Here is a 56669-nt window from a genome sequence, read left to right as displayed (position 1 = left end):
GATATCAGTAACGATAATGCTGCCCTGAGTAAAATTGGGCTAAACAGAAATATGCTCTTCGACAGAGATGAATCTCCGGATTTTTTGGCAAGGGTATATCAACCTGATAGCACCGTTTTTGGTAAAGAGATGAACCCAACGGTCGTGTTCAGAGGATCAAGAGCGCCAGAGTTCCCGGAGGGAATCGGCAGCGCCGCCAAAAAGTCCCTTAGGGGCGATTTGTCAGGAATTAAAAATGTGAATGACTGGATAAATAATGGCGCGCAGGGGATGGGGGCAAACTCCGAGTATTATAAAAATGCCATCAATATTGGCGAAAGCATATCAAAAACCCCCGGCATTGATATTACTGGTCATTCATTAGGTGGCGGAATGGCCTCCGCAGCATCAATGACCAGTGGAAAACCCGCATGGACGTTTAATGCAGCCGGGCTCAACAGCGGAACAATTAGAAAATACGGAGGGGAGGCTCTTGGTTCAGCCAAGAACATACAGGCCTATCGAGTGGAAGGAGAACTGTTAACCACGTTACAGGAGGTTAATAACGAAAGTGATTATGAGCTTATAAAAAATGCCCTGCCCGATGCTTTGCAAAAACCCTGGGGCACAGCATTGCCTTTCACCTTGAAAGAGTGGTCATCACTGGCGATACCTGATGCCGCCGGCATACCACACACTCTTGCCGGTGGGACAGGAACCTTGCTCGATAAACACGGTATAGACCAGACAATAAAGTTGATTGAAGATCAGAAAGACGAGGATGTCGCCACCATCAGGGGGAGAATATGAGCAAGTTGATAATGGCTATGGCGTTACTATTTACTATTCTCATGATGCAAGGATGCAAAAAAAACATGGAATATGAACCACAGGATTTTTTTGAAGGCCGTCAACTGGAAGTCGCGCAGCTGATTTATGATGGCGATGAAGTGAAACTGAATGAGAAGCTTCCTTCAATAAGCAAGGAAGAACTGAATCGACCAGTGAAAGCAGACATGACACTGCTGTTTTGGTCGGTGTTGAACTCAATCTATGATAAAAACACGCCGGAAAGGCTGAAAATAATAACCGACCTGGTAAAAAGTGGCGCAGACCCGCTGCAACCCAGACCAGAGGGCGGGAGCAGCCCAGCGGAATTCGTCATGAAAGCCGACAAGGGGATTTGGGTCAAAGCCATGCTCGACGGCGGTTTACCGCCAAACTCAAAAGACAAGGTATTCAATGAACCCATTGTATTCCAAACAATCAAAGCCAAAAACCCTGAAACGTTAAAGGTGATGCTGGATTATGGCGCAGACATAAATACAAGAGACTCATTGGGAAACACCTTGTTAATAAGCTCATTGGATTCTCATTCGTTTGATCATACGATTCTTTTGTTAGAGAGAGGTGCGGATAGCAAAATAAAAGGGAAGTTTGGTTGGACTATGGGCAATCAGCTTCAGCGCTTTATAGATAGAGGTGTAGGCGATGCCGAAGATAAAGAGAAAATTGACAAGATAAAAGAGTTATTAATTAAAAAGGGTGGTGACTGGCCTCCACTACCTGTAGAAAATTGACTCTACTCTATCGCCACTGTCAGGGAGAGAATATGAGCAAGCTAATAATGGCTATGGCGTTACTGTTTACTATTCTCATGATGCAAGGATGCAACAAAAACATGGAGTATGAACCACAGGATTTTTTTGAAGGCCAGCAACTGGACATCGCACAGCTGATTTATGATGGCGATGAAGTGAAACTGAAAGAAAAGCTGCCCTCTATAAGCAAGGAAGAACTGAATCGACAGGTTAAGGCAGATATGACCCTGCTGTTTTGGTCGGTGTTGAACTCAATCTATGATAAAAACACACCGGAAAGGCTGAAAATAATAACCGACCTGGTTAAAGCTGGCGCAGACCCGTTGCAGCCCAGACCAGAGGGAGGAAGCAGCCCGGCGGAATTCGTCATGAAAGCCGACAAGGGGATTTGGGTCAAAGCCATGCTCGACGGCGGTTTACCGCCAAACGCAAAAGATAAGGTATTCAATGAACCCATTGTATTCCAAACAATCAAAGCCAAAAACCCTGAAACATTAAAGGTGATGCTGGATTATGGCGCGGATATAAACATCAGAGACTCCTTGCAACAAACCTTATTAATGGATGCTTTTTTTAGCTCAGCCTTTGAACACATGACCCTACTGCTCAATCGGGGTGCGGATCCTAACCCGGTAAATATAAACAATCTTTCGCTGTTAACAGCAGTGAATCGGCAAATAAAAGACAGCCAAGATGGCTCAGAATACAATGTACAGTGTAAGAAAATACTCGAGCTCATACTTTTGAAAGGAGCAAAGGAAACGCCGTAATATCATCAACGCAGATCTGACAGCTGCCGGTTATTATACTGAGGCTGTCAGATTACATCTGGCTTAACTTTTCTCGGCCCAGATGCGTTTTCCACCAAGTAACGTTTCCATTGGCGTCCGACTACAACATTCTCCTTCAACAAAGAACATCCCTATACGTCCAACTCCTTCGGACAGGGCGAATCGCAACCTGTAGTGGTCAACCAAAGCTGGCCAGCGTTTTAGCATTTTTTTGATTAATTTGGTGGTAATCCACCGTTATATTCGTGTGCTCTGAGAGTATGTAATATCCCACGATATGGTCCGTGATTACATGAGAGGATTCGCTGAAGCTCATGTAATCCAATACTGGTACTAATTCGCGTCATTGTCGACAGGTCGACATTCATGACATTAGTTGCGTCCATGACAGTGCAATTTTGGTCAAGTACTAACTGGGCTGATTCGCGTTTAAACTTGGGGCTGAAACCTCTTCGCATTGTGTTACCTTTGTTGTTATGAGGTAAGGATATCACCTCTTATCAGGTTGCCAAATCCATTAAACCACTACATATGACTAACTAGCCAGAAACTGTTTGGACATGTGTCATTACTCTTGCCGATAGTTCAAAAAGATCCTTAGCATTTATTTCATATTTTTCAGAGAGCTCGAATACATTTATTGTATCATTTACTCGCCGAGTGCCTGGATCAGGATAGCGCCCTGCCCATACTATAAAATGAGTTAGCCCCTTTAATATTGCTATCTCTTTAGCACTCAAATTCGGGATAAAATTAGCTAATTCATCGAGCCGGTGGTGAAAATGTTCTTTCTCTTTCCTGGTAAATTCATCTACTCCCAGCTTGATTAAAATCATAGCTTTCAAGCAAACTTCTAGGCTATAACCAACCAGCATTAAAGCTACGGCATGATATTGACTGTGGCATATGGTTCTAACATCCTCAGGCATGGTTTCAAAGTTTGACGGCTGACGTACCAAGCTAATAGCCGCTTCAGATAACGCATGAGCATGAGTTAACCAAAGAATTGGGTTTTTAAGATCGGCAGCTGTTGGTGGTTTCGTAATATCTATAGCAAAACCGTTTTTAGTCGCTAATGTTCCCCATTTGTGCCACGCTAAAGCGCTATAACCAAATGGATCCTTGGAAAATGGTTCTTGGTTTGAATACATAAATGACTCCTTCAGCAGCTCACTAACACGAGTTTGATTGTTTTGTTATAAGTCTTTTAAGACTAGCAATAAATTTTAAGCATAACATCCTATAAATTTTACGATTTTGGCTCCTCAGCAATCGAGAAATACTTGAACAACCAAGAGACGAAAAAGCAATATTTAGCTCGGCATTTATTGAACACTTATGCTTCTAAAATGGCAGAAGATATCTCTACTGGAATCCTTGCAAATGTCCGCTTTGGCACAAAGCAGTCATTGCTACCTAAATTCGACCATTAAACACACCTTACCAAACTCCCCGCCAACAAAATATAGACACATAAAATGATTTAATTCGTGATTAATAAATAAATGAAATTATTATCTTCGTTTTCATTTCGTTATTTTCCCTTTCCCACTTCAAAGCACCCAACCATTCCCCCAACTCCCCCCTAGCACCGCCCTCGCCCTTTCCCTACAATAAGGGATCTGTTGAGGCATAACGCAAGGAAAGACGGTGTCGAAAGCCAATCCCAATGCCACTATCGTGGATATCGCCCGCCGCGCCAGGGTGACCAATATCACCGTTTCCCGCGCCTTCAATAAGCCCGAGCTGGTCAAGCCGGAAACCCGCGAGCGCATTCACGCCATCGCCAAAGAGCTGAACTATGTGCCCAACGCGTTCGCGCAGGGGCTGAAAAGCAGCAGCAGCCAGATTATCGGCATCGTCACCAGCAGCATGTACAACCCGTTCTATTCCGGCCTGATCAAGACCGTGTCGCGCATTGCGCGTCAGCAGGGCTACCAGATCATGCTGTTCGACACCGACGGCAGCGAAGAGGCGGAAATGCGCGCCATTCAGGCGCTATTCGGCTACAAGGCGCGCGGCATCCTGCTGTCGGCGGTGCGCGACGACAAGCGCTACCGCCCCGCCTATCTCGAGCTGGCCGAGGTGTACGGCGTGCCGCTGATCCTGATCGACCGCGATCTCTACGATCAGCAGCTGAGCGGCGTGTTCCTCGACAACCGCGAGATCGGCGTGCTGGCCGGGCGCTATCTGGCGGAACAGCCGGAGAAGAAGCTGCTGATTATCGGCGGCCCGGCGGATTCGGAAATTACGCTAACGCGCACCGCCGGCATCGTCGCGGCCTTGCAGGGCAGCGGCCGTGAGATTCACATCATCAACGGCGACTATGATTTCACCTCGCAAGAGAGCGAGGTGCGCGCCTATCTGGCGCAGCCGGAGAACCGCCCGGATTACATCATCGGCCTGAACGGTATCATCACGCTGGGCGCCATCGCCATCTGCCACGAGATGGGGCTTTATGAGCAGGTGAAGTTCTTCTCGATCGACGAACCGCCGCGCGCCGGCGCTTACGGCCTGCATATTCCGGGGGTGTATCACGATACGCAGAAACTGGGGGAGATCGCCGCGGAGCTGCTGTTCAGCGCCATTAACAGCCCGCGCGGCGAGCTGCCGGTGCGCAGAGAATTCTTCACCGGCTCGCTGTTGAATCGCTGACGGTCGCTATTGCCCGTAGTAGGCGTGTTTGCCGTGCTTGCGCAGGAAATGTTTGTCCAGCAGCTCCGGCTGCATCGGGGCGATGGCCGGCGCCAGCTGGCGCGTCGCCATCGCCATGATCGCCACCTCTTCCAGCACCACCGCGTTGTGCACCGCATCCGCCGCGTCCTTGCCCCAGGCAAACGGGCCGTGGGAATAGACCAGCACTCCCGGCACCTGCTGCGGATCGCGCCCCGCCTGATTGAAGGTCTCGATAATCACCTTGCCGGTTTCCCCCTCGTAATCCCCGGCGATCTCCGCCTCGCTCATCGGCCGGGTGCAGGGAATGTCGCCGTAAAAGTAGTCGGCGTGGGTGGTGCCCAGCGCCGGGATCGGCTGCCCGGCCTGCGCCCAGATGGTGGCGTTGCGGCTGTGGGTGTGCACCACGCCGCCGATATCGGCGAAGGCGCGGTACAGCGCCAGGTGGGTGGCGGTGTCGGATGAGGGCTTGCGGTGCCCTTCGCGCACCTTGCCCTCCAGATCCACCACCACCAAATCCTCCAGCGTCATCGCCTCGTAGGCGATGCCCGAAGGTTTGATCACCACCAGCCCGCTCTGGCGATCGATCGCCGAGACGTTGCCCCAGGTAAAGGTCACCAGCCCGTATGCCGGCAGGCTAAGGTTGGCGGCCAACACCTGCCGCTTGAGTTCGTTCAGCATGCGATGCCTCCCTCATTCATTTGTTGTTCGATCCAGGTCTTGGCCTGGGCGATGCGTTGCTTATCCTGCCCGTCTTCGCGCGCCCACATCTCCAGCAGGTAGGGGCCGCGATAGCCAAGCGCGCTGAGCACGGAAAAGGCGTGGGCGAAATCCACGCAGCCTTCGCCGAACGGCACGTCGCGGAACTGCCCGGCGCTGCCCGGCCCCACCGCGACGGTGTCTTTGAGGTGCACGGCGGTGATGCTGCCGATGCCCAGCGCCAGCTCGGCGGCGACGTCGTTGCCCCAGGCGCTAAGGTTGCCGAGATCGGGATACACCGTGAACCACGGGCTGTTGACGTGGCGGGCGATGTCGCGCCATTTGCTGATGCTGTTGATGAACGGCGTGTCCATCACCTCCACCGACAGCATCACCTGCGCCTTGGCGGCCTGCGCCGCCGCCCACTGCATACCCTCGATAAAGCGCTCGCGGCTGTGGCGATCGGCCGGTTCGTAATAGACGTCGTAGCCCGCCAGCTGGATGTTGCGGATGCCGAGATCCGTCGCCAGTTCCAGCGCCTTGCTCATCAGCACCCGCGCCCGCTCGCGGGTGGCGGCATCATGGCTGCCGAACGGATCGCGCCGGTGCGCCGACAGGCACAGGCTCGGCACCGTCACCCCGCTGTCGAGCCGCGCCTGGATAAACGCCAGCCGCTGGCGGCGATCCCAGTCCAGACGCTGCTGGCGCGCCGGCTGTTCGTCGATCGACATCTCCACAAATTCAAAGCCCAGCTCGGCGGCGGTGGCCAGCCGCTGCGGCCAGCTCAGATCGGCGGGCAGCGCTTTTTCATACAGCCCCAGACAGGCGGCGTTAGTCGTTTGCATCAGTCACCTCACTCAAAGCCTGAGCGACCGCCAGATAGCGCGCCTGCTGGGCGCGCAGGCGCCGATGGGCGGCGGTCGCGGGATAATAACAGCGCAGTTTGGGCGGCGCGGCGGCGATCGCTTCGGCGAACCCAGCGTACTCCCCGGCGCCGACGGCGGCGCACAGGGCGGCGGCGCGGCAGCCGCTCTGGCGGGTTTCCACCACCTCGAGCGGCAGGTTGCCGGCGTCGGCGTACATCTGCATCCACACCTCGGACTGCGTCGGCCCGCCGGTCATGCGTACCCGCTCGATGCGCGGATTCAGCTGCACCATGCGCTCCTGATGGATCAGGTGCGAGAACACGATGCCTTGGTAGATCGCCTGCACCACGTCCGCCATCTCGTGGTGGGCGCTCAGGCCGATCAGCCCGCCCGGCGTGTTGCCGCCGAGGTTGGAACCGTACAGATAAGGCAGGAACAGCAGCCCGCTGGGCTGCTCGCGGCGCTCGGCCACCCAGGCGTTGAACTGGGCGTAGCGCTGCCGGTCGTCGGCGCAGAACTGGCGCAGGAACCAGGCCAGGTTGCCGGCCGAGGTCGGGCTGCCTTCGTGCACGAAATAGCGGCCGTCGATGCAGTAGCGCCCCCAGGCGTAGGGATAGTCGGCAGGAATGATGCGCTCGGTCACGCAGGTGGCGATCGACCAGGTGCCCGCCACCGCGCTGAGCGTGCGGTCGTCCGCCACGCCAGAGCTGAGCGCCGCGCCCACCACGTCGAACAGGCCGCCGTACACCGCGGTGCCTGCCCGCAGGCCGCACTGCGCCGCCGCCGCGGCCGTCACCCGCCCGGCCAGCTGCGCCGAGCCGATCACCGGCGCAGTCTTCTCCTGTGCCTCTTCGATGCCGAAGGCCGCCATCAACGCCGGATCGTAAGCGCCGCTGTGCTGGTTAAACAGGTTGCTGCCGGAGATATTGGTCACCTCGGCCGCCGCCTCTCCGGTGAGGCGAAAGCGCAGGTAGTCGTGCGCCATCAGGATGCGATCGACGGCGGCGTACTGCGCCGGTTGCCGCTGCTTCAGCCAGCGCAGCAGCAGCGCCGGGTGGCTGGGCCACAGCGGCTGCAGGCTGCGCGGGTAGGTCTGCGCGCCCACGCCGGCGCGGCGCAGCTCAGCCGCCGTGGCCGCCGCGCGGTTGTCCGAAGAGAGGATGCCGTTGCCGACCGGTTTGCCGTGGCGGTCGATGGCGTACAGCCCTTTGCCGTGCGCCGAGAAGCTGACGCCGCGCACCTGCCCGGCATCCAGCCCCGCCGCGTGCAGCGTCTGGCGGATCGCCGCGCACACGTCATCCCACAGCGCGTCCATATTGCGTTCGCTGAAGCCCGGCTGGGCGGCAATCGCCGCGCCGTCGCGCTCGGCGACTGCCAGCTCTTCGCCGCTTGCCCGGTACAGCCCGGCTTTGATCACCGTGCCGCCGACGTCTATGCCAAGAAAGACTGCCATCGCGCCTCCTATTTGCGCCGCACGGAGCTGAGGTAGATGGCGGCCAGGATGATGCCGCCCTTCACCACGTTCTGGATATACGGCGACACGTTCATCAGATTGAGGCCGTTGTTGAGCACCCCGAGCATCATCGCCCCCACCAGCGTGCCGACGATGGCGCCGCGCCCGCCGGAGATCGCCGCCCCGCCCAGCACCACCGCGGCGATGGCGTCCAGTTCGAAGCCTTCGCCGGCGTTGGGCTGCCCGCTCATCAGGCGCGAGGTCAGCACCAGCCCGGCCAGCGCGGCGGTCAGGCCGCTGATCACGTACACCAGCATCTTGTAGCGCGGCACGCGGATGCCGCTCAGCCGCGCCGCCTCTTCGTTGCCGCCCATCGCGTAGACGTAGCGGCCGAACGGCAGCTGGTTGAGCATCAGCCAGGCCAGCACATACACGCCGAGCATGATCAGGATCGGCACCTGGATGCCCAGCACCGTGCCGCGGCCGAAGAAGGAGAAGACGTCGGGCAGGCCGGAGATCGGGTAACCGCCGGTATAGAGCAGCGCCAGGCCGCGGGCGATACCCATCGACGCCAGGGTGACGATGATCGGCGGCATGCGCAGGTAGGCGATGCAGGCGCCGTTGGCCAGGCCGAACAGCGCACCGACCGCCAGCGCCGCCACCATCGCCAGCGGAATGGGCACCGCCGCCAGCATCAGCCCGGCGGCGACCGAGCCGGCCAGCGCCATTACCGGCCCCACCGAAAGATCGATGCCGCCGGTCAGGATGGCGCAGGTCATGCCCACCGCGATGATGGCGTTGATCGACACCTGGCGCGCCACGTTGGTCAGGTTGTTGACGCTGAGGAAGCTGTCGTTCAGCAGGCTCATCAATACGAACAAGACAGCGAAGCCGATAAACGGCAAGACCGCCGGGTGATGCAGCAGTTTTTCCCAGCGCTTGCCGAGGCTGGGGCCGGCGGCGCGGCGCGCCACGGCGGGTTGTTCAATTCCGATCATAAGGCACTCCCGGTCGCGTGAAGCATGATGTGGTTGGATTCGATGTCGTCGCCGGTCAGCTCGGCGACGATGTGGCCGCCGCGAAACACCAGCACGCGGTCGCACACGCCGATGATCTCCGGCAGTTCGGAGGAAATCATGATGATAGAGATGCCCTGCTGGGTCAGTTGCTGCATCAGTTGGTAGATCTCGGCCTTGGCGCCCACGTCGATGCCGCGCGTCGGCTCGTCGAAGATCAGGATGTTGCAATCGTTGTTGAGCCAGCGGGCGATCACCACCTTCTGCTGGTTGCCGCCGCTCAGGGTGCTGACGGCGGTCTCGGCGTCCGGGGTTTTCACGCCCACGGCGCGGATCAGCCGCTGCACCACGTCGCGATCCTTACGGGCGCTGACGAAGATCTTGCCGCGCCGGTGGTGCCGGTTGAGGGTGATGTTCTGCGCCACCGAAAACGGCAGCACCAGGCCCTCGGTTTTGCGGCTCTCCGGCAGCAGGCCGATACCCTGCGCCAGCGCCTGCGCCGGGGAGCGCAGCGCCGCCGGTTGGCCGCCGAGGCTGACGCGTTTGCGGTGGCAGCGGCTGGCGCCGATCAGCGCCGAGACGGTCTCGGTGCGCCCGGAGCCCACCAGCCCGGCGAAGCCGAGGATCTCGCCCTTGTGCAGGTGGAAGCGGTCGGTCGCGCCGTGCTTCTCGCGCTGGATCTCCGCTTCCAGCAGCACCGTGGCGGTATCGACCGGGTGCTGTTTCACCGGGAAGGCGTTCTCGATTTTGCGCCCGACCATCAGCCGCACCAGCTCTTCCACGTTGGTGTCGCCGGTGGCCAGCGTTTCGATGTAGGCGCCGTCGCGCAGCACTGTGATGCGATCGCAGATGGTGAAGATCTCGTCCAGGTGGTGCGAGATAAACACCATGCCGACGCCCAGCAGCCGCAGATCGTTCATCACGCTGAACAGATGCTCGGCCTCGCCCGGCGTCAGCGTGGCGGTCGGTTCGTCCAGCACCAGCACCCGCGCCTCCAGCGACAGCGCCTTGGCGATCTCAACGAACTGCTGCTGCGCCACGCTCAGCTGCTCCACCGGGCAATCGAGATCGATAGCCACCGTCAGCCGCTTGAAGATCGCCTCGGCCTTGCGCCGCATCGCCCGCCGATCCAGCAGGCCCCAGCGGTTCCTGATCTCCCGGTTGAGGAAGATGTTGTCGATGGCGCTCATGTAGGGAATCAACGAGAATTCCTGAAAAATAATGCCGACGCCGGCCTCGATCGCCTGGCGATAGTTGTTAAAGCGGCGCTGCTCGCCGTCGATAAAAATATCGCCCTCGTCCGGCTGATAGATGCCGCACATGATTTTCACCAGCGTCGATTTGCCGGCGCCGTTTTCGCCCAGCAGGGCGTGCACTTCGCCGCGTTGAATGGCCAGATCGATGCCGTCCAGCGCCTTCACGCCGGGAAAGCTCTTCTTTATTCGCTTCAGTTCCAGTAAAGGTGTCACCGCATTGCCCTCCGCGCCGAACGCCCCGCCGCAGCGGGGCGAACCTGGCCGCTGTTACCAGCTAAAGCCGGCCGCATTGCTGCGGTCGATCAGCTTCACTTTGACCGGCACGGTTTTCGGCACCGTGGCGCCCCAGTAGCGGGCCAGCGCAATGCCGAGCGCGATGCGCAGTTGGTCGCGCGGGAACTGCGCCGAGGTGGCGATAAACGGCGAGTTCGGCTTGAGGATCTCTTTGATGGCTTCCGGCTGGCCGTCGACGCTCACCAGCTTGACCTTGGCGCCGTTGCTTTCGATCGCCGCCAGGGCGCCGAGCGCGCCGACGTCGTTGACGCTGAAGATGCCCGCCAGATCCGGCGCCGACTGCAGCATGTTTTCGGTCACGGTCAGCGCGGTGTCGCGCTCCTGCTTGCCGTTTTGCTTGGTGACGATCTTGATGTCGGGGTATTTCTTCATCGCCGCTTCAAAGCCGCGCACGCGCTCCAGGATCGGCACCACCGGGATGCCGTCAAGGATCGCCACCTTGCCTTTGCCGCCCAGCGCTGTCGCCAGGTACTCGCCCGCCTGGAAGCCGGCGTCGTAGTTTTCCGAGCCGACGAACGAGTCCAGCGGCCCTTCCGCCTGCGCGTCGATCGCTACCACCACCGCGCCGGCCTTATGGGCGGAGATCACCGCCGACTGCACCCCCACCGAATCGGTCGGATTGATCAGCAGGATGTCCACCTTCTTCTGCAGCATGTCTTCCACGTCGCCGATTTGTTTGGCAACGTCATGGCGCGCATCGGCCACGTACACCTTGGCGCCGATATCCGCCGCCGCCTGATCCAGCGCCTGCTTCATGGTGACGAAGTAGTCGTTGTTCATTTCCTGGAACGACATACCGATAGTGATTTGCTTGGCCAGCGCCCCATGGCTGGCCGCCAACATTCCACCGGCGACGATAAAAGGCAGGGTCTTTTTGAATAATGAAAACATAGCCAATTCTCCTGTAGGGAAGCTTCTTGTTGTGGTTATCAGAGCAACAGCATGTCTTTACGTTTGGCCGACCGGCCGGCCCCCCGTTGCGAGCGGGCCAGCGATCGTGACTGCAACAACGGTACAGCGGGAGGGTCAGGGAACCAGGATCACCTTGATGGAGTCGGTCGAGTCCGCCAGGGCGAAGGCTTCGTCCCAGTCGTTCAATGAATAGCTGTGGGTAACCACGCCATTGGAGGTCACCAGCCCGCGCTCGAACAGATCGATGGCGATTTCGTAGCTGTAGGGCGCCAGGTGCGCGCCGCGAATGTCCAGCTCTTTGCGATCGCCGATGATCGACCAATCGACGGTGGTTTCCTTGCCGAACACGCTGAACTCCACGAAGCGGCCCAGCTTGCGGATCATCTGCAGCCCCTGGGTGACGCCGATCGGCGCGCCGGTGGCCTCGATGTAGACGTCGCAGCCGTAGCCGCCGGTCAGCGATTTGACGATCTGGTCGGCGTCTTCCTTCAGCGGGTTGATCACCACGTCGGCGCCAAATTCTTTCGCCAGCGCCAGCCGCTCGTCGATGGCGTCGATCACGATCAGTTTCTTCGGCGTCTTCAGGCGCGCCACCTGAACCATGCACAGCCCGAGCGGCCCGGCGCCGGCCAGCACCACCACGTCGTCCAACTGGATGTCGCCGCGCGCCACGGTGTGAATGGCGCAGGCCATCGGCTCAATCAATACCGCGTCTTCATGGCTCAGGCTTTCCGGGATCTTGTGCACGATGGCGTTCTCGGAAAAGCGCATGTACTCCGCCATGCCGCCCTCCGCCACGTCTTTTTGGAAACCGTAAATGTTATGCGTCTCACACATCCAGTAACTGCCGGATTTGCAGTAGCGGCACTCCCAGCACGGCACGATCTGCTCGGCGATCACCCGCTCGCCGAGCTGGTATTTGCCTTCCGCGCCCTCGCCCAGCGCGGCGATGCGGCCGTAGAACTCGTGCCCCGGCACCACCGGCGGTTTGACCCACGGGTTTTCCCCCCAAAACATCTGCGCGCCGTTCTTGCACTTGCAGTCGCCGGCGCAGATGCCGCAGCCTTCCACCTTGATCACCAGCTCGCGCGCCTTCGGCAACGGCGTGGGCACCTGTTCGAAACGATAGTCCTGCGGGCCGTGGCAAACGACCGCGCGCATTTTTTCCGGCAACTGGCTCATCTCTTCCTCCAATACACTTGTTAAACGCTTGAATTTTATTAATGTTGACGTTGTCATTTTTATCCAACAAAAAACAAAAAACGTTATAAAGTGATAAATTTCAATTGATTAATCATCAAATACCCAGGAAAACTCAAAATGACAACGTGAACATAGAGCGACATATAACCAAAGCTGCAAAAATAATTATTTGAGCGAAATCACATATCGTTAACATTGCGGCTAAAAATGCTACAAATGCGGATCGCGATCCCATTTGCGGGATCGGCGATCCGGGGAGATCCGCTACATCAGCAGGCGCACGCGATCGTAGATCTGACGATCTTCCGGCCGCGACGATCGCGCCTGCTGGCGCAGGGTGCGCACCAGCGTGTCGATAAACGCATGGGCGGCGGCGCTCAGAATGCTGTTGCGCCGGGTGACGATATTCAGCTGCGCCGGCCGGCAGCTCTCCCGCAGCGCCAGCGGCTGCACACGGGAGGCGAACTGCGGCAGCGCGACGATCGGCCGCGGGCACCAGGTGCACATCTCGGCGGACTCCACCAGCGCCTGCAGCATGCCGAACGAATGCGCCTGGATAATGCGCTGGCGCGGCAGGCGCACGCCGTGGCGGAGAAACACCTCGTCGAACAGCGCATCGAAACTTTCCGGGGTATAGCTCATCACCCAATCCTGTTCCAGCAGCTGATGCAGCGAGGTACTGTGCGCCAGCGGGTGGCCGCGCCGCACCATGTACGCCGTTTCATACTCCAGCAGCGGCTCGCAGTGGAACTCCTGTGGCGCCGACGACGCCGGCAGCGGCGTGATGGCAAAATCCATCGTGCCCTCGCGCAGCTGCGACTGGGCGTTGGCCATCAGGCTTTCCGACAGCTCCAGCCGCACCGCCGGCATCTTGCTGCGAAACGCCATCACCGCCGACGGCAGCACCGTCAGCATCAGCCAGGGGGTGAACGCCGCCTTGACCAGATCCGCCGTGCGCCCGCGCAGCGCCGCCATTTCGCCCTGCGCCTGCTCCAGCTGGTTCAGCACCAGCCGGGCGTGCGCCAGCAAGGTTTTGCCGTAGGGGGTAAAGCCCAGCCCGGTCGGGGTGCGGATCAGCAGCGGCAGCGCCTGTTCCTGCTCCAGTTCGCGCAGCGCGCGGGTCACCGCCGCCTGCGACAGCCCCAGATGCCGCGCCGCCGCGCGAATGCTGCCGCTGTCGGCGCTGGCCACCAGCGCCTGCAGTTGGTGCAGTTTCATGTTCACCTCCTGACAATCATAGGTTGTCAGCATAACCGAACGGCGGCTACCCGGCAAAAACGGAGTTTGCTAGTCTCGATGCCTACCCCTCTGCCCCATTCCCCGCCCGTTGGCCGGGACCCTTTGCCGGAGACCGTGATGAGCCCTTCACTCGTACTGCCTGAGATCGCCGCCGTTCATGATGAGATGGTCGCGCTTCGCCGCCACATTCACGCCCACCCGGAGCTGGGATTTAAGGAGTTCGCGACGTCAGATCTGGTGGCGCAGCGTCTGGAGGAGTGGGGTTACCGCGTCACGCGCGGCGTAGGACAAACCGGCGTTGTCGCCACATTGCAGCGCGGGCCGGGAAAATCGCTCGGCATCCGCGCCGACATGGACGCCCTGCCGATCGCCGAAACGACCGGCTTGCCGCATGCCAGCACCCATGCCGGGGTGATGCACGCCTGCGGCCACGACGGGCATACCGCCATGCTGCTGGCGGCGGCGCGCTGTCTGGCGCGGCAGCCCAACTTCAGCGGCACGCTGCACCTGATCTTTCAGCCGGCGGAAGAAGGCGGCGGCGGTGCCAGAGTGATGATTGAAGACGGCCTGTTTGAGCGCTTCCCCTGCGACGCGGTGTTCGCCATGCACAACGTGCCCGGCTTCCCCACCGGCCACCTGGGCTTCGCCAGCGGCCCCTTGATGTGCTCGGCCGATACGGTGCACATCACCCTGCACGGCCACGGCGGCCACGGCGCGGTGCCGCAGAGCACCGTCGATCCGGTGGTGGCCTGCGCGGCCATCGTCATGAGCCTGCAAACCATCGTGGCGCGCAATATCGATCCGCAGGAAACGGCGATCGTCACCGTGGGAGCGATGCAGGCCGGCCAGGCCGCCAACGTAATCCCGGCGACCGCCACCCTGACGCTCAGCGTGCGCGCGCTGACGGCGGTGGTGCGCGCGCGGCTGGAACAGCGCATCACCGAGCTGGTCACGGCGCAGGCCGCCAGCTTCGGCGCCCGCGCGGAGATCGACTACCAGCACGGCTACCCGGTGTTGGTGAACCACCCGGCAGAAACCGAGCTGGCGCGCGCGGTGGCGCTGGACTGGGCCGGAGAGAGCCAGGTTATCCCCACGCTGCGGCCGTTTACCGCCAGCGAAGATTTCGCCTTTATGCTGGAGAAGTGCCCAGGCAGCTACATCTCGATCGGCAACGGCCCCGCCACGCCGGGCAATTCCCTGCACAACCCCGGCTATGACTTCAATGACGACAACCTGTCGGTAGGCGCCACCTACTGGGTCAAATTGGTCGAGCGCTTTTTGGCTCGCCCCACTGTTTAATCGCCAACGCTGAGGAAATGACATGAAAATCATCAAAGGGCTGTTGTTGTTGCTGCCGCTGGCCGCGAGCTTTCCCGCGCTGAGCGGCGAATTCAGCGGCAAGGTGATCAAGCTGGGCATCGATCCCACCTTTCCGCCGCTGGAATATAAAAACCCGCAGGGCAAGCTGACCGGCTTCGGCGTCGATATCGCCCAGGCGCTGTGCGACCAGATGCAGGCCAAATGCGTGTGGGTGGAAAGCAGCTGGGACGGCATGATCCCCGGCCTGCAGGCGAAGAAATTCGATGCCATCGCCTCGTCGATGACCATCACACCGCAGCGCCAGCAGCAGATCGCCTTCTCCAGCAAAGTCTCCAACGCCCCGGCGCGGTTGGTGGCGCATAAGGGCAGCAACCTGCAGCCTACCGCCGCCTCGCTGAAGGGCAAATCGGTCGGCGTGCAGCAAGGCTCCAGCCAGGAGGCCTATGCCAACGCGCTGTGGCGCCCGGCCGGCGTTAACGTGGTCGCCTACCAAAGCCAGCAGGAGGTGAACGAAGATCTGGCCAACGGCCGGCTGGATGCGTCGCTGTTGGCCAGCGTCAGCGCCAGCGAGTTCTTCAAAACGCCCGGCGGCAAAGATTTCGCCTTTATCGGCGCCGAGCTGAACGACAGCAAATACTTCGGCGTCGGCGACGGCATCGGAGTGCGCAAAGAGGATACCGCGCTGCTGAACGCCTTCAACACCGCGCTGCAGGCGATCCGCGCCAACGGCACTTACAAGAAAATCAACGACAAGTATTTCGACTTCGACATGTACGGTGCGGAGCAGTAACAAGCGTTCCCCGGCGGTCACCTGCAGATCCTGCGGGATGGGGAGGCGCCTTCGGCCGCCGGGGAACGCCCCAACGGAAACGGCAGCGTCGGCAAGAACGGAAAATCAGGCGGGATAAGGATGCGGGCCAGGCAGGACGCACGGCCCGCTAAAGCGGGTTACTTCACTTCGCCCATCGCTTTCAGCTTTTTGGACAGCTCGCGGCGTTCTTTGGACAGATCGGCATTTTTGATGATGTAGTCATCAACGCGATCTTCGTAGTCGCTGCGCATGTTGGCAATGATGCCCTGAATGTCTTCGATGCTCATGCCGGGCTTGATGTACTCACTCAGGTTGTCGAGCAGCAGCACGCGCTTCTGGTTATCACGAATTTTCTTTTCGTTGTCGACGATCTCGCGTTGCAGTTTGTTTTTGCGGCGGAACATACGCACAAACTCCAGCACGTCCTGGAAACTCGGCTTATTTGCATTATCCATCTTTATACCCTTGCTTTAGTAATACACAGATTCATTTGCTTACGGCCACATGGCACCAAGATACAGGTTTGTGGCGGTCCGGCACAACAGTGATTGCCTTATCTTACCCACTTTGCCCCGGCGGCCAAAACCCAAAGCGCCGCCTTCATGATCTGACCCCTTATTCGCGCCCGGCGGCGGTGCAGACCAGGAGCAGATCCCCCAACTCTTCCAGTTGCTGCGCCAGCTCCATGCTGAGCCAGACATAGCCGTAAATCGGCGCTTCGCCGTGCTGGCCGAGGCTGACCTCCTGCATCAGCGTTTTCAGCTCGCCGGCGATCTCCGCCAACTGCCCCGCCGCCGCCTGCCGCTGTTCCTGCGGCCCTTCGCGCATCAGCACCGCCAGCGATTCCAGCGAGCTCAGCGTCAGCAGCTGGGTGCTGCGCAGCGTGCGGGCGTTCAACATGATGAAGTGCGTTTCACGCGAGGCCCAGTAGGCGTCGGCCATCAGCTCCAGCGTGCATACCAGATTGCGGCTGAGGGTTTGCACCGCTTCGAACACCGCTTTGGGGATGCGGGTTTCCTTACTGGCGGGCACGATCAGGCTGCGCAGCTTCACCACCTGATTCAACAGATCCTTGAGCTGCGGCTCCAACCGCGGCCGCTCGATAACGTTCGGCGAAAAATAGGCGCCATAGAGGCGGGCGGCGGTTTGCAGGCAGTCCGCCATTTGCATGCGCCACAGAATATAGGCGCGCTGTGGGTAGATGCTGGTGAACAGCAGCGCCAGCAGCGAGCCGAAGATCACGTCGCCGCTGCGCCACAGCGCGGTGTGCATGTCGCCGGCGCCCGCGCCGCACACCACCGCCAGCGTGATCCCCACCAGCAGCGCCATATACGGCCGCTTGCCGAGCGTCAGGTAACCGCAGACGAACATCACCACGCCGCACCAGGCCAGCATCAGCGGCAGCGAATAGAGTTCCAGATACAGGGCAATCAGGCCGGAAGCGGCGCCGAACACGGTGCCGGCAATGCGTTGCAGCGCCCGCTGCAGCACGTTACCCCAAAATGAGATCGGCCCCATCACCACCACCAGGGTGATCAGCGGCCAGGTGCCTTCGGGCACCGCCAGCAAGCGGATCAGCAGAAAGGTCAGGATAAACGCCAGCCCGATGCGCACGCCGTGAACGATGCGATAGTGCCGATAGGTCAGTAATTCAAGGGAAGAGATTTTTCGATCGAGGCGCACGATGCCTCCGATAAAGACCAGCCAGGCCGCTATTTTAGCGGAGGAAACCCGGCAAGGAAAAGGCGAATGAGGCGTCCCCCATTCGCGGTCAGGCTCAGGCGGCGTACTTGTCGACCAACGCGCGCAGAGCGGCGGCGGTTTCGACATCCATCACGCCGTCATACTTCTGCTGGCGGAAGTGCAGCTGGAACGCGCGCACCAGCTGACGATAGCCTTCTGCGGTGTTCGCCGCCGAGGTATCGTAGCCGTATTGGGCGAACAGTTTCAGCAGCTCGGCCTGCGCCGGCAGCCCCTGGCGGCAGTATTCCTGCTGGCGCTGCTGCTTGGTCGCCTCGTCATACCAGGCGCCGACGCCGGCCTGATACAGCTGCTGCCACGGGAACTGCGGGCCCGGATCGCTCTTGCGGCCCGGCGCGATGTCGGAGTGCGCCACCACGTTCACCGGCGAGATGTCCGGATAACGCTGCAGGATGTTCTGCGCCAGCTGGGTAACCGCCTCGATCTGCTGCGGGTTGAACGGCGGGAAGGTGATGTTTCCACCGTCGCCGCTCGCCAGGTTGACGATCTCGATGCCGATCGAGGTGTCGTTGATATTGCTGCGGGTGCCCCACTGGCTGGCGCCGGCATGCCAGGCGCGCTCGTTCTCATCCACCAGATTGAAAATGCGCACGCCGCTGAAGCCAGCGGCCTGATAGGTGGCTTCGGTCGGATCCGGCACCAGATAGTGTGCGCTGACCGATTTTCCGGTCAACGACTTCACCGAGTCGGCGAAGTTTTGCGCCGTGTAGTGCAGCACCAGAAAACGCACGCGGTGGCCGAAGCTGGCGACCGCTCGGTAGCTATTGTAATCAATCTTGTACATCGTAAAGTCCCTCTCTCGCTTGATTTCACTGAGCGGCCCCTCATCATGACAGGCCACCCCGCACAGGTGAACCTTTGGCTCACCCTTTTTGTTTTAGCTAATTGCTAAATTATGCGCAAGCGTTTTTTAGCAAAACCGTTATTTACCTTTTTGCTAAAGAGTGCGATCATGGCACGATGGAAACTAAAGAAATCAGGCGCAACAATCTGCGCGAATTGATGGCCCGCTACGCCCGGCAAGGCGTCAACCAGAATGAATTCGCCACGCTGGTTGAGTCTTCCGCGCCGACGCTGAGCCAAATCATCGGGGAAAAATCCTCCCGCAATCTTGGCGACAATCTGGCCAGGCGGATCGAGGCCCGGCTGAATTTGCCCAAGGGCTGGTTCGACGTGTTTCACGAAAAGCAGCTGGTGCGCCCGTTTGACAACGTGGCGGCGGAGTCGGACTTCCAGCCCGCCCGTTTGAAACCGGTGGTATGGGAAGATACCGAACAAGACAAGGAAGAGTTTGTGGAGATCCCGCTGCTGGATATCGATTTTTCCGCCGGCGACGGCTGCTACGAAATCGTCGATCGCGAGGAGTTTTCGCTGATCTTCCGCCGTTACTATCTGCACAAGATGGGGGTGGCGGTCAACGCCGCGCGCATTATCCGCATCTCCGGCTCCAGCATGGAACCGCGTCTGCAGGACGGCGACGTGGTCGGCATCAACACCGACGACACGCGCATCCGCGAAGGCAAGACCTACGCCATCCGCCACGGCAATTTGCTGCGGGTGAAGGTGCTGATCGAGCAGCCGGACGGCGGCGTCGTCATCCGCTCCCTCAACCGGGAAGAGTACCAGGACGAGCATCTCAGCTATCAGCAGCGCAAGGAGCAACTGGTGGTGCTCGGCCGCGTCTTCTGGTCCTCTTCGTCCTGGTAGCGGAGCAACCTCGGGCGCCCGTTGCGCCCGGCGGTTATTTGAAGTCCACCACCATCTGCTGCTGGATAGACAGCCCGCGGGTCGACTGCACGCAGCCGGCGATATAGTCGGTAAAGCGTGGCGGCTTCGGCATGCCCAGCTTGAGGATCTTTTCGTTGCTGAAACGCACGTTGAGCATGGCGAACGATCCGTACAGGCGCATCGCCTTGAGCATCAGCCGCTCGTTGCACGGGCCGAAAATGTCTTTCAGCTGGCGGCGCATTTTCACCAGCGCGTCATAGGTCACCTGCGCATACTCATCGCCCACCGGCGCCTTTTCCAGCGCCGCCGCCATGGCGCGGTCGATTTCGGCAAAGCTGACGCTGCTCTCCTCACCGGCGGAGATGTGATAAACGTCGTTCTCCAGCGTTTCGCTGTTCATCAGCATCACCAGCGCATCCGCGCAGTAGTCCGCCGGGATCACATCGATATTGTCCTGCAGCGAGCACATGAATTTGCGCAGCATCAGCGCCATGCCGAACACCCAGAAAATGCTGCTGGAAGGCTGGCAGCCCAGGCGGGTGTGCCCCACCACGATCGACGGACGAGCGATGGTCAGCGGCAGTTGCGGGCAGCGCTGGCGCATCAGCTGTTCGATGGTGGATTTGGAACGGGTGTATTCCACCAGATGCTCGGCATCTTCCTCAAACTCGCCGCTCTCCGCCACCAGCGAACCCGGCTCCGGCGAACAGGACATGGCGGTACCGACGTGCAGGAAACGTTTTAATCCCGGCACCTGCGCCATTCTTTCGGCAAAGGCCAGAGTGCCTTCTACGTTTACCTTCCAAATGAGCGGGTTATTACCAAATGAAGCAACGGCCGCGCAGTTAATAACGTGCGTGACTTTGTTAATACGTGCGTCAGTTAAAAAGTCGGCCGGCTCGGAAAGGTCGCCCAACAATATATTTTCTATCGTAATTTTAGACAGCAGGTTCGCGTCGATATTAAACTTTTCCATATTCGCGCGAATACGGGCCAGCCCTTGTTGCGCATCGTCGGCGCGCACCAGCAAAAGATAATTAACAGACTGATTTTCAATCAATAATTTCTCGAGAACCGCACCACCCAAAAAGCCGGTAGCGCCGGTCAACAGTAGCGTTTTCATAATTGTCATCCACATTGGTATTGAATGTGGGAGATTGTATCTGCGGGTATTTAAACAAATATTAAATAGAATTACGGCGCCAGAAATCACTTCTCTTAATATTATCTTAAGGAATCTTTTGATACATCCAGCGTGGATTTAGTAACAAAAGAATCTCATCTATTTTATGATTAATCTCTGCCGTTTAAATACCATTGATGTAGCACCTGATTTAATTTAGCGGTCAATGTTATTTCTCTTATCGTCCGTGGAGGACTTATGACCTATAACCAAAAAATCTGGTTGGGGGTTTTGCTGCTGTGCGCCCTGTTTTGGGGTGCGGTGATAAGCGGCGCCTGTTCGCTGTATAACCGGGCGGATCGCTTCCAGGCTCACCACCCGGAGAGCGAGCTCGCCGCTCGCCACAGCCAGCCCCCTTGCACGCAACCCAGCTCACAGGCATCAAGCGCCCCCCGGAATGGGTAGGGACAAGACCCGCTAACGATCCTATTATGCCCTAAGGTTAACAGGGAGATAACGATGGCTCGAAAGCTGGATAGCTTACCGCAGGCACAACGCGAAAAAATAGAAACCGATTTGCTGGCCATCAGCGTGATCTACAATGAGCGCTACGGCATCGCCTCGACCCAGGCGGAAACGGAACGACAGATCCCCGACCACCTGCTCCCCTACTTTCATCAACGGCTGGATTACTATCGCCGTGCGTAATTGCGCGCATTTCGCTAACCGTCACTTGGCATCGCTCCCTACGCCGTTACAATAGGAGCATATTGTATCCGCCACTGAAGAGACGCGATTTTGAGCAGCAAGGCAACGGCCACATTTTACATTCACGATTACGAAACCTTCGGCAAAAGCCCGTCGCTGGACCGCCCGGCGCAGTTTGCCGGCGTGCGCACCGATATGGATTTCAACATTATCGAAGAGCCGCTGGTCATCTACTGCGCCCCGGCCGACGACTACCTGCCGGAACCCGAGGCGGTGATGATCACAGGCATCACGCCGCAGGTGGCGCGCGCCAAAGGCGTTAACGAAGCCGAATTCACCCGCCAAATCCACCAGGCCTTCAGCGTGGCCGGCACCTGCATTCTCGGTTACAACAACATCCGTTTCGATGACGAAGTGAGCCGCAATATCTTCTATCGCAACTTCTACGATCCCTATGCCTACAGCTGGCAAAACGGCAACTCGCGCTGGGATCTGCTGGATGTGATGCGCGCCTGCTACGCCCTGCGCCCGGACGGCATCGTCTGGCCGGAAAACGAAGACGGCTTCCCCAGCTTCCGCCTGGAGCATCTCACGCGCGCCAACGGCGTCGAGCACACGCAGGCTCACGACGCAATGTCGGACGTTTACGCCACCATCGCCATGGCCAAGCTGGTCAAGCAGGCGCAGCCGCGGCTGTTCGATTTCCTGTTGCAGCACCGCAACAAGCACAAGCTGAACGCCCTGATCGACGTCGCCGAAATGACGCCGCTGGTGCACGTCTCCGGCATGTTCGGCGCGGCGCGCGGCAACACCAGCTGGGTGTCGCCGTTGGCCTGGCACCCGGACAACAAAAACGCGGTGATCATGTGCGATCTCGCCGGCGACATGACGCCGTTGCTGACGCTGAGCGCCGAGCAGCTGCGTGAACGGCTGTACACCCGCCGCGACGACCTGGCGCCGGATCAGGCGCCGGTGCCGATCAAGCTGGTGCACATCAACAAATGCCCGGTGCTGGCGCCGGCCAAAACCCTGCTGCCGGAGAACGCCGAGCGGCTGGGCATCGATCGCCAGGCCTGCCTGCAAAACCTGCAGCTGCTGAAACAGCACCCGGAAGTGCGTGAGAAAGTGGTGGCGCTGTTCGCCGAAGCCGAGCCGTTCAAAGGCTCCGACGACGTCGACGCCCGGCTGTATGACGGCTTCTTCAGCGACGCCGACAAGGCGGCGATGAGGATTATCCAGCAGACCAAGCCGCAGAACCTGCCGGCGCTGGATCTGGCCTTCAGCGACGGCCGCATGAAAGAGCTGCTGTTCCGCTTCCGCGCGCGCAACTACCCGAATACGCTGGACGATGCCGAACAGCGCCGCTGGCTGCAGCACCGCCAGGAAGCGCTGAGCGCGGAGCGCGTGCAGAGTTACCTGCTGCAGCTCGAATCGTTGTATAACCTGCACGAAGGCGACAAAGAGAAAACCGCCCTGCTGAAAGCGCTGTTCGATTACGGCAAAGAGTTGGTGGGGTAAACCCGCAGCAAGCAAAAAAGGAAAAGGCCGCGAATGCGGCCTTTTTTGTGGCTGAGGAGACGGCTCGCGCTTAGGCGGCGTCTTCGCTCGCTTGCGGCACCGGCAGACGGAAGCTGCGGGTGACGAAGGCCAGGTAGATCAGACCGATGGCCGCCCAGACCAGGCCCAGCGTCATCGAGCTGGCTTCCAGGTTGATCCACAGCGCGCCGACGGTCAATGCGCCCAGCACCGGCAGGATCAGGTAGTTGAACGTGTCTTTCACGGTGCGGTTCATCTTGTCGCGAATATAGAACTGCGAGATCACCGACAGGTTGACGAAGGTGAAGGCCACCAGCGCACCGAAGTTGATCAGCGCGGTCGCGGTCACCAGGTCAAACGACACGGCGGACAGCGCGATGGCGCCAACCAGCAGCACGTTCAGCGCCGGGGTACGCCACTTCGGATGTACATAGCCGAAGAAACGAGTCGGGAACACGCCGTCGCGGCCCATTACGTACATCAGACGCGAAACGCCCGCGTGCGCCGCCATGCCTGACGCCAATACCGTCACGCAGGAGAACACCAGGATCACCGACTGGAAGAATTTGCCCGCCACGTACAGCATGATTTCAGGCTGCGACGCGTCAGGATCCTTGAAGCGCGAGATGTCCGGGAAGTACAGCTGCACGAAGTAAGACACCACGATAAAGATGATGCCGCCGATCAGCGCCGTCAGGAAGATGGCTTTCGGGATCACTTTTTCCGCGTCTTTGGTCTCTTCAGACAGCGAGCTGATGCCGTCGAAGCCCAGGAACGAGAAGCACAGGATGGTCGCGCCGGTAATCATCGGCACCACGTGAGCGTTATCGGACCAGAATGGGCGGCTGCTGACCAGCGTACCGGCGCCTTCGCCGTGGTAAACGCCGTTGATCACCAGGCCGAGGAACACGATCATGATCGCCACCTGCACCACCACGATGATGGAGTTCAGGTTAGCCACCAGCTTGATGCCGCGCAGGTTGAAAATCGTCATCAAGCCGACCAGCACCGCCACGAAAATCCAGGACGGAACGCCCGGGAAGATCGCTTCCAGGTAAATCTTGGCCAGCAAAATGTTGATCATCGGCATGAACAGGTAGTCCAGCAGCGATGACCAGCCCACCATAAAGCCGACGTGCGGGCTGATGGCTTTCTGGGCGTAAGTGTAGGCGGAACCGGCGGAAGGAAACTTCTTCACCAGTTTGCCGTAGCTCAGGGCGGTAAACAGGATCGCCAGCAGAGCGAAGGCGTACGCGGTCGCGACGTGACCATCGGTCAGGCCGGATACGATGCCGAAGGTATCGAAGATGGTCATTGGCTGCAGATAAGCCAGGCCCATCATCACTACCGGAACCAAAGTCAGGGTTTTACGCAGCTGAGTGCGCTGAGCCGGAGCGGCGTTGAGGGTGTTATCGGACATTGTTCAGCCCCCCCTTACCTTGAGCCTTGCGGATGGCGGACACGCCAAGACTTAAGGTTGCGGGGAAACTTCGCAACGAGCGACTTAATTCTAAAAGAAGGGGATTGTAAGCTGGATAACGGGTCGAGGTAACCTCGGCTGCTCCATAGTCGCTGCGGCCACAGCGGAAACCGGCGGGCACCGGTGCTAAAGTGAAAAATTGCCCCATCTTTCTAATCCTCATGAGTCACGACCATAAAGTTTTGTTTGATCGTGCACGAAACTATTTATCTATCCGGATCGGTGTCCGGCCTCGCTTGGTGTATGAAACGCTACGTTGGTAAAACTTAATGCAAAAAAAATAACCGACGCGTTAAAACGTCGGCTATCTGCATTTGAGATATTTTGCACCAGAATGCCTCCGGATGACAAGATCCGGAAGCCCTCAAATACAAATTCTTTTTGTCGATCGAGCGGAAAACCGGCCCGGCAGGCGAATTAATCCACTACCGGCAGGCCGGTCGGCCGCACATACCTCTTACTTTATACGCCCATTCAGGCATTTTTCAACATCCAGTCAATCTCGGTTTCCGTCACCCGCCGCTCGAACTGCAGCAGTTCGTCGGTCTTGCAGGCGTGATAAACCTGGGTGAAACGCTCGCCCAGATAGTGGGTCAGCGCGTGCTGATGCTCAAACTCGTACAGCGCGTCGCTCTGGCGGATCGGCAGCGGCAGCCCCTCCTGCTCCAGCCCGTTGCCGGTCACCGGCTCAGGCAGCGGCAGCGCGTTGTCCAGCCCGTACAGCATGCCGGCCAGGATCGCCGCCATGACAAGATACGGATTGGCGTCGGCGCCGGCCACGCGATACTCCACCCGATGGTTCTCCGGTTCGCCGCAGGGAATGCGCAGCGCTACGGTGCGGTTGTTGTGGCCCCAGGCGGCCTGGATCGGCACATACATCCCCGGCTGGAAACGCCGGTAGGCGTTGACGTTCGGCGCCAGCAGCGCCATCGACGCCGGCATCAGGGTGATCATCCCGGCCAGCGCCTGTTTCAGCAGTGGCGAATCCTCACCTTCGTCGTCGGCGAACAGGTTGTTGCCCGCGCCGTCCTGCATGCTGACATGCACGTGCATGCCGCTGCCGGCATGATCCTCGTAGGGCTTGGCCATAAAGGTGGCGTGCATGTCGTGGTTCTCGGCCACCAGCCGCACCAGCCGTTTCAGCGCCAGCGCGTGGTCGCAGGCCAGCAAGATATCGTCGGTATGACGCAGGTTGACCTCGAACTGCCCCGGCGACGCCTCCGCCACCGCGCCGTCCGCCGGTAGCCCCTGCAGCTTCGCCAGCGCGTCGATGTCGTTCAGCACCTCGGCGAAATGGTTCAGGTTATCGACGGAGTACACCTGGCTTTGGGTGTTGCGCTCCTGGGTGCCGGGCGTGCACGGCGGCTGCAGATCGCCCTCCGCGTCGCGCTGCCGATCGATGAGATAAAACTCCAGCTCTACCGCTGCCACCGGGAACAAGCCGCGCTGTCGCAGCGCCTGCCACACGCGGTTCAACACATTGCGGGGTTCAACGTCAAAGGGAGTGCCATCTTCATCCAGCATGGTCAGCAGCACCTGGCCGATATGCTGCGGATCGGCGGCCGACGGCGTCAGCGAGCCGGGCACCGGCAGGCAAATGCGGTCCGGCTCGCCGAGCTCTTGCCCAAGGCCGGTCTCCTCCACCACGTTGCCGAGGATGTCCATGGCGAACACCGACGCGGGGAAGTAGCTGCCTTTTTCCAGTTTTTTCAACCCTGAGACGGGTATGCGTTTGCCGCGGAAGGAACCATTGAGATCGGTGAGAAGGATATCGACATACTGCGTGGCGGGATGGCGTTCCAAATAATGAGCAACCTCATTTTGGAACGCGCTACTTCGCCTCTCTTCATGATGCTGTGCAAAATGTTCAACTGCTGCGCTATTGGTTTGCATATGTCACCCGCCATTATGCTCTTAAGGCGCGTTGGCGCCCGTCCGCCGTTCGATTCAACACATGATTGGATTTCTCGCCAGGCTGCGCCGCTGCCGGGCGCTCAAAATAACATCCACACCATGAAACATAGTCTTAACAGAATAGGTTTGCAAATGTTACAATCCTGTTTGATTATTCGCCGCCGGCTGCTAAATTGATAAAATATTGACCGAAAAGGCCTTGCCGCCATTTTTACGTCAACTATTTCGTCCAACGCACCGAGAGTGAACATGGGCAATATATTTTCCAAACCTGCCCTAACTACCGATATCATGCAGCATCGTTATCGCCCAGACAGGCGCCCGATAGCGATATTCATGTCTGCCTGTCGCCCCTACCAGAAGGAAGTACCGCTATGAGCGAAGCCAGCTTGGCACCGGGCAAACGCCTGTCGCAGATCCGTCAGCAATTGGGTTTGTCGCAGCGCCGGGTCGCCGAACTGTCCGGGTTAACCCACAGTGCGATCAGCACCATCGAACAGGACAAGGTCAGCCCGGCCATCAGCACGCTGCAAAAGCTGCTGAAGGTGTATGGCCTGTCGCTGTCTGAATTCTTTGCCGAACCGGAAGCCGTCGACGAGCCGCGCGTGGTGATCGACGCCGAGGATCTGATTGAGATCGGCAGCCAGGGGGTGTCGATGAAGCTGGTGCACAACGGCAGCCCGACGCGTAACCTGGCGATGATGCTGGAAACCTACCAGCCCGGCACCACCACCGGTGAAAAGATCAAGCACCAGGGCGAAGAGATCGGCACCCTGCTGGAGGGCGAGATCGTGCTGACCATCAACGGCCAGAGCTACTGCCTGACCGCCGGCCAGAGTTACGCCATCAACACCGGCATTCCGCACAGCTTCAGCAATACCTCGGCGCGCATCTGCCGCATCGTCAGCGCACACACCCCCACCACCTTCTGAGCGCTTCTCGCACCGGCGCAGCCTGACGCGGGTTGCGCCCCTACCCGCCAACGCGTTTTCCACCGCCGTTATGCCATTTTGTTGGTTGCCAACGGCGTAATCTGTGTTACAACAGAGCATAACAGCCATCTAAACATCTAAACGGCCTTAATACCCTATGTCAACCGCAACGCCTTCACGCCTCGAGATGCGCAATATCTCGATCGCCTTCGCCGGCTTCAATGCGCTGCAGGACGTGGACTTCACGCTGCAGGGCGGTTCAATCCATGCGCTGGTCGGCGCCAACGGCGCGGGCAAGTCGACGCTGATGGCGATCCTCTCCGGCGCCCACGATCATTATCGCGGCGAGATCCTGATCGACGGCCAGGCGGTGGCGATCCACTCCCCGCTGCAGGCGCGCCGCCACGGCATTCACGTGGTGCAGCAAGAGGTCGACGTCGCGCTGATCCCCACGCTGTCGGTGGCGGAAAACATCATGCTGGACTGGCTGAACGAACCGGGCCATTGGCTGAACTGGGCGGAACTGCACCGCCGCGCCGCGCAGCTGCTGCAGCAATGGGCGCTGCCGCTCAACCCGCGCAGGCGGCTGGCGGACTGCACGCTGGCGGAAAAACAGCAGGTGCTGCTGGCGCGCGCGCTGTCGCACCGCTGCCGTTTTCTGGTGCTCGACGAACCGACCGCCCCGCTCGATCGCGCCGAGAGCGAGCGCCTGTTTAACGTGGTTCGCCGCCTGCAATCCGAAGGCATCGGCATCGTATTTATTTCCCACCGCATCCACGAACTGAGCGACATTTGCGATCGGCTGACGGTGCTGCGCGACGGCCGTCGCGTCAGCGAAGACGCCATGCGCGGGCTGAGCGGCGAACAGATCGTCGAGAAGATGCTCGGCCATCGGCTGGACGATATTTTCCCGCCGCCGCGCCCGCCGCACGCCGAGCGAACGCTGCTGCAGGTGCAAGGCTTGCGCGATCGCCACAAGCTGCGCGACGTTTCGCTGCGGCTGCATGAGGGCGAAATTCTCGGCATCGCCGGGCTGGCGGGAGCCGGCAAAACCGAGCTGTGCAAAGCGCTGTTCGGCGCCAGCACCGTGCAGCTCGAGCGCGGCGAACTGCGCGGGCAACCCTGGGCGCCGCGTGCGCCGCATCTCTCGGTCGAACAGGGGCTGGCGCTGGTGCCGGAGGAACGCCGCAAAGAAGGCATTTTCATCGATGAGGCGATCCCGATGAACCTGAGCGTCAGCGCCGACGACAGCTTCTCGCGCTGGAGCCTGTTCAGCCGGCGACAAGAGCTGCGCTGGGCGCGCGAGATCATGCAACGCCTGAACATTCGCGCCTCCGGCCCGCAACAGCGGCTGGCGCGCCTGTCCGGCGGCAATCAACAAAAAGTGGCGATCGGCAAATGGCTGCGCGGCGACGCCGAGGTGCTGATCTTCGATGAACCGACCAAGGGCGTGGACATCAAGGCCAAGCAGGAGCTGTTTGGCCTGATCGACGGCCTGGCGCGCGCCGGCAAGGGCGTGGTTTACGCCTCCGGCGAGTTCGCCGAACTGGTTGGCCTGTGCGATCGCATCTGCGTGCTGTGGGACGGCCGCATCGTGGCGGAGTTGAACGCCGCCGACATCGACGAAGAAACCTTATTGCTCTATTCCACCGGAGGAACCCCTGCGTGAGTAAAGAATTAGCCCTGCGGCCTGCGCTGCCCTGGCGCCAACAGCTGTTCGATTTCCTCTACAAATGGGGCATGCTGCTGACCGTGGCGGCGCTGATCGCCCTGTTCGGCCTGGCGTCGGACAACTTCCTCGATGCCAACAACATCATCAATATCCTGCGTTCGATCGCCATCGTGACGGTGATCGCCATCGGCGTCTCTATCTCGCTGTCGGTCGGCGGTTTCGATCTGTCGGTCGGCTCGACCGCCTCGCTGGCCAACGCGCTGGTGATTTCGCTGTTCGTCTGGCACGGGTTCGGCACCACCGGCGCCATCGTGGTAACGCTGCTGCTGTGCACGCTGGTCGGCCTGTTCAACGCCCTACTGATCGTGGTGTTCAGAATTCCCGATATGCTGGCGACGCTGGCCAGCCTGTTCGTGATCCAGGGCGTGGCGATGACCTACAGCTACGGCGGATCCATCACCCAAAACATGGTGCTGCCGAATGGCGACATGGCGGAAGGCCTGATCCCGGAGGTGTTTTCCGCCCTCGGCCAGGTGCCGGTGATCGTGCTGATCATGCTGGCGGTCACCGTGGCGGTGCAGCTGTTCCTGTCGTTGACCAAGCATGGCCGCCGCATGTATGCCATCGGCGGCAACCCCGAGGCGGCGCGCCTTTCGGGCATCCGCACCGTGCGTTACAGGGTTGCCGCTTATGTCATTTCCTCTTGGCTGGCGGCGCTTGGCGGCATCTTGCTGGCGTCACGTATCGGCTCTTCGCAGGTCAACGCCGGCGGCGGCTATCTGATGGACGCGGTGGCGGCGGCCTATATCGGCTTCTCGCTGGCCGGGGCCGGCAAACCTAATGCGCTCGGCACTCTGATCGGCGCGGTGATCCTCGGCGTGCTGCAAAACGGGCTGGTGATGCTGTCGGTGCCCTACTACGCCATGGACATTATCAAAGGCCTGGTGCTGGCGCTGGCGCTGGCCATCACCTACATCCAAAAACGCTGATCCTCCCCGGCGCACGCCCGCTGCGCCGCTTTTCCCTTTAATTCATCCGGTTAACCTTTCCCGCCAGCAAAACCAGCATACAAATGATATGGATTATCATTAGCGTTTACATTCAGAAAAAAATCCTTACAATAGCCTCACGCAACGTTGACGAAGCTAAGCATTTCTCAGCGAAAGACGAACAATTTCATTAGAAATTCAATTGGTTAATTACTTTCACTTCAATCCAGGAAAGGTTTACCTCATGGAAACGCCACGTTACAGCAAGCTCGCCGCTCTGGTGATCGCCTCACTCAGCGCCACCGCCGCGCTGGCCGCGCCGCAGGACGACACCCAGGACACCATGGTCGTCACCGCCTCCGGCTTCCAGCAAAAAATTCAGGACTCCGCCGCTTCCATCTCGGTGATCCCGCGCCAGCAGATCGAAGACAAGGCCTATCGCGACGTGACCGACGCGCTGAAAGACGTGCCGGGCGTGGTGATCACCGGCGGCGCCAGCAGCAGTGACATCAGCATCCGCGGCATGTCCTCCAAGTACACCCTGATCCTGGTGGACGGCAAGCGTGTCGACACCCGCGGCACCCGTCCGAACAGCGACAACGCCGGCATCGAACAGGGCTGGCTGCCGCCGATGGAAGCCATCGAGCGCATCGAAGTGGTGCGCGGGCCGATGTCTTCGCTGTACGGTTCCGACGCCATGGGCGGCGTGATCAACGTCATCACTCGCAAGACCTCCCGCACCGAGTGGAAAGGCTCGCTGCACGGCGACGCCACCATTCAGGAAAACCGCGATTCCGGCGATCTGTTCCAGACCAACGCCTACGCCTCCGGCCCGCTGGTTGAAGGGCTGCTCGGCCTGCGGGTCAACGGCCTGCTGTCGCGCCGCGCGGAAGATAAAATCGTCAACGGTTACAACGAACAGCGCATGCGCAGCGGCACCGCGGTGTTCACCCTGACGCCGGACGAGAAAAACGAATTCGACTTCGAAATCGGCCGTTCGCTGCAAGATCGCAACAGCACGCCGGGCAAATCGGTGGTGGCGGAGCGCTGCAGCAGAGGCAAATGCTCGCCGACGTCCCGCAGCGAAAGCCTGTATACGCGCACCAACTACGCGCTGACCCACAACGGCTATTATGACTTCGGCAACTCCACCAGCTACGTGCAGCGCGAAGAAACCGGTAACCCGGGCCGTAACATGAAGGCCTACAACACCATCTTCAACACCCAGAACCAGTTCGAGCTGGGTTCCCACATGCTGAACCTCGGCGGCCAATACCGCTATGAAAAACTGGGCGACGGCGGCAACCAGCTTGAGTCGGCTCAAGGTCTCAGCAAGCTGACGCGCTGGAGCTGGGCATTGTTCGCTGAAGACGAATGGGCGCTGACCAACGACTTCAGCCTGACCAGCGGCATCCGCATGGATCAGGATGAAAACTTCGGCAGCCACTGGACCCCGCGCATGTACGGCGTCTGGCACCTGACCGAACAGTGGACGCTGAAAGGCGGCGTCTCCGCCGGTTACAAATCGCCGGATCTGCGCCAATCCTCCCCTAACTGGGGGCAGGTCACCGGCGGCGGCGTGCGTAAAGGCATCATCGTCGGTAACCCGGATTTGCAGCCAGAGAAGAGCCTGAGCGAAGAAATCGGCCTGATGTGGGATAGCCTGAAAGGCGTTAACGCCGGTGTGACGGTCTTCAACACCGACTTTAAAGACAAAATCACCGAAGTGCGCCGCTGCGAAGACACGCCGGATTGCACCATCGGCGGCACGTCCTACGACTTTATCAGCGATCGCGTCAACGTCGACAAAGCCAATATGCGCGGCGTAGAAGCCACCTTCGGCTGGCAGATCAACAAAGACTGGAAGTGGAACACCAACTACACCTACACCGCTTCCGAACAGAAGAGCGGCGAGTTCCAGGGCAAGGCGCTCAACCAGATGCCGAAGCACATGCTGAACACCGTGCTGGACTGGCGCGCCACGCAGGACCTCAGCCTGTGGTCGCGCGTTAACTTCCGCAGCCGCACCTCTGACTACCTGAGCCGCACCTCGATGGCCAAGAGCACGCCGTCCTACACCTTCGTCGATGCGGGCCTGAGCTACCAGGCGGCGAAAAACCTGCAGCTGACCGGCGGGGTCTACAACATCCTCGACAAAACCGTGGATTACGACCACTACAACACCACGCTGGACGGCCGCCGTTACACCGTCGGCATGACCTACAACTTCTGATGCCCCCGGGCGCGCGCTGCGCGCCCTTTTCATTCCATCACCGTGAGGAAGCCCCATGAGATTACGCCGCTCCCCCCTGATGATCGCCCTGCTGGCCGCGATGGCGCTGGCGGGTTGCCACAGCAAAACCGCTACGCCGGTAGCCGCAACCCCGGCCACCGTCAACGTCCAGCACCTGAACGGCAGCACCGAGGTGAAAAAGCACCCGCAGCGCATCGTGGTGCTGGATTACGCCTCGCTGGAAACGCTGCAGCTGCTGGGCGTCGAGCCGCTGGCGCTGCCCGGCAACCGCAAGAACTTGCCGGATAGCCTGAAGCGCTATCAGGACGACAAATACCTCAATGCCGGCACCCTGTTCGAGCCGGATATGGCCGTGCTGCGCGCCGCCAAGCCGGATCTGATCCTGATCGCCGGCCGGGCGTCCAAAGCCTATGATGAGCTGAACGCGCTGGCGCCGACGCTGAACATGTCCGTCGATCCGCAGGATCAGCTGGGCAGCCTGAAACAGCGCACGCTGCAGCTGGGCGAGCTGTTCGATAAGCAGCAGCAGGCGCAGGCGGCGGTCGATAAGCTGGATGCGCAGATCGCGGCGGTCAAACCACAGGCCGCTCAGGCCGGGCGCGGGCTGGTGGTGCTGTTCTCCGGCGGCAAGATCAGCGCCTACGCCCCCAAGAGCCGTTTCAGCTTCGTCTATGACGCCCTCGGCTTCTCGTCTGCGCTGCAGTCCGACGAAAAAGACGTGCGCGGCAACAAGCTGACGCCTGAGCAGGTGGCCAAACTGAATCCGGACTGGCTGTTCGTCATCGACAGAGACGCCGCGACCGGGCGGCCGAACGCGGTGGCGCCGCAGAAGATCCTCACCGGCACCGCGCTGAAGAAAACCACGGCGGTGAAAAAAGGCCAGGTGGTTTACCTGCCGGCGGCCGAGGTGTATCTGTCCGGCGGCATCGTCACCGCCCAGCACGTCGTCGAACGCGTGAGCGAGGCGCTGAACCACGCAGCACGATAAAGAAAGCCCGGCGATGCCGGGCTTTTTCTTGGATTAAATCGTCGGCTGGTTCACCAGACCGTCTATCAGCACCTGCGGCGTGCCCTGCGAACAGCGCTCGATACGCCCGCGCACGCCGTAGACCCGCGCCAGGCTCTGCGGCGTAATCACCTGATCCGGCGCGCCGTCGGCGATCAGATCGCCATCCTGCAGCATCAGCACGTGGTCGCCGTGGCGCAGCGCGATGTTGATGTCGTGCACCACCACCACCGTCACGATGTTGCGCTTGCGGGTTTCGCGGCGCACCAAATCCATCACGTGGAATTGATAGTTGAGATCGAGCGCGCTCAGCGGCTCATCCAGCAGCAGCAGCGAGGGCTGACGGATCAGCGACTGCGCCAACCCCACCAGCTGTTTCTGGCCGCCGGACAGCTGATCGAGATAGCTCAGCGCCAGGTGGGCGATGCCCAATTGCTCCAGCAAAGCCATCACCTCCGCTTCGCTGCCGGCGTTGCTGCGGCCGCCCGAGGCGCGCTGCGCCACGATGATCGACTCCAGCACGTGCAGATGCACCCCGGCGGGCAGCGACTGCGGCAAATACACCACTTTCTCCGCCCGACGGGCGAACGGCATCTGCATCAGATCGCCGTCGTCCAGCCACAGCTTGCCCTGCGCCGGGTTCAGCCCGGCCAGCGAGCGCAGCAGCGTCGATTTGCCGCTGCCGTTCGGCCCCAGCAGCACGGTGATTTGCCCGCGCGGCAGCATCGGCACCGAGAGATCGTCGATCACCTGGCGCTTCGGGTAGCCCGCCGAGAAGTGTTCTATTCGCAGGCCCTGGCTCATACGTTCCCCCGGTGGCGCAGAATAATGCTCAGGAAGAACGGCACCCCGACCAGCGACGTGACGATGCCCACCGGAATGATCACCCCGGGCACCAGATTTTTCGACGCCACCGAGGCCATCGACAGCACCAGCGCGCCAATCAGCGCGCTGGCCGGCAGATAGAAACGGTGATCTTCGCCGAAGATCATGCGGGCGATGTGCGGCGCCACCAGGCCGATAAAGCCGATCGGCCCGACGAAGGCCACCGCCAGCGCCGAGAGCATGCTGATGCGCAGCAGCGTGGTCAGCCGCAGACGGCGCACGTCGATGCCGAAGCTCACCGCCCGGTCTTCACCCAGGCGCAGCGCGGTCAGTTTCCACGAGCTCATCATCGACAGCGGCAGCAGCACGGCGAACACGCCGAACAGAATGCCCAGCTTGTCCCACGAGGCGCGCGCCAGGCTGCCCATGGTCCAGAACACCAGCCCCTGCAGCGTGTCCTCGCTGGCGATGAACTGCATCATCGACACCAGCGCGTTGAAGGTAAACACCAGCGCGATGCCGAACAGCACCACGCCGGAGGTGGCGACCCGCGTCCAGCGCGTGATGCCGTCGAGCATCAGCGCGGCGAACAGCGCGAAGATAAAGGCGTTGGCGGAGATGAACCACTGATCGGGAATGCCCGGAATGCCGATGCCGAGCACGATCGCCAGCGCGGCGCCAAAGGCCGCGGCGGAAGACACACCGAGGGTAAAGGGGCTGGCCAGCGGGTTATTCAGGATGGTCTGCATTTCCGCCCCGGCCAGGCCGAGCGCAAACCCCACCACCACCGCCATCAGCGCGTAAGGCAAGCGGATGTCCCAGACGATCACCCGCGTGCCGGCATCGGCCGCCGCGGGGTCAAGCAGCGTTTGCCATAAGGACGACAGCGACAGCCCGGACGGCCCCATGGTGAAATCCAGCAGCAGCGAGCCCAGGATCGCCAGTGCCAACACGCCCATCATCAACAGGCGATGGCGAAGAATATGCTGATAACGCCCCATCACGCCGGCGTTGGGTTGCCCCTTGGCGTCAGTCATGGGATCGGTGGATACGCTCATTCGTTAAGATACCTGTTACAACCATCATGACAGCGGCGCGAAAGCGTCCGCCGTAAACCGGAAAGCGCGCGGCGACAGCCTGCGCGCAGCCGTCAACAATAAAGCAAACGATAATACTTATCAATCATATCAATAGGTGAAAACGGCGTTATCGAAATGTAATAAATTGTTTTTCCACGCCATTCTTCAATCCATCGCGTTTACCCCCGCTGCGGCCAGCAGGTTCATTATTCTGAAAGTTATTCCTGATCCGACCAGACTCTGACAAATAACGAAAAAACCACATAGAATCCAAAATCACAGCACCGAGCGTGCAAAAAACTTCAGGCCGCCGCAAGAGCGGCCTTATTGACGAGGCTGTAATGAGAAGTCCATCTCCGGCGGTAACGCCCAAACGCCCGGCGCTGCTGAACTGGCTGTTGCACAGCCCGCTGCACGCCGATGACGAGCCGTTTAAACGCCAGCTGCGGCTCACGCTGACGCCCTCTCCTCTCACTCCCTGGCTGAATGCCGTGGGGCCGGCGGCGCTGTTGGTGGGGTACGCCTGGCTGAACCAGCGGCTGGTCGGTATCGTTCTGCTGCTGCTGTTGCTGCTGCTGACCGCCGGGCGCGCCTGGCTGGCACAGAGGCGCCAACCCGCCTGGCCGGACGCCATGCTGGTGACGGTGTTGCTGTGGATGCTGCTGGTCGGCGCCAGCGCCGCGCTGGCGATGCTGTCGGGCCGCTTTGTGCTGATCCTGTTCGCCGGTCTGACGATCACCGCTCTGGCCTGCTGGCTGATGCAGCGCCATGCCGCCGCGCCGCGTTTCGCGCTGCTTGAGGTGATCGCGCTGACGCTGCCCTACCTGCTGGCGGCGCCGCTGTCGCGCGTACAAAACCTGTTCGTCCTGGCGGATCTCACGCCGCTGTGGCTGGTGCTGGCCCATGGCATGATCGCGCGCTACCACCGCCAGCGGGTACAGCACGTCACGCTGGCGTGGGAGAAGCAGCAGGCGTCCCACCGCGATCGCCTGACCGGCTTCCTCAACCGCGCGGGCGGTGAGGCGGTAATGCGCAACATCTGCCGCCCCGCAACGACACAGCCAATCTCTCACCTGTTCATTCTTGAATTCGGCCCGCTGGCGGCGCTTTATCAAAGCCACGGCGTGCAGATCGGCGACGACGTGCTGCGCACCGTCGGCGAACGTCTCAAGACGCTGATCCGCCCCAGCGACTACGTCTGCCGCTACACCGGCGGCCTGTTTTTGATTCTGGTGCACGATCTGCCTTACGGCGCGGAAAGCGAGTTCCTGGCGCGCATTGTGCCGCCGCTGGAAGCGCCCTACGATTTTGGCGCGTTCGGTGAGGTGAACATGCAGCTCAACGCTGGCATTTTGGCGCTGACGCAGGATTATGCGACGGTGGAAGATTTGATGAGTTCGGCGCAGCAGGCGCTGGCGGAAGCCAAAGGCGGGAAAAAGTAAAACCACACGCGGCGGGAGCCCCCGCCGCGTGTCACTCACCGAAGATTACTTCACGTCCATCTTCGGGAATTCCATTTCGCTGTACTTCACGACGCGGGTGCCGCGCGACAGCTTGTAACCGAACCAAATCAGCAGGAACAGCGGAATGCCGATGTAGGTGGCGGTCACACCGTACCAGTCGATCTTGTCTTGCAGGAAGGCCTGGTAGTTCTGGCCCAGGGTAATGATCAGGCACAGCACGAAGGCGAAGATCGGCCCCAGCGGGAAGAACCCGGAACGGTATGGCAAGTCGTTCAGATCGCGCCCCTGCAGCATGTAACCACGACGGAAACGGTAGTGGCTGATGGCGATGCCCAACCAGGCGATGAAACCGGTCATGCCCGAGGTATTCAGCAGCCACAGGTAAACCGACTGGTTGCCGAACATCGAGGTCAGGAAACACAGCCCGGCCACCACGCAGGTCGCATACAGCGCGTTGCGCGGCACGCCGCCTTTCGACAGCTTGGCGAAGATGCGCGGCGCCTTGCCTTCCGATGCCAGGGTGTACAGCATGCGGGTAGAGGCGTACATGCCCGAGTTACCGGCGGACAGCACCGCCGTCAGGATCACCGCGTTCATCACCGCCGCCGCCGACAGCAGGCCGGCATGCTGGAACACCAGGGTGAACGGGCTGACGCTGATGTCTTTCACGTCATTGCGCAGCAGGCTCGGATCGGTGTACGGAATGATCAGGCTGATGATCAGAATGGCGAAGATATAGAACAGCAGAATACGCCAGAACACCTGACGCACCGCGCGCGGGATGTTTTTACCCGGGTTCTCCGATTCGCCGGCCGCGATGCCGATGAGCTCGGTGCCCTGGAACGAGAAGCCGACGATCATCGCCACGCCAATCATCGCCGAGAAGCCGCCGGCGAACGGCGCGTCCCCTATCGTCCAGTTCTGCCAGCCGGCGTGCTCGCCGCCTTTCAGAATGCCGACGATCATCAGCACGCCGACGGCGATGAAGATAATCACGGTGCTGACCTTGATCAGCGCGAACCAGTATTCCGCCTCGCCGAACCCTTTCACCGAAATGTAGTTCAGCAGGAACATCAGGCCGAGGAACAGCGCGCTCCAGATCCAGCCGGGGGTGTCCGGGAACCAGTAGCTCATCACCAATTGCGAAGCCACCAGGTCAACGGCGATGGTCACCGCCCAGTTGTACCAGTAGTTCCAGCCCAGCGCGAAGCCGAAGCCTTCTTCCACGTATTTGGCGCCGTAGGTGGAGAATGAACCGGAAACCGGCATAAAGGCCGCCAGTTCGCCCAGGCTGGTCATCAGGAAGTACACCATCAAACCGATCAGAGCGTAAGACAACAGCGCCCCGCCGGGGCCTGCCTGAGAAACCGTGGCGCCCGAGGCGACAAACAGGCCGGTGCCGATGGAGCCGCCGATGGCGATCATGGTCAAATGCCGGGCTTTCAGCTCGCGGCGCAATCCGGGTGCTTGCTGCCCCGATGTTTTTATATCCTGCTGAGCCATTCGTACCCTATCTGCTCTTTGAAAAAATGAGGGCGGATTGTAACAAATACCCGCCGGTGAACTAGCAACATTGCACTGATATAAGATAGCTTCATAATTCAGAGGCAATTATTAGCCGCGGCCCTTATGGCCTTACTTACTCTCATTAATGTGAGCGCGCGCAGGTTTTTATGCTTTCTTCGGCCTGCGCGGCAGCAGAGGGCGTGACGCGCTGTCGATTACAGCGCGCAATAGCTGAGAAAACGCTGCAAGGCGTTGGAAATGTGCTTTTGCCGATGGCGGATCAGGTACAGGGTGCGCCGCAGCGGCGGCAGCGGCACCGGCAGTTCCACCAGCGCGCCGCTGGCCAGCTGTTCCGCCACCACCCGCCGCGACAGGCAACTGATGCCGATGCCGTGCCGCACCGCGTGCTTGATCGCCTCCGAGTTGCCGAGCTCCATCACCAGCTGGAAATGCGGCAGGTGCGCCAACAGCAGATGATCCAGCACCTCACGGGTGCCCGAACCGCGCTCGCGCAGGATCCAAGGGGCATTGGCCAGCGCCTCCAGCGTTGGCGGCTGACGGGTCAGCGGGTTGTCCGGCGCGGCGAACACCACCAGCTCGTCCTCCAGCCACGGCTGCGTCACCAGCTCCGGCATATGGCAAGGCCCTTCGATCAACCCCAGATCGACGCGGAAATCCGCCACCGCCACGATCACGTCCTGGCTGTTGCCGACGTTCAGCTCCAGCGGCGTGGCCGGAAAGTCCCGGCGGTAACGGGCGATCATCTCCGGCAGCATGTAGTTGCCGATGGTGCTGCTGGCGGCGATGCGCAACGCCCCGCCGTCATGGCGAAACAGTTGCTCGATCTCCCCCGCCTGCTCCAGCAGCGCCAGCGCCTTGGGATACAGCAACCGGCCGTGCTCGTTGATCACCAGCCGTTTGCCGACGCGATCGAACAGCTGCACGCCCAGCTGCCCCTCCAGATCCGCCAGCGCCGCGCTGACCGCCGACTGCGACAGCGCCAGCACCACCGAGGCCTGAGTGGTCGAACCGCTTTTCAGCACTTCGGTGAAGACTTCCAGTTGACGCAACGTGATATGCATAGCCGTCCCGGTAATGAAAAAGGGTTCTGCCAGAGAACCGCAAAATGATGTCAACATGCTGTGGGGAGCCCGGCGAGGCCACCCCGTTTACGGCCAATTCGGCGCGCTACTTGCCCAAGGCGACCAGCTGCGCCGCCGCAGCCAGCGCCGCCTCGCGCGGCGTGCCGGCTTCGTCCCGCTGTATCAATTGCAGCATCGCCACGAGATGGTCGCGGTCGATCGCCTTGTTTTCTTCAATCAACCGCCGCACCGCGCGGCCCACTTCCCGGTCTATCTGCTCTCTGCGTTGATCGTCGGTATCCATCGCCTGCTCCTGTTCAGTTGGAAAGTTGACGGCGGCTCGCCGCTCCTCCTCACCCTAGCCGCAATGCGGCTGTATGCCAATGCCTGACGCCATACCACTTATTCAGATAGGTTATAAATATATAATCAATTTCTCTTTTATTCAGCCCAAACGTACTCTTGGCAGCAAGAAACAGACTGAAGGACTGACTTTTATGGCGACTGATACCACTCATACTTACCCCGAGCGACGCTTTCCGCTGTTCGGCCTGCCGCGGCTGGTGCCGGGGCTGGCGCTGACCGGTGCGCTCACCGCGCTGGCCGTCTGGGCCGGCGACATTCCCTGGGTGGCGGAGCTGGGCCTGGGGGCGCTGACGCTGGCGATCCTGTTCGGCATTCTGGTGGGCAACACGCTGTATCCCCGCTGGCAAACCGTTTGTCACGGCGGCGTACAGCTGGCCAAACAACGCCTGCTGCGTCTGGGCATTATCCTGTACGGCTTCCGCCTGACCTTTCAGCAGATCGCCGACGTAGGCGCCAGCGGCATCATCATCGATGCGTTGACCCTGACCACCACCTTCCTGCTGGCCTGCTGGCTCGGCAAGAAAGTGTTCGGCATCGACAGCCAGACCGCGATGCTGATCGGCGCCGGCAGCAGCATTTGCGGTGCGGCGGCGGTGATGGCCACCGAGCCGGTGCTGAAGGCCGACTCCAGCAAAGTGGCGGTGGCGGTCTCGACCGTGGTGGTGTTCGGCACCCTGGCGATCTTCGCCTACCCGTGGCTGTATCAGCTGAACGAACACTTCCAGTGGCTGCCGTTCAGCCAGGAAACCTTCGGCATCTATGCCGGCTCCACCATCCACGAAGTGGCTCAGGTGGTCGCCGCCGGGCACGCCATCGGGCCTGACGCCGAAAATGCGGCGGTGATCGCCAAGATGATCCGCGTGATGATGCTGGCGCCGTTCCTGCTGCTGCTGTCGGGCTACATCAGCCGCGGCGGCGCAGGCAAGGCGGAAAAATCCGCCATCACCATTCCGTGGTTTGCCGTGCTGTTTATCGCCGTCGCCGGGCTGAACTCCTTCAACCTGCTGCCGGCCACGCTGGTGCAGCACCTGATCACCGCCGACACCTGGATGCTGGCGATGGCGATGGCGGCGCTGGGATTGACCACCCACATCAGCGCCGTGCGCCAGGCCGGGATGAAACCGATTCTGTTGGCCACGCTGCTGTTCGTCTGGCTGCTGGTCGGCGGCGGCGCGATAAACCAGCTGGTGCAACACTGGCTCTAATCACTCCCTTCTGCCTCTTCTGCGGCTCGCTTCGGCGGGCCGCATTTATTCCGCCCGCCATCAATGCCATAATGTCACCGATAACACAGGAGAATGAAGATGAAGTTTGTCGGTGCACATGTCAGCGCGTCAGGCGGCGTGGATCAGGCGGTTATCCGCGCGCACGAATTGGAGGCGACCGCGTTCGCTCTGTTCACCAAAAATCAGCGTCAATGGAAGGCCGCGCCGCTGGCCGCGGACGTGATCGATAAGTTCAAGAGCGCCTGCGCCCAGTACGGCTTCGGGCCGGGGCAGATCCTGCCGCACGACAGCTACCTGATCAACCTGGGCCACCCGGTGGCCGACGCGTTGGAAAAATCGCGCGAGGCGTTCATCGACGAGCTGCAGCGCTGCGAACAGCTGGGGCTGACGCTGCTGAACTTCCACCCTGGCAGCCACCTGCTGCAAATCGATGAAGACAAGTGCCTGGCGCGCATCGCCGAATCGATCAACATCGCGCTGGATAAAACCGCCGGCGTGACGGCCGTGATCGAAAACACCGCCGGCCAGGGCAGCAACCTGGGCTTCAAATTCGAGCACCTGGCGGCGATCATCGACGGCGTGGAAGACAAAAGCCGCGTCGGCGTTTGCATCGACACCTGCCACGCCTTCGCCGCCGGGTACGATCTGCGTACCGAAGAAGACTGCGAACACACCTTCAAACAGCTCGGCGACATCGTCGGCTTCAACTACCTGCGCGGCATGCACCTGAACGACGCCAAGAGCGAGTTCAACAGCCGCGTAGACCGCCACCACAGCCTGGGGGAAGGCAACATCGGCAAAACGGTGTTCAGCTACATCATGCGCGATCCGCGCTTCGACAATATCCCGCTGATTCTGGAAACGGTAAACCCGGATATCTGGGCGGAAGAGATCGCCTGGCTGAAAGCGCAGCAGTAACGCGGCGCCAAAACGAAAAAACCGGAGCCTGGGCTCCGGTTTTTTTATGGCTGGACGCCGTTACGCCACGCTGGCCGCCGGCACTTCAGCACGTTTCAGCAGGGCGTAAGCCACGCCCGCCAGCAGCGTACCGGCGGCGATCGCCACCAGGTACAGCAACACCGGCGAAATTGCGCCCGGGATCAGCAGCACGAACAGCCCGCCGTGCGGTGCCATCAACTTGGCGCCGAACGCCATCGACAGCGCGCCGGTCAGCGCCCCGCCGGCAATGCAGCACGGCAGCACGCGCATCGGGTCGCGGGCGGCGAACGGAATCGCCCCTTCGGTGATGAAGCACAGCCCCAGCACCAGCGCTGCCTTGCCGCCTTCCTGTTCGGATTTCGGGAACTTGCGGCGCGCCAGCAGCGTCGCCAGCCCCATCGCCAGCGGCGGCACCATGCCCGCCGCCATGATCGCCGCCATCGGCGCATACACCGAGGAGCTGAGCAGCGCCACGCCGAAGGCGTAGGCCGCTTTGTTCACCGGGCCGCCCATGTCGGTACACATCATGCCGCCGAGGATCGCCCCCAGCAGCACGGCGTTGGCGGTGCCCAACGATTGCAGCCAATGGGTCAGGCCTTCCATGATTTTCGCCACCGGCGTGCCAACCACGTAAATCATGATAAGACCGGTGATCAGACTGGCCACCAGCGGAATGATCAAGATGGGCTTCAGCGCTTCCATACTCTGCGGCAGGCGCAGCTTGCTGCTGATCGCCTTGGCGACGTAACCCGCCAGGAAACCGGCGATGATGCCGCCGAGGAACCCGGCGCCGGTGCTCACCGCCAGCATGCCGCCGATCAGGCCCGGCGTCAGGCCAGGGCGATCCGCGATGGAGAAGGCGATGAAACCGGCCAATACCGGCACCATCAGCGCAAAGGCGGAGCCGCCGCCGATCTGCATCAGCGCCGCCGCCAACGTGCCTTTGACTTCAAACGCCTTGATGCCGAACACGAACGACAGCGCGATGCACAGGCCACCGGCCACCACCATCGGCAGCATGTAGGACACGCCGGTCAGCAGGTGACGATACGGGCCGTTGCCCTCTTTCTTTTTACCCGCCGGCGCCGCGCTACCGCGCTGCTGCGGCTGAAACACCTCGGCCTCGGCCAGCGCCTTGTCCAGCTCCTGGGCAGTTTTCTTCAGCGCCAGGCCGGTGGAAGTGCGGTACATCGGCTTACCGGCGAATTTATCCAGGTCCACCTCAATATCCGCCGCGACGATCACCAGATCCGCCGCCGCCACCTCTTCCGGGGTGATGGCGTTGCCGGCGCCGACGGAGCCGCGCGTTTCCACCTTCACCCACCAGCCGCGTTTATTCGCTTCGCTTTCAATGGCTTCGGCCGCCATAAAGGTATGCGCCACGCCGGTTGGGCAGGCGGTAATCGCCACGATGCGTTTTTGCCCGGCGGCTTTCACCGGCGCCGCCTGCGGCGCCTGATAGGTTTCAGCTTCGGCCTTGGCGCACGCCAGAAAAGCGTCCGGTTCACGCACCGCCTGTTCTACATCGCCCACATACACCAATTTGCCGTTCAGCCCGGCGTCAGCCGGGGCCGACTGCCCCGCCACCGCCACCAGTTCGGCGTCCTGCAGCGACTCGACCAGCGTCAGGCCGGTTTTGGCCGCGGCGGCCTCCAGCATGCGTTTCGCCAGGTGGCCACGGGCCTGCCCCAGCGAACTGTCTACCATCAGCAGCGTTTTCATTCTGCCTCCTGCTATTGATTGAAAGGTTTCAGATCGACGCGCGCCATCATCGCGGCCAACTGGGGACGATCGGTCACGCCGACGTTGCTCTGGCTGACCGCCAGCGCCGCTACCGCCGTGGCCAGACGCAAGGTGTGTTCGCTGGATTCGCGCATCAGCAGGCCGTAAATCAGGCCGCCGACCATCGAATCACCGGCGCCCACGGTGCTGACCACCTCACAGGACGGCGGTTTGGCGATCCAGGCACCGGAGGCGTTAACCCACAGCGCGCCTTCCGCGCCGAGGGAGATCACCACGTGGGCGATGCCCTGCTCGCGCAGCGCATGCGCGGCCTCGACCACGTCCGCCAGCGCCGGCAGCGGGCGGCCGGCCCAGATCTCCAGCTCGCGGCGGTTCGGCTTCACCAGCCACGGCGAGGCCTTCAACCCGGCGACCAGCGCTTCTCGGCTGCTGTCGAAAATGATGCACGGACACTTGGCGCGCAGCTGGGTCATCCAGTCGGTAAAGGCATCGGGATCGACGCCGGCCGGCAGGCTGCCGCTCACCGCCACCATGTCGAACTGGCCCAGCCAGCTCAGCGAGTCGCTGACGAAGCGATCCCAGTCCTGCGGCGTCACTTCAAAACCGGAGAAATTGAAATCGGTGACTTCGCCGTCTTTTTCCGTCAGCTTGACGTTGATGCGGGTGCGGCCCGGCACCACCTGGAAGCGGTTGGCGATCCCCAGATCGCTGAACAGCAGCTGGAAACCGTCCTGATTGTCTTTGCCCAGGAAGCCGCCGACGGTGACGTCGATGCCCAAATCCTTCAACACCTTGGCGACGTTGATGCCCTTACCGGCGGCGTGCAGGCCGGCGGTTTTTACCCGGTTGACTTCCCCGCGTTCGATCTGCGGGCAAAACCCCACCAGATCGTACGCCGGGTTCAGGGTGATCGTTGCTACTCTTCTGCTCATGCTGCGCCCTCGCCCAGTCCTTCATTAATCGCTTCGCCGATCGCCTTCAGCGCGGCTTCAGCATCTTCTCCATTGGCGGTAAAGCGCAGGTGATGCCCTTTTTTCACGCCCAGCGCCACCACCTTCATCAGGCTGCGCCCGTTGGCCGGCTTGCCGCTGCCGTCCAGGTTGGTGACGGTGATGTCACTGTTGAAACTTTTGATCACGTTGACCAGCGCCGTGCCCGGCCGTGCGTGCAGGCCGTGCTCGTTGCGGATCACGAACTCGGCGCTCAGTACGCTGCTTTCCTCGGCCACTTCGCTGGTCAGCAGCGCCAGCACCCCGGCGGCATCCGCCTTCAGCAGGCGTTCAGCTTTGTTGGCCAGCAGCAGGTCGCTGAGGTAGTTGAGCACCGCCAGCGGCTGCGCGTCGGCGACTGACACCGTCAGCAGCAGCGCCACCGGCTCGCCGTCTTCCACGAAAGCCTGCGCCGGGCGGCTGACGGTGGCCGCGCTGGCCAGGTTGCCTTCAACGCTGTCGCTCAGCCAGATGCCCTGCCCCAGGTTCAGCGGCTTGCGGGTAATGGCATCGCTGACGAACTGCGCGTTGACCGCGCCGGCCTTTTGCAGCCGGCCGGCGTTCAGCGCCTGCAGCGTCATCAGGCTGTCGGCCGCGACGTCGAGCGCAATCAGCGAAGCGTCGAACTGGAATTCGGCGCTCTGCTGCTCGCCCATCAGCAGGCCGCGCAGCTCTTCCGCGGAGGTGGTTTTCGCCAGCCGCTCCGCCACGCCGTCATCGCTCAGCACGTGAGTAAGCTGGCGCAGCAGCGCCAAATGCTCGTCGGAACGGGCAGCGATGCCGATCGCCACATAGGCGGTCTGGCCTTCGCCCCAGGCGATGCCCTGCGGGAACTGGAACACCTGCACGCCGGTTTTCAGCACCAGATCGCGGGTATCGGTGGTGCCGTGCGGAATGGCGATGCCGTTGCCCAGATAGGTGGACGTCTGCAGTTCGCGCTGCAGCATGCCGTCCACGTAACCGGCGCTGACGCAGCCGGCTTCGGTCAGGGCGGCGGCCACCTGGCGGATGGCCTCCTGCTTATCGGCGGCAGCGGCGCCCAGATGAATGTCTTGCGGTGACAACTGGAACATGATTCTCCTCTCTTGCTGAATTGAATCGTTTCAGCTTCATTGAGAAAAAGGAGCGTTACCCGCTCGCCACAAGCGGCCGGATAACGCTGAAACGTTTCAAGGAGTGTGTGAGCAGCGCAAGGCGAAAGCAAGCTTTCTCCCTTTTGCCATTGCAGATTTTTGAGCTTACGCACACTTTCGCCGGCGCATTGGTCAGCGCCGGGGCAAAATGACATACTGTGCTGAAACTTTGCTGACGGAGAAAAGCATGAACGTAGTGACCGGCGTCGGGGTGATCATCGTCAACCCGCAGGGCGAGATTTTGTTGGGCAAGCGCTGCGGTTCCCACGCGCCCTTTTGGTCGATCCCCGGTGGGCATCTGGAGGCCGGTGAAACCTTCGAGCAGTGCGCCCGGCGCGAAATCGCCGAAGAGACCGGGCTGCTCATCGATCCGCCGCGCTTCGTGGGCGTCAGCAACAATCTGCAAACCTGGCGCGCCGAAGGCAAACACACGGTGTCTGTCTGCCTGCAGGTGGATCACCCCGGCGGCAGCGCCGAGTTGAAAGAACCCGAAAAGTGCGCCGAGTGGCGCTGGTGCGCGCCCGACGCCCTGCCGGAACCGCATTTCGAAGCCAGCCGCACCGCCATCCGGCTATGGCTGAGCGGCCAGCCCTATTTGCCCACGGCCTGAGCCATCGCGAACGCGTCCTGCGTTCGCTTCCCCTGCCGCTCGATCCCATCGCTATATACACCAGAATATAACGCTATTTTTTGCGATATATGCCCTTTTTTTGACTACGGATAACCCTATGGGGTTAACCCTCTTCTATATTACCCCTGCAATCGACGTGGCATTCTGACCTCCGGTCGGCGGCCTTTTGGCAAGATTTTATTTTAAATTCATAATTATAAGCGGGTTTACCATGAGCAAAAAACTGACTGGCTTTGAAAAAAAGCGCCGGTGGGGATGGCTATGGCTTTTGCTGCTGGGGATTATCCTCGGCGCGGCGCTGTTGGCCGGGACCGCCACCGTATTCCATAAAACCAGCGATACCGCCTTCTGCGTTTCCTGCCACACCATGCAACAGCCGCTGGCCGAATATCAGGGCAGCGTTCACTTCCAAAACACCAAGGGCATCCGCGCCGAGTGCGCCGACTGCCACGTGCCGCACCAGCCGATCGATTACCTGTGGACCAAAATCCGCGCGGTGAAAGACATTTACGGCGAAATGGTCGGCACCATCGATACGCCGGAAAAATACGAAGCGCACAAGCTGGCGATGGCGCAGTCGGTCTGGAAAACGCTGAAAGAGAACGACTCGGCCACCTGCCGCTCCTGCCACAGCTACGACGCCATGGACATCACCGCCCAGCGCCCTGAGGCGCGCCTGCAGCACCCGGTGGCGATCAAACAGGGCGAGACCTGCATCGATTGCCATAAGGGCGTGGCCCACATCCTGCCGGACATGAGCGGCGAAACCCAGGCCGGCGCCGCCGAACTGGCGAAGGCCGCGGCGTTGACCGCACCGGACGCCACCACCCTCTACACCATCGCCACCGAACCGTTCTTCCTCAGCGCGGATGACAGCCATAACGCCGGCAACCTGATGCCTTCCACCGAAGTGCAGGTGGTGAAACAGGATGGCGACAAGGTGCTGGCCACCGTGAGCGGCTGGCAGCAGGACGGCGTCAGCGAAGTGTTCTACGCCGCGCAGGGCAAACGCATCCTCAGCGTGCTGCTGGGTGAAGACGCGCGCCAACAGCTGAAGACCGCCTCCACCCAGACCGATGCGGAAACCGGCCTGGTCTGGCATCAGGTTTCTCTGCAGGTGTGGCTGCCGCGTAAACAGTTGATTGACGATCAGCAAAAAATCTGGCGCTACGCCGCGGACATGATGTCGGCCAACTGCACCGGCTGCCACGGGCTGACCGCGCTCGATCGCTTCAACGCCAACCAATGGATTGGCGTCATCAAAGGCATGGCGCCGCGCACCTCGCTGACGCAGGAACAGCTGCGCGTGCTGACGCAATACGTACAAAAACACGCCAGCGACATGCCACCTGCCGCACCGGCCAAGCTTTAAGGGAGAAGCGCAATGAGCAACCAACAACCGTTAACCATGAGCCGCCGCCGCTTCCTGACCGGAGCCGCCGCGCTGGCCGCCGCCCCGCTGCTGGCGGGCCTATGGCCCAAAGCGGCGCTGGCGCAGGCCATCAGCGAAGCGCTGCCGCAGTTCATCGCCTTGCGTCAGGCGCAGAAAGGCATTCTGACCGGCGCCCACTGGGGCGCGTTCGAGGCCATCGTGCAAGACGGCAAGATGGTGGGCGTGCAGCCGGTGCAGGACGATCCGTACCCCAATGAGCTGATCGCCATGGCGCCTTATCAGGTGCACGCCGAGAACCGCATCAAATACCCGATGGTGCGTAAAAGCTGGCTGGAGGGCGGCCCCGGCAGCCGCACCGAGCTGCGCGGCCGCGACGAGTGGGTGCGCGTCAGCTGGGACAAAGCGACCGAGCTGGTGTGCAATGAGATCACTCGCCTGCAAAAAGATCACGGGCCGCAGTCGATCTACGCCGGTTCCTACGGCTGGAAAAGCGTCGGCATGCTGCACAACAGCCGCACGCTGCTGCAACGCTTGATGAACCTGACCGGCGGTTTCCTCGGCTACGCCGGCGACTACTCCACCGGCGCGGCGCAGGTGATCATGTCGCACGTGGTCGGTTCGATGGAGGTCTACGAACAGCAGACCGCCTGGCCAAACGTAATTGAGAACAGCGAGCTGGTGATCCTGTGGGGCTGCAACCCGATGGTCACGCTGAAAAACAGCTGGAACGTGCCGGATCACGTCGGCCAGACCGGCTTCGAGGCGCTGAAGAAGAAAGGCACCCGGGTGATCAGCATCGATCCGGTGCACAGCGACAGCGCCAAGTTCGTCAATGCGCAGTGGATCGCCCCGCGCCCTTATACCGACGGCGCCATGCTGATCGGCATCGCCCACACGCTGCTGACCGAGAAGCTGCATAACCCGGACTTCCTGAAAACCTACACCGTCGGCTTCGACAAGTTCCAGGCCTACCTGCTGGGCGAGAGCGACGGCGTAGCGAAAACCGCCGAATGGGCGGCCGACATCAGCGGCGTCGATGCCGACACGCTGCGCCAACTGGCGCGCGAGATGGCGAAACACCGCACCATGATCATGGGCGGCTGGGGCATTCAGCGCCAGCACCACGGCGAACAGCAGCACTGGCTGCTGGTGACGGTGGCGGCGATGCTCGGCCAGATCGGCCTGCCGGGCGGCGGCTTCGGCTTCAGCTACCACTATTCCTCCGGCGGCAGCCCGACCGCCAAAGGCGGCATCATCGCCGGCATCTCCGCCGGCAACGCGCCGAAGAACTCGCCGGCGCCGATCCCGGTGGCGCGCATCGCCGAATGCCTGAGCAACCCGGGCAAAACCATCGACTTCAACGGCGCCAAGGTCACCTACCCCGAGGTGAAAATGGTGTATGTGGCGGGCGGCAACACCTTCCACCAGCATCAGGACACCAATAACCTGGTCAAAGCCTGGCAGCGGCCGGACACCATCGTGGTCAACGAGCCTTACTGGACCGCCACCGCCAAGCATGCCGACATCGTGCTGCCGGCCACCACCAGCTACGAGCGCAACGATCTGGAAATGGGCGGCGACTATTCGCAGCTCTACGTGTTCCCGATGCACCAATGCGTGCCGCCGCAGCACGAGTCGCGCAGCGACTTCGATATCTTCTCGGCGATGGCGGCCAGGCTGGGCGTGCAGGAGGCCTTTACCGAGGGCAAGGATGAAACCCAGTGGCTGAAAGGCATGTACGACGACATGAAAAACCAGGCGCGCGCCGCCCGGGTGGCGCTGCCGCCGTTCGACATGTTCTGGCAATCCAACAACTACGTGCGCTTCCCGGTGCCGGAGGCCAACAAGCAGTGGGTGCGCTTTGCCGATTATCGCGACAACCCGCTGCTGAACCCGCTGGGCACGCCGTCGGGCAAGATCGAGATCTACTCCGACGCCATCGCCAAAATGCATTACGAGGATTGCCCCGGCATCCCGACCTGGATGCCGCCGCACGAGTGGTATCGCGGGCCGGAAGCGGCCAAGTATCCGCTTTCGCTCAATACCGCGCACCCGACCAACCGGCTGCACTCTCAGCTCGACAACACGCCGCTGCGCGAGAAATACGCGGTAGCGGATCGTGAAGCGATCCTGATCCATCCGCAGGACGCGCAGCCGCGCGGCATCAGCGGCGGCGATCTGGTGCGGGCGTTCAACGATCGCGGCCAGATCCTGGTGGGGGCGGTGGTCAGCGAAGACGTGCGACCGGGCGTGGTGCGCATCAGCGAAGGTGCCTGGTTCGATCCGGCCGATCCGGCGCAGCCCGGCTCGCTGTGCAAGAACGGCAACGTCAACTGCCTGACCTTCGACATCGGCTCTTCCAGCCTGGCGCAGGGCAACTGCGGGCAGATGGCGCAGCTGCAGATCGAGAAGTATCGGGGGCCGGTATTGAAAAATACCGCGCACGCGGTGCCGCAAGGCGCCTGATCCCGCGATAACCCGCGATAACCCGCGATAAACTGGGGCGCGCAACGCGCCCCTTTTTTCTCGTCGCCGCGCGACATATCCGCTTACCCTTCGCCGCAAGGGAGCGGTTTGCGTTTCATTTCAACGGGCGTATGATGCGCGCGACCTCCCTTTTTCGACGAATTATCAACCGCCATGCCGACTTCATCCGCAGTAACGCGACGCGCGCCCGATCTCACTTCGCTGGCCTTTTTGGCGGTGGCGTTTCTGACCGGCATCGCCGGCGCGTTGCAAACCCCGACGCTGAGCCTGTTTCTGGAAACCGAGGTCAAGGTACGGCCGGCGCTGGTCGGGCTGTTCTTTACCGGCAGCGCGGTGATCGGCATTCTGGTCAGCCAGTTTCTCGCCGGCCGTTCGGATAAACAAGGCGACCGCAAATCACTGATCTTCCTCTGCTGCATGCTGGGTGCGCTGGGGTTCACGCTGTTCGCCTGGAGCCGCAACTATTACCTGCTGCTGCTCGTCGGCGTGCTGCTCACCAGCTTCGGCTCCACCGCCAATCCGCAGATGTTTGCGCTGGCGCGCGAGCATGCCGATCGCACCGGGCGCGAGGCGGTGATGTTCACCTCCATCATGCGCGCCCAGGTTTCCCTTGCCTGGGTCATTGGCCCGCCGATCGCCTTCGCGCTGGCGCTGGGCTTCGGCTTTAAGGTCATGTATCTGGCGGGCGCGGCGGCCTTTGTGCTGTGCGGCCTGCTGGTGTGGAAGCGGCTGCCTTCGATGCCGAAAACCGCGGCGACGAACGCGCCCCTGGCCGCACCGCGGCAGCATCGCCGCGATTCGCTGCTGCTGTTCGTCGCCTGCACCCTGATGTGGACCGCCAACAGCATGTACCTGATCAACATGCCGCTGTATGTGGTGCACGAGCTGCGGCTGCCGGAGCGGCTGGCCGGGATATTGATGGGTGCCGCCGCCGGGCTGGAGATCCCCATCATGCTGCTCGCCGGCATGGTGGCGAAACGCTGCGGCAAGCGTTGTTTGATGCGCGGGGCGGTGGTCGCCGGCGTGCTGTTCTATTGCGGCCTGCTGTTTATCACCGGCAGTTGGCCGCTGATTGCCCTGCAGCTGCTGAATGCGGCGTTTATCGGCGTGCTGGCGGGCATCGGCATGCTCTACTTTCAGGATTTGATGCCCGGTCAGGCCGGCACGGCCACCACGCTGTTCACCAACACCATTCGGGTAGGCTGGGTCATCGCCGGCGCCATCGCCGGTGCGGTGGCGGAAATCTGGAATTACCATGCGGTGTTTTACGCCGCGCTGGCGATGGCGGCAGGCGCGACGCTGTGTCTGTGGCGGTTGAGGGAAGCTTAAGGCGCGGTGTCCGCTTCCAGCCTGGCGAGATAAATCAGCGCCTGATCGCGGTGATCGTGGCACATGTCGCGGCTCGGCTGCAGGCTGCCGCACACCTTCGGCCGCAGCGGCGAATGAAACAGGCCACAGCGCAGCCGTTCATCCAGATGAATGCAGCGGGTATTGGCGGGCTTGCCGTTCGGCATGCCGGGGATCGGGCTGGATATTGACGGCGCGATACAGCAGGCGCCGCAGTCGCTGCGACAGTCCATCAGCGCTACTCCTGGTGGGCTGGGGAAAAGAAGCGCGACAATAGCAGCCGCGCGCGGCGGCCGCCAGCAGAATCCCTGCGCCCCGGCGATCTTTACACTCATCGCCCTGCGCCGGCCGGCTGCATCCTTTGGCGAAAAAACGCCCAACAAACCTTGATTTAAAGACAAAAACGCGTGAAACGTGCAATTACCACGCTTTACATGCGCCATGCGCCCATGTACCATTGAGCTAGTACAAAAGAACCCATCCCCCAGGAGCACGCATGTCTACGGACACCATCCAGAAGCTGGCCCGCCCTTCCGTCCTCGGCGGCGCGATGATCATTGCCGGAACCGCCGTTGGCGCCGGCATGTTTTCCATTCCGATCGTCACTTCCGGTGTCTGGTTCAACGGCTCCGTCGCGCTGCTGGTGTATACCTGGGCCTGCATGTTGCTTTCCGGCCTGATGATCCTCGAAGCCACGCTGCACTACCCGAGCGGCGCCAGCTTCAACACCATGGTCAAGGATCTGCTGGGCAAAGGCTGGAACGCCGTGAACGGCCTGTCGGTGGCGTTCGTGCTGTACATCCTGACCTACGCCTATATCTCCGCCGGCGGCTCGATCATCGCCCACACGCTGGAGGGCATCGTCGGCGTCGGCCAGACCACCGCCGGCCTGGTGTTCGCGCTGGTCGTGGCGTTTATCGTCTGGCTCTCCACCCGCGCGGTCGACCGCCTGAGCACCATTTTGATCGGCGGTATGGTGATCACCTTCGTGATGTCGGTGGGCGACATGTTCACCCACGTACAGCCCGCGGTGCTGTTCAACACCGGCGATGACCAGGCCAGCTATCTGCCTTACGCCCTGGCGGCGCTGCCTTACCTGCTGACCTCGTTCGGCTACCACGGCAACATTCCCGGGCTGGTGAAGTATTACCATAAGGACAGCGGCTCCGTGGTGCGCAGCCTGGTGTACGGCACCCTGCTGGCATTGGCTATCTACATCCTGTGGCAGTACGTGATCCAGGGCAATATCGCGCGCGACGCCTTTAAGCAAGTGATCGCCGAGGGCGGCAACATCGGCAGCCTGCTCAAGCAAATGGGCAACGTCTCCAGCAGCCAAACCGTCAGCCAACTGCTGAACGCCTTCTCCTATATGGCGCTGGCCAGCTCGTTCCTCGGCGTGTCGCTAGGCCTGTTCGACTACCTGGCAGACTTCTGCAAGTTCAAGGACGACGCCGTCGGACGCAGCAAGACCGCGCTGGTGACCTTTGTGCCGCCGACCCTGGCCGCGCTGCTGTTCCCGAACGGTTTCCTGTACGCCATCGGTTTCGCCGGGCTGGCGGCCACCGTCTGGGCGGTGATCGTGCCGGCGCTGATGGCGCGCGCCAGCCGCCGCCGCCACCCGCAGGCCGGTTACCGTGCACCGGGCGGCAACGGCGTGATCCTGTTCGTTATCCTGTTCGGCCTGATCAACGCCGCCGCGCATATTCTTTCGCTGTTCGGCCTGCTGCCGGTCTTCCGCTAATCCCCGACGGGAGGGCGATCGCCCTCCCTTTCCCGCACTGTTTTTACGCCGGGCTATTGCCTGAAATCGGCGGCGCGAGTACCTTGTCGCAACTTCTCTAATACTCTTCATTGCGGATGAATTGAAATGGCAAGAGCTAACGAAATTAAGCGCGGCATGGCGATCAGCTACAACGGCAAGCTGCTGCTGGTAAAAGATATCGACGTGCAGAGCCCAAGCGCCCGCGGCGCCAGCACCCTGTACAAAATGCGCTTCTCCGACGTGCGCACCGGCCTGAAAGTGGAAGAACGCTTCAAGGGCGACGATATCCTGGACACCATTTCCCTGTCGCGCCGCAAGGTGAACTTCTCCTATATCGACGGCGAAGAATACGTGTTCATGGATGACGAAGACTACACCCCGTACATCTTCAAGAAAGACCAGATCGAAGACGAGCTGCTGTTCATTCCGGAAGGCGGCCTGCCGGGTATGCAGGTGCTGACGCTGGACGGCCAGGTGCTGGCGCTGGAGCTGCCGCAGACCGTGGATATGGAAATCGTCGAGACCGCGCCGGGCATCAAAGGCGCTTCCGCCAGCGCCCGCAACAAACCGGCCACCATGGCGACCGGCCTGGTGATCCACGTGCCGGAATACCTCAGCGCCGGCGACAAAATTCGCATTCATATCGCCGAACGCCGCTACATGAGCCGCGCCGACTAGTCGCGCCAGCGGGGCCGAGTCTCGGCCCCGTTTCATTTTCCGCTACGGCAACTCCGGGAAAAAACGCCGCTTGAGCGCCAGCTCGACGCCGCGCAGCTCCGCCAGCCCTTTCAACCGCCCGATGGCCGAATAGCCCGGATTGGTTTTCTTTTTCAAGTCGTCCAGCATCTGATGCCCATGATCGGGGCGCATCGGGATCGGCCGCCGATCGCCCGCCCGCTGCCGACGCAACTCTTCGGTCAGGATCGCTTCGATCACCGCCACCATGTCCACATCGCCCTGCAGGTGCGCCCCTTCGTGGAAGCTTTTCGGGTTCTCCTCGCGGCAGGTGGCGCGCAGGTGGGTAAAGTGAATGCGATCGCCAAAGGTTTCAATCATCCGCACCAGATCGTTGTCGGCGCGCACGCCGTAGGAACCGGTGCATAGGGTGAAGCCGTTATAGATGCTGTCGACGGTCTGCTTCAGCCATTGCATGTCTTCAATCGTGGAGACGATGCGCGGCAGGCCGAGGATCGGCCGCGGCGGATCGTCGGGGTGCACCGCCAGCCTGATGCCGACCTCTTCCGCCACCGGCACGATGGCGCGCAGAAAGACCGCCATGTTCTCGCGCAGCCGCGCCTTGTCGATGCCGTCGTACTCCGCCAACCGGCGGTGGAACTGTTCCAGCGTGTAGCCCTCTTCCGCCCCCGGCAGCCCGGCGATGATGTTGCCGGTCAGCCGGTTTTTTTCCTCCTCGCTCATGGCGGCGAAATAGGCCGCCGCCTGACTGCGCTCTTGCGGCGTATAATCGGCCTCGGCGCCGGCGCGCTGCAGGATATGCAGCTCGAACGCGGCGAAGGCGATCTGATCGAAGCGCAGCGCTTTGGAACCGTCCGGCAGCGGATAGGCCAGATCGGTGCGCGTCCAGTCGAGGATCGGCATGAAGTTGTAGCAGACGGTGTCGATGCCGCAGGCCGCCAGGTTGCGCAGCGACTGTTGATAATTGGCGATGTACCGCCGCCAGTCGCCGCTGTGGGTTTTGATCTCCTCATGCACCGGCACGCTCTCCACCACCGACCACACCAGCCCCTTTTCCGCCAACAGCGCCTGTCGCGCGCGGATCTCATCGATCGGCCAGACGTCGCCGTTCGCGATATGATGCAGCGCCGTCACCACCCCGGTCGCCCCGGCCTGACGCACGTCATCCAAAGAGACCGGATCGTTCGGGCCATACCAACGCCATGTTTGTTCCATGTTTTGTCCTTATGCCTGTCTCGCACCGCGATGCTGTTATACCAGTTTAATTTAGATGTCAGTTACCTTTAACTTACTCTTTCGCCCTGCGCTGTCAAAACCGAACCCCTCATTGGTTGATCCACTTCACGATTCTGGCTTATTTTGGACTGACCAATTCCTTTAGCTGGCCGACATCCTTACACTGGTCGCAGTTTTTTATCGCCGGCGCCCCCCTGCCGATGTGGCAGAAAACTGGTCTGCTAACTTGGCGCAACTGGCCCGCCAGCTGTCTTACACGCTTTGGAGATGAGATGAAAACGATCGCCAACACCCCATTGCCGGGCGCCGTCCGGCAGCCGGGCTATGACCGCCGGGCTCTGCGCAGCCGCATCGTGCACCTTGGCTTCGGCGCGTTCCACCGCGCGCATCAGGCGCTGCTGACCGATCGGGTGCTGAACGCCCACGGCGGCGACTGGGGCATCTGCGAGATCAGCCTGTCCGGCGGCGTGCCGCTGTTTGAGGCGCTGCGGCAACAGGATCATCTGTACAGCGTGCTGGAGAAAGGCGCGGACGGCCATCAGGCCATCGTGATCGGCGCGGTACATGAGAGCCTGCACCGCAAGCTGGAGGGCATCGCCGCGGTGCTGGAGAAACTGGCCGAGCCGCAGGTGGCGATCGTCTCGATGACCATCACCGAAAAAGGCTACTGCATCGAGCCCGGCAGCGGGCGATTGGATCGGCAGCATCCGGGGATCGTCGCCGATCTGGCGACGCCGCATCAGCCGCAGACCGTGCCCGGCATTTTGGTGGAGGCGCTGCGGCTGCGGCGCGAACGCGGCCTGCCCGCCTTCTCCCTGCTCTCCTGCGACAATATTCCGGAGAACGGCCACGTGCTGCGCCGGGCGGTGCTCGATCTGGCGCAGGCGCGGGATCCGTCGCTCGCCGATTGGATCGCCACTGCCGCCACCTTCCCCTGCACCATGGTGGATCGCATCGTGCCGGCCGCCACGCCAGCCACGCTGGATGAGATTGCCGCCGCGCTGGGCGGCGTGCGCGACGAATGCGCCATCGCCTGCGAGCCCTTTATTCAATGGGTGGTGGAAGACAACTTCGCCGCCGGACGCCCGGCGTGGGAGCTGGCCGGCGCCCAGCTGGTCAGCGATGTGCTGCCGTTTGAGCACATGAAACTGCGCATGCTGAACGGCAGCCACTCGTTCCTGGCTTACCTCGGCTACCTGGGTGGCTACCGCTATATCAACGAGTGCATGGCGGATGAACACTACCGTCGCGCCGCCCTGCGGTTGATGCTGGACGAACAGGCGCCCACCCTGAGCGTTACCGGCATCAGTCTGACCGACTACGCCGCACAGCTTATCGCGCGCTTCAGCAACCCGGCGCTGCAACACCTCACCTGGCAGATCGCCATGGACGGTTCGCAGAAGCTGCCGCAGCGCATGCTGGACGCGGTGCGCTGGCATCTGCGGCACGGCGGCGACTATAGCGGGCTGGCGCTGGGCGTGGCGGGCTGGATGCGTTACGTCGGCGGCGTCGATGACGCCGGTCAGCCGATCGACATTCGCGATCCGCTG

50 protein-coding genes and 2 pseudogenes (2 of these 52 only partly in view) are annotated in these 56669 nt (G+C 61.1%); 25 read left to right on the top strand and 27 right to left on the bottom strand.

All coding sequences use genetic code 11. The features are described 5' to 3' along the window. The 3 genes in view from ACJ8HN_RS01595 to ACJ8HN_RS01585 are tightly spaced (at most 32 nt apart) and all read left to right on the top strand, a layout consistent with a single transcriptional unit that may run on beyond the window. Window positions 1-789, top strand: the 3' portion of a protein-coding gene (locus ACJ8HN_RS01595; RefSeq protein ID WP_442522965.1) for a phospholipase. The gene continues 714 nt to the left of window position 1, outside the view; the window shows 789 of its 1503 coding nt (coding positions 715-1503); its start codon lies beyond the left edge, outside the window; its stop codon occupies window positions 787-789. Continuing rightward, window positions 786-1559: an ankyrin repeat domain-containing protein gene (locus ACJ8HN_RS01590; RefSeq protein WP_442522964.1), complete on the top strand. Its 774-nt coding sequence runs from the start codon at window positions 786-788 to the stop codon at window positions 1557-1559. Before ACJ8HN_RS01595 ends, ACJ8HN_RS01590 begins: the two co-directional genes overlap by 4 nt. Window positions 1560-1591: 32 nt before the next feature. After that, window positions 1592-2350: an ankyrin repeat domain-containing protein gene (locus ACJ8HN_RS01585; RefSeq protein WP_346422547.1), complete on the top strand. Its 759-nt coding sequence runs from the start codon at window positions 1592-1594 to the stop codon at window positions 2348-2350. A gap of 236 nt (window positions 2351-2586) precedes the next feature. Here the strand turns inward: ACJ8HN_RS01585 and ACJ8HN_RS01580 are convergent. The 3 genes and pseudogenes from ACJ8HN_RS01580 to ACJ8HN_RS01570 form a co-directional block, all read right to left on the bottom strand. Beyond that, window positions 2587-2711 (bottom strand): annotated as a pseudogene (locus ACJ8HN_RS01580) (IS3 family transposase); the annotation flags it as partial. After that, a pseudogene (locus ACJ8HN_RS01575) lies at window positions 2710-2829 on the bottom strand (IS3 family transposase); the annotation flags it as partial. The pseudogenes ACJ8HN_RS01580 and ACJ8HN_RS01575, both read right to left, overlap by 2 nt. Window positions 2830-2910: 81 nt before the next feature. Continuing rightward, the gene (locus ACJ8HN_RS01570) at window positions 2911-3522 is read right to left on the bottom strand and encodes a hypothetical protein (RefSeq protein ID WP_072268963.1); all 612 of its coding nucleotides are present in this window, start codon (window positions 3520-3522) and stop codon (window positions 2911-2913) included. Between the two features lie 499 nt (window positions 3523-4021). On the opposite strand from ACJ8HN_RS01570, the gene ACJ8HN_RS01565 reads away from it, so the two are divergent. After that, window positions 4022-5026 carry a LacI family DNA-binding transcriptional regulator gene (locus tag ACJ8HN_RS01565; protein ID WP_060437729.1) on the top strand — a complete coding sequence of 335 codons (1005 nt, stop codon included), beginning with the start codon at window positions 4022-4024 and terminating at the stop codon, window positions 5024-5026. A gap of 6 nt (window positions 5027-5032) precedes the next feature. Here ACJ8HN_RS01565 and araD read toward each other — a convergent pair whose 3' ends face one another. The 8 genes from araD to ACJ8HN_RS01525 form a co-directional block, all read right to left on the bottom strand. Next, window positions 5033-5725 carry an L-ribulose-5-phosphate 4-epimerase gene (gene araD, locus ACJ8HN_RS01560; protein ID WP_033632583.1) on the bottom strand — a complete coding sequence of 231 codons (693 nt, stop codon included), beginning with the start codon at window positions 5723-5725 and terminating at the stop codon, window positions 5033-5035. Continuing rightward, window positions 5719-6588, bottom strand: coding sequence for an L-ribulose-5-phosphate 3-epimerase (locus tag ACJ8HN_RS01555; RefSeq protein ID WP_442522963.1), 870 nt, complete (start codon window positions 6586-6588; stop codon window positions 5719-5721). The genes araD and ACJ8HN_RS01555 overlap by 7 nt, the downstream gene beginning before the upstream one ends. After that, the gene (locus ACJ8HN_RS01550; protein ID WP_033635239.1) at window positions 6575-8062 is read right to left on the bottom strand and encodes an FGGY-family carbohydrate kinase; all 1488 of its coding nucleotides are present in this window, start codon (window positions 8060-8062) and stop codon (window positions 6575-6577) included. Before ACJ8HN_RS01550 ends, ACJ8HN_RS01555 begins: the two co-directional genes overlap by 14 nt. 8 nt (window positions 8063-8070) lie before the next feature. Continuing rightward, a complete protein-coding gene (locus ACJ8HN_RS01545; protein WP_038877882.1) occupies window positions 8071-9060 on the bottom strand; it encodes an ABC transporter permease in 990 nt (329 codons plus the stop codon). After that, window positions 9057-10547 carry a sugar ABC transporter ATP-binding protein gene (locus ACJ8HN_RS01540; RefSeq protein ID WP_033655112.1) on the bottom strand — a complete coding sequence of 497 codons (1491 nt, stop codon included), beginning with the start codon at window positions 10545-10547 and terminating at the stop codon, window positions 9057-9059. The genes ACJ8HN_RS01545 and ACJ8HN_RS01540 overlap by 4 nt, the downstream gene beginning before the upstream one ends. Before the next feature lie 54 nt (window positions 10548-10601). After that, window positions 10602-11519 carry an ABC transporter substrate-binding protein gene (locus ACJ8HN_RS01535; RefSeq protein WP_442522962.1) on the bottom strand — a complete coding sequence of 306 codons (918 nt, stop codon included), beginning with the start codon at window positions 11517-11519 and terminating at the stop codon, window positions 10602-10604. Window positions 11520-11654: 135 nt separating this feature from the next. Further along, on the bottom strand, window positions 11655-12722 hold the full coding sequence (locus ACJ8HN_RS01530; protein ID WP_019453591.1) for an erythritol/L-threitol dehydrogenase: 1068 nt from the start codon (window positions 12720-12722) through the stop codon (window positions 11655-11657). A gap of 285 nt (window positions 12723-13007) precedes the next feature. Next, a complete protein-coding gene (locus ACJ8HN_RS01525) occupies window positions 13008-13961 on the bottom strand; it encodes a LysR family transcriptional regulator (RefSeq protein ID WP_442522961.1) in 954 nt (317 codons plus the stop codon). 138 nt (window positions 13962-14099) lie between these two features. On the opposite strand from ACJ8HN_RS01525, the gene ACJ8HN_RS01520 reads away from it, so the two are divergent. Together ACJ8HN_RS01520 and ACJ8HN_RS01515 are read left to right on the top strand one after the other, a co-directional pair. Then, window positions 14100-15281, top strand: a complete 1182-nt coding sequence (locus tag ACJ8HN_RS01520) for a M20 aminoacylase family protein (protein WP_230120913.1) — start codon at window positions 14100-14102, stop codon at window positions 15279-15281. 22 nt (window positions 15282-15303) lie between these two features. Beyond that, a complete protein-coding gene (locus ACJ8HN_RS01515; RefSeq protein WP_041035945.1) occupies window positions 15304-16092 on the top strand; it encodes an ABC transporter substrate-binding protein in 789 nt (262 codons plus the stop codon). A 158-nt stretch (window positions 16093-16250) separates the two neighbouring features. Here the strand turns inward: ACJ8HN_RS01515 and tmaR are convergent, their stop codons facing one another. The 3 genes from tmaR to ACJ8HN_RS01500 form a co-directional block, all read right to left on the bottom strand. Next, window positions 16251-16568, bottom strand: coding sequence for a PTS system regulator TmaR (gene tmaR / locus ACJ8HN_RS01510; RefSeq protein ID WP_004935612.1), 318 nt, complete (start codon window positions 16566-16568; stop codon window positions 16251-16253). Between the two features lie 160 nt (window positions 16569-16728). Further along, window positions 16729-17796, bottom strand: coding sequence for an FUSC family protein (locus ACJ8HN_RS01505; protein ID WP_033647985.1), 1068 nt, complete (start codon window positions 17794-17796; stop codon window positions 16729-16731). Between the two features lie 94 nt (window positions 17797-17890). Further along, window positions 17891-18658, bottom strand: a complete 768-nt coding sequence (locus ACJ8HN_RS01500) for an N-acetylmuramoyl-L-alanine amidase (RefSeq protein WP_442522960.1) — start codon at window positions 18656-18658, stop codon at window positions 17891-17893. Between the two features lie 176 nt (window positions 18659-18834). Here ACJ8HN_RS01500 and ACJ8HN_RS01495 point away from each other — a divergent pair, with 176 nt between their 5' ends. After that, window positions 18835-19581: a S24 family peptidase gene (locus tag ACJ8HN_RS01495; RefSeq protein WP_004935623.1), complete on the top strand. Its 747-nt coding sequence runs from the start codon at window positions 18835-18837 to the stop codon at window positions 19579-19581. A 34-nt stretch (window positions 19582-19615) separates the two neighbouring features. Here the strand turns inward: ACJ8HN_RS01495 and ACJ8HN_RS01490 are convergent, their stop codons facing one another. Beyond that, on the bottom strand, window positions 19616-20725 hold the full coding sequence (locus tag ACJ8HN_RS01490) for an SDR family oxidoreductase (protein WP_048321809.1): 1110 nt from the start codon (window positions 20723-20725) through the stop codon (window positions 19616-19618). A 519-nt stretch (window positions 20726-21244) separates the two neighbouring features. On the opposite strand from ACJ8HN_RS01490, the gene ACJ8HN_RS01485 reads away from it, so the two are divergent. Beyond that, window positions 21245-21433, top strand: a complete 189-nt coding sequence (locus ACJ8HN_RS01485; RefSeq protein ID WP_033635247.1) for a DNA polymerase III subunit theta — start codon at window positions 21245-21247, stop codon at window positions 21431-21433. Between the two features lie 90 nt (window positions 21434-21523). Continuing rightward, window positions 21524-22951, top strand: a complete 1428-nt coding sequence (gene sbcB / locus ACJ8HN_RS01480) for an exodeoxyribonuclease I (protein ID WP_033635248.1) — start codon at window positions 21524-21526, stop codon at window positions 22949-22951. A gap of 70 nt (window positions 22952-23021) precedes the next feature. On the opposite strand, the gene ACJ8HN_RS01475 is transcribed toward sbcB, so the two are convergent. Then, window positions 23022-24389, bottom strand: a complete 1368-nt coding sequence (locus ACJ8HN_RS01475) for an APC family permease (RefSeq protein ID WP_033647989.1) — start codon at window positions 24387-24389, stop codon at window positions 23022-23024. Between the two features lie 534 nt (window positions 24390-24923). Continuing rightward, window positions 24924-26342 carry a glutamine synthetase family protein gene (locus ACJ8HN_RS01470; protein WP_442522959.1) on the bottom strand — a complete coding sequence of 473 codons (1419 nt, stop codon included), beginning with the start codon at window positions 26340-26342 and terminating at the stop codon, window positions 24924-24926. On the opposite strand from ACJ8HN_RS01470, the gene ACJ8HN_RS01465 reads away from it, so the two are divergent. The 6 genes from ACJ8HN_RS01465 (at window position 26256) to ACJ8HN_RS01440 (ending at window position 33198) form a co-directional block, all read left to right on the top strand. Further along, on the top strand, window positions 26256-26540 hold the full coding sequence (locus tag ACJ8HN_RS01465; RefSeq protein ID WP_162091417.1) for a hypothetical protein: 285 nt from the start codon (window positions 26256-26258) through the stop codon (window positions 26538-26540). The two genes, ACJ8HN_RS01470 and ACJ8HN_RS01465, sit on opposite strands and share 87 nt — an antisense overlap. Window positions 26541-26737: 197 nt before the next feature. Next, on the top strand, window positions 26738-27295 hold the full coding sequence (puuR, locus tag ACJ8HN_RS01460) for an HTH-type transcriptional regulator PuuR (protein ID WP_016927000.1): 558 nt from the start codon (window positions 26738-26740) through the stop codon (window positions 27293-27295). Window positions 27296-27452: 157 nt separating this feature from the next. Beyond that, window positions 27453-28964 carry a sugar ABC transporter ATP-binding protein gene (locus tag ACJ8HN_RS01455; RefSeq protein WP_442522958.1) on the top strand — a complete coding sequence of 504 codons (1512 nt, stop codon included), beginning with the start codon at window positions 27453-27455 and terminating at the stop codon, window positions 28962-28964. Next, window positions 28961-29956 (top strand): ABC transporter permease, encoded by a 996-nt coding sequence (locus ACJ8HN_RS01450; protein ID WP_033648150.1) that lies wholly within the window; start codon window positions 28961-28963, stop codon window positions 29954-29956. Before ACJ8HN_RS01455 ends, ACJ8HN_RS01450 begins: the two co-directional genes overlap by 4 nt. Window positions 29957-30200: 244 nt before the next feature. Further along, complete coding sequence (locus tag ACJ8HN_RS01445) at window positions 30201-32189, top strand: ligand-gated channel protein (protein ID WP_442522957.1); 1989 nt, start codon at window positions 30201-30203, stop codon at window positions 32187-32189. A gap of 55 nt (window positions 32190-32244) precedes the next feature. Beyond that, window positions 32245-33198, top strand: coding sequence for a siderophore ABC transporter substrate-binding protein (locus ACJ8HN_RS01440; protein ID WP_041035960.1), 954 nt, complete (start codon window positions 32245-32247; stop codon window positions 33196-33198). Between the two features lie 33 nt (window positions 33199-33231). Here the strand turns inward: ACJ8HN_RS01440 and ACJ8HN_RS01435 are convergent, their stop codons facing one another. Together ACJ8HN_RS01435 and ACJ8HN_RS01430 are read right to left on the bottom strand one after the other, a co-directional pair. Next, complete coding sequence (locus tag ACJ8HN_RS01435; protein WP_033647994.1) at window positions 33232-34020, bottom strand: ABC transporter ATP-binding protein; 789 nt, start codon at window positions 34018-34020, stop codon at window positions 33232-33234. After that, on the bottom strand, window positions 34017-35099 hold the full coding sequence (locus tag ACJ8HN_RS01430; protein ID WP_004935667.1) for a FecCD family ABC transporter permease: 1083 nt from the start codon (window positions 35097-35099) through the stop codon (window positions 34017-34019). Before ACJ8HN_RS01430 ends, ACJ8HN_RS01435 begins: the two co-directional genes overlap by 4 nt. Window positions 35100-35461: 362 nt before the next feature. Here ACJ8HN_RS01430 and ACJ8HN_RS01425 point away from each other — a divergent pair, with 362 nt between their 5' ends. Continuing rightward, window positions 35462-36562, top strand: coding sequence for a GGDEF domain-containing protein (locus tag ACJ8HN_RS01425; protein ID WP_164105230.1), 1101 nt, complete (start codon window positions 35462-35464; stop codon window positions 36560-36562). Window positions 36563-36607: 45 nt separating this feature from the next. On the opposite strand, the gene ACJ8HN_RS01420 is transcribed toward ACJ8HN_RS01425, so the two are convergent. From ACJ8HN_RS01420 to ACJ8HN_RS01410, 3 genes are all read right to left on the bottom strand, one after another. After that, window positions 36608-38086, bottom strand: coding sequence for an amino acid permease (locus tag ACJ8HN_RS01420; protein WP_033635259.1), 1479 nt, complete (start codon window positions 38084-38086; stop codon window positions 36608-36610). Between the two features lie 218 nt (window positions 38087-38304). After that, complete coding sequence (gene yieE, locus ACJ8HN_RS01415; protein WP_016926991.1) at window positions 38305-39171, bottom strand: DNA-binding transcriptional regulator YeiE; 867 nt, start codon at window positions 39169-39171, stop codon at window positions 38305-38307. Between the two features lie 106 nt (window positions 39172-39277). Further along, window positions 39278-39475, bottom strand: coding sequence for a hypothetical protein (locus ACJ8HN_RS01410; protein ID WP_033647996.1), 198 nt, complete (start codon window positions 39473-39475; stop codon window positions 39278-39280). 193 nt (window positions 39476-39668) lie between these two features. On the opposite strand from ACJ8HN_RS01410, the gene ACJ8HN_RS01405 reads away from it, so the two are divergent. Further along, a complete protein-coding gene (locus ACJ8HN_RS01405) occupies window positions 39669-40742 on the top strand; it encodes a YeiH family putative sulfate export transporter (RefSeq protein WP_033653801.1) in 1074 nt (357 codons plus the stop codon). Between the two features lie 99 nt (window positions 40743-40841). Continuing rightward, window positions 40842-41681, top strand: coding sequence for a deoxyribonuclease IV (gene nfo / locus ACJ8HN_RS01400; RefSeq protein ID WP_033635262.1), 840 nt, complete (start codon window positions 40842-40844; stop codon window positions 41679-41681). Between the two features lie 60 nt (window positions 41682-41741). Here nfo and fruA read toward each other — a convergent pair whose 3' ends face one another. Genes fruA through fruB form a run of 3 tightly spaced genes read right to left on the bottom strand, consistent with a single transcriptional unit; the run spans window position 41742 to window position 45507 of the window. Next, entirely contained in the window at window positions 41742-43424 is a 1683-nt protein-coding gene (fruA, locus tag ACJ8HN_RS01395) for a PTS fructose transporter subunit IIBC (protein ID WP_442522956.1), read from the bottom strand. 11 nt (window positions 43425-43435) lie between these two features. Next, window positions 43436-44377 carry a 1-phosphofructokinase gene (fruK, locus tag ACJ8HN_RS01390; RefSeq protein WP_004935702.1) on the bottom strand — a complete coding sequence of 314 codons (942 nt, stop codon included), beginning with the start codon at window positions 44375-44377 and terminating at the stop codon, window positions 43436-43438. Then, a complete protein-coding gene (fruB, locus tag ACJ8HN_RS01385) occupies window positions 44374-45507 on the bottom strand; it encodes a fused PTS fructose transporter subunit IIA/HPr protein (RefSeq protein WP_039565085.1) in 1134 nt (377 codons plus the stop codon). The genes fruK and fruB overlap by 4 nt, the downstream gene beginning before the upstream one ends. Before the next feature lie 247 nt (window positions 45508-45754). Here fruB and ACJ8HN_RS01380 point away from each other — a divergent pair, with 247 nt between their 5' ends. The 4 genes from ACJ8HN_RS01380 to ACJ8HN_RS01365 all read left to right on the top strand — a co-directional run bounded on the left by ACJ8HN_RS01380 (window position 45755) and on the right by ACJ8HN_RS01365 (window position 51407). Continuing rightward, entirely contained in the window at window positions 45755-46177 is a 423-nt protein-coding gene (locus tag ACJ8HN_RS01380; protein WP_033635266.1) for a nucleotide triphosphate diphosphatase NUDT15, read from the top strand. 232 nt (window positions 46178-46409) lie between these two features. Continuing rightward, entirely contained in the window at window positions 46410-47570 is a 1161-nt protein-coding gene (locus ACJ8HN_RS01375; protein ID WP_033648001.1) for a NapC/NirT family cytochrome c, read from the top strand. A 12-nt stretch (window positions 47571-47582) separates the two neighbouring features. After that, window positions 47583-50057 (top strand): trimethylamine-N-oxide reductase TorA, encoded by a 2475-nt coding sequence (gene torA, locus ACJ8HN_RS01370; protein WP_033648002.1) that lies wholly within the window; start codon window positions 47583-47585, stop codon window positions 50055-50057. A 174-nt stretch (window positions 50058-50231) separates the two neighbouring features. After that, window positions 50232-51407, top strand: a complete 1176-nt coding sequence (locus tag ACJ8HN_RS01365; protein WP_039565078.1) for a sugar efflux transporter — start codon at window positions 50232-50234, stop codon at window positions 51405-51407. On the opposite strand, the gene ACJ8HN_RS01360 is transcribed toward ACJ8HN_RS01365, so the two are convergent. Further along, window positions 51404-51658 (bottom strand): YkgJ family cysteine cluster protein, encoded by a 255-nt coding sequence (locus tag ACJ8HN_RS01360; RefSeq protein WP_015378527.1) that lies wholly within the window; start codon window positions 51656-51658, stop codon window positions 51404-51406. The two genes, ACJ8HN_RS01365 and ACJ8HN_RS01360, sit on opposite strands and share 4 nt — an antisense overlap. 263 nt (window positions 51659-51921) lie before the next feature. Between ACJ8HN_RS01360 and mtr the strand changes: the two genes are divergently transcribed. Further along, window positions 51922-53166 (top strand): tryptophan permease, encoded by a 1245-nt coding sequence (gene mtr, locus ACJ8HN_RS01355; RefSeq protein WP_442522955.1) that lies wholly within the window; start codon window positions 51922-51924, stop codon window positions 53164-53166. A gap of 126 nt (window positions 53167-53292) precedes the next feature. After that, on the top strand, window positions 53293-53865 hold the full coding sequence (gene yeiP / locus ACJ8HN_RS01350; protein WP_004935725.1) for an elongation factor P-like protein YeiP: 573 nt from the start codon (window positions 53293-53295) through the stop codon (window positions 53863-53865). Window positions 53866-53907: 42 nt separating this feature from the next. On the opposite strand, the gene uxuA is transcribed toward yeiP, so the two are convergent. After that, on the bottom strand, window positions 53908-55098 hold the full coding sequence (gene uxuA / locus ACJ8HN_RS01345) for a mannonate dehydratase (RefSeq protein ID WP_442522954.1): 1191 nt from the start codon (window positions 55096-55098) through the stop codon (window positions 53908-53910). Window positions 55099-55391: 293 nt separating this feature from the next. Here uxuA and ACJ8HN_RS01340 point away from each other — a divergent pair, with 293 nt between their 5' ends. Next, window positions 55392-56669, top strand: the 5' portion of a protein-coding gene (locus ACJ8HN_RS01340; RefSeq protein WP_060443037.1) for a mannitol dehydrogenase family protein. The gene runs 195 nt beyond the window's last position; 1278 of the gene's 1473 nt are visible here — the first part of the coding sequence; the start codon lies at window positions 55392-55394; its stop codon lies beyond the right edge, outside the window.

Origin of the sequence: Serratia sp. CY29653, assembly GCF_052169255.1 — a bacterium.
GTDB classification, from domain to species: domain Bacteria; phylum Pseudomonadota; class Gammaproteobacteria; order Enterobacterales; family Enterobacteriaceae; genus Serratia; species Serratia sarumanii.
The sequence above is the reverse complement of the archived record's forward strand: the minus strand, read 5'-3'. Positions and strand labels throughout refer to the sequence as shown.

What these genes read in the sequence shown, in the direction of transcription:
- tmaR (WP_004935612.1), bottom strand. Translation starts at nt 16,568, where the DNA reads ATGGATAATGCAAATAAGCCGAGTTTCCAGGACGTGCTGGAGTTTGTG.
- ACJ8HN_RS01430 (WP_004935667.1), bottom strand. Translation starts at nt 35,099, where the DNA reads ATGAGCGTATCCACCGATCCCATGACTGACGCCAAGGGGCAACCCAAC.
- mtr (WP_442522955.1), top strand. Translation starts at nt 51,922, where the DNA reads ATGTCTACGGACACCATCCAGAAGCTGGCCCGCCCTTCCGTCCTCGGC.
- ACJ8HN_RS01585 (WP_346422547.1), top strand. Translation starts at nt 1,592, where the DNA reads ATGAGCAAGCTAATAATGGCTATGGCGTTACTGTTTACTATTCTCATG.
- puuR (WP_016927000.1), top strand. Translation starts at nt 26,738, where the DNA reads ATGAGCGAAGCCAGCTTGGCACCGGGCAAACGCCTGTCGCAGATCCGT.
- ACJ8HN_RS01545 (WP_038877882.1), bottom strand. Translation starts at nt 9,060, where the DNA reads ATGATCGGAATTGAACAACCCGCCGTGGCGCGCCGCGCCGCCGGCCCC.
- ACJ8HN_RS01405 (WP_033653801.1), top strand. Translation starts at nt 39,669, where the DNA reads ATGGCGACTGATACCACTCATACTTACCCCGAGCGACGCTTTCCGCTG.
- ACJ8HN_RS01515 (WP_041035945.1), top strand. Translation starts at nt 15,304, where the DNA reads ATGAAAATCATCAAAGGGCTGTTGTTGTTGCTGCCGCTGGCCGCGAGC.
- ACJ8HN_RS01555 (WP_442522963.1), bottom strand. Translation starts at nt 6,588, where the DNA reads ATGCAAACGACTAACGCCGCCTGTCTGGGGCTGTATGAAAAAGCGCTG.
- ACJ8HN_RS01490 (WP_048321809.1), bottom strand. Translation starts at nt 20,725, where the DNA reads ATGAAAACGCTACTGTTGACCGGCGCTACCGGCTTTTTGGGTGGTGCG.
- ACJ8HN_RS01365 (WP_039565078.1), top strand. Translation starts at nt 50,232, where the DNA reads ATGCCGACTTCATCCGCAGTAACGCGACGCGCGCCCGATCTCACTTCG.
- ACJ8HN_RS01525 (WP_442522961.1), bottom strand. Translation starts at nt 13,961, where the DNA reads ATGAAACTGCACCAACTGCAGGCGCTGGTGGCCAGCGCCGACAGCGGC.
- torA (WP_033648002.1), top strand. Translation starts at nt 47,583, where the DNA reads ATGAGCAACCAACAACCGTTAACCATGAGCCGCCGCCGCTTCCTGACC.
- ACJ8HN_RS01445 (WP_442522957.1), top strand. Translation starts at nt 30,201, where the DNA reads ATGGAAACGCCACGTTACAGCAAGCTCGCCGCTCTGGTGATCGCCTCA.
- fruK (WP_004935702.1), bottom strand. Translation starts at nt 44,377, where the DNA reads ATGAGCAGAAGAGTAGCAACGATCACCCTGAACCCGGCGTACGATCTG.
- ACJ8HN_RS01485 (WP_033635247.1), top strand. Translation starts at nt 21,245, where the DNA reads ATGGCTCGAAAGCTGGATAGCTTACCGCAGGCACAACGCGAAAAAATA.
- ACJ8HN_RS01435 (WP_033647994.1), bottom strand. Translation starts at nt 34,020, where the DNA reads ATGAGCCAGGGCCTGCGAATAGAACACTTCTCGGCGGGCTACCCGAAG.
- ACJ8HN_RS01375 (WP_033648001.1), top strand. Translation starts at nt 46,410, where the DNA reads ATGAGCAAAAAACTGACTGGCTTTGAAAAAAAGCGCCGGTGGGGATGG.
- ACJ8HN_RS01455 (WP_442522958.1), top strand. Translation starts at nt 27,453, where the DNA reads ATGTCAACCGCAACGCCTTCACGCCTCGAGATGCGCAATATCTCGATC.
- ACJ8HN_RS01360 (WP_015378527.1), bottom strand. Translation starts at nt 51,658, where the DNA reads ATGGACTGTCGCAGCGACTGCGGCGCCTGCTGTATCGCGCCGTCAATA.
- ACJ8HN_RS01465 (WP_162091417.1), top strand. Translation starts at nt 26,256, where the DNA reads ATGAGCAACCTCATTTTGGAACGCGCTACTTCGCCTCTCTTCATGATG.
- ACJ8HN_RS01380 (WP_033635266.1), top strand. Translation starts at nt 45,755, where the DNA reads ATGAACGTAGTGACCGGCGTCGGGGTGATCATCGTCAACCCGCAGGGC.
- ACJ8HN_RS01535 (WP_442522962.1), bottom strand. Translation starts at nt 11,519, where the DNA reads ATGTTTTCATTATTCAAAAAGACCCTGCCTTTTATCGTCGCCGGTGGA.
- ACJ8HN_RS01470 (WP_442522959.1), bottom strand. Translation starts at nt 26,342, where the DNA reads ATGCAAACCAATAGCGCAGCAGTTGAACATTTTGCACAGCATCATGAA.
- yieE (WP_016926991.1), bottom strand. Translation starts at nt 39,171, where the DNA reads ATGCATATCACGTTGCGTCAACTGGAAGTCTTCACCGAAGTGCTGAAA.
- ACJ8HN_RS01495 (WP_004935623.1), top strand. Translation starts at nt 18,835, where the DNA reads ATGGAAACTAAAGAAATCAGGCGCAACAATCTGCGCGAATTGATGGCC.
- yeiP (WP_004935725.1), top strand. Translation starts at nt 53,293, where the DNA reads ATGGCAAGAGCTAACGAAATTAAGCGCGGCATGGCGATCAGCTACAAC.
- uxuA (WP_442522954.1), bottom strand. Translation starts at nt 55,098, where the DNA reads ATGGAACAAACATGGCGTTGGTATGGCCCGAACGATCCGGTCTCTTTG.
- ACJ8HN_RS01550 (WP_033635239.1), bottom strand. Translation starts at nt 8,062, where the DNA reads ATGGCAGTCTTTCTTGGCATAGACGTCGGCGGCACGGTGATCAAAGCC.
- ACJ8HN_RS01590 (WP_442522964.1), top strand. Translation starts at nt 786, where the DNA reads ATGAGCAAGTTGATAATGGCTATGGCGTTACTATTTACTATTCTCATG.
- ACJ8HN_RS01520 (WP_230120913.1), top strand. Translation starts at nt 14,100, where the DNA reads ATGAGCCCTTCACTCGTACTGCCTGAGATCGCCGCCGTTCATGATGAG.
- ACJ8HN_RS01410 (WP_033647996.1), bottom strand. Translation starts at nt 39,475, where the DNA reads ATGGATACCGACGATCAACGCAGAGAGCAGATAGACCGGGAAGTGGGC.
- fruA (WP_442522956.1), bottom strand. Translation starts at nt 43,424, where the DNA reads ATGAAAACGCTGCTGATGGTAGACAGTTCGCTGGGGCAGGCCCGTGGC.
- ACJ8HN_RS01425 (WP_164105230.1), top strand. Translation starts at nt 35,462, where the DNA reads ATGAGAAGTCCATCTCCGGCGGTAACGCCCAAACGCCCGGCGCTGCTG.
- ACJ8HN_RS01500 (WP_442522960.1), bottom strand. Translation starts at nt 18,658, where the DNA reads ATGTACAAGATTGATTACAATAGCTACCGAGCGGTCGCCAGCTTCGGC.
- ACJ8HN_RS01530 (WP_019453591.1), bottom strand. Translation starts at nt 12,722, where the DNA reads ATGAGCCAGTTGCCGGAAAAAATGCGCGCGGTCGTTTGCCACGGCCCG.
- araD (WP_033632583.1), bottom strand. Translation starts at nt 5,725, where the DNA reads ATGCTGAACGAACTCAAGCGGCAGGTGTTGGCCGCCAACCTTAGCCTG.
- ACJ8HN_RS01420 (WP_033635259.1), bottom strand. Translation starts at nt 38,086, where the DNA reads ATGGCTCAGCAGGATATAAAAACATCGGGGCAGCAAGCACCCGGATTG.
- fruB (WP_039565085.1), bottom strand. Translation starts at nt 45,507, where the DNA reads ATGTTCCAGTTGTCACCGCAAGACATTCATCTGGGCGCCGCTGCCGCC.
- ACJ8HN_RS01475 (WP_033647989.1), bottom strand. Translation starts at nt 24,389, where the DNA reads ATGTCCGATAACACCCTCAACGCCGCTCCGGCTCAGCGCACTCAGCTG.
- ACJ8HN_RS01440 (WP_041035960.1), top strand. Translation starts at nt 32,245, where the DNA reads ATGAGATTACGCCGCTCCCCCCTGATGATCGCCCTGCTGGCCGCGATG.
- ACJ8HN_RS01570 (WP_072268963.1), bottom strand. Translation starts at nt 3,522, where the DNA reads ATGTATTCAAACCAAGAACCATTTTCCAAGGATCCATTTGGTTATAGC.
- nfo (WP_033635262.1), top strand. Translation starts at nt 40,842, where the DNA reads ATGAAGTTTGTCGGTGCACATGTCAGCGCGTCAGGCGGCGTGGATCAG.